51 protein-coding genes and 1 riboswitch (2 of these 52 running past the window's edge) are annotated in these 57192 nt (G+C 72.5%); of the genes, 27 read left to right on the top strand and 24 right to left on the bottom strand.

Annotation, left to right across the window (positions count from 1 at the left end; genetic code table 11):
* The 6 genes from VFV67_RS15720 to typA form a co-directional block, all read right to left on the bottom strand.
* A protein-coding gene (locus tag VFV67_RS15720; RefSeq protein ID WP_326470747.1) for an ABC transporter ATP-binding protein crosses the window boundary here: on the bottom strand, positions 1-856 show its 5' portion. Its footprint begins 185 nt before the window's first position; the window shows 856 of its 1041 coding nt (coding positions 1-856); its start codon is at positions 854-856; the stop codon falls past the left edge of the window.
* 13 nt (positions 857-869) lie between these two features.
* Positions 870-1850: an ABC transporter permease gene (locus VFV67_RS15715; RefSeq protein ID WP_326470745.1), complete on the bottom strand. Its 981-nt coding sequence runs from the start codon at positions 1848-1850 to the stop codon at positions 870-872.
* A 13-nt stretch (positions 1851-1863) separates the two neighbouring features.
* Positions 1864-2799: an ABC transporter permease gene (locus tag VFV67_RS15710; RefSeq protein ID WP_326470743.1), complete on the bottom strand. Its 936-nt coding sequence runs from the start codon at positions 2797-2799 to the stop codon at positions 1864-1866.
* Positions 2800-2866: 67 nt separating this feature from the next.
* Positions 2867-4561, bottom strand: a complete 1695-nt coding sequence (locus VFV67_RS15705; protein WP_326470742.1) for an ABC transporter substrate-binding protein — start codon at positions 4559-4561, stop codon at positions 2867-2869.
* A gap of 204 nt (positions 4562-4765) precedes the next feature.
* On the bottom strand, positions 4766-6472 hold the full coding sequence (locus VFV67_RS15700; protein WP_326470741.1) for an ABC transporter family substrate-binding protein: 1707 nt from the start codon (positions 6470-6472) through the stop codon (positions 4766-4768).
* Positions 6473-6551: 79 nt separating this feature from the next.
* Complete coding sequence (typA, locus tag VFV67_RS15695) at positions 6552-8432, bottom strand: translational GTPase TypA (RefSeq protein ID WP_326470881.1); 1881 nt, start codon at positions 8430-8432, stop codon at positions 6552-6554.
* 171 nt (positions 8433-8603) lie between these two features.
* Here typA and VFV67_RS15690 point away from each other — a divergent pair, with 171 nt between their 5' ends.
* The 3 genes from VFV67_RS15690 (at position 8604) to VFV67_RS15680 (ending at position 11145) form a co-directional block, all read left to right on the top strand.
* Positions 8604-8783 (top strand): hypothetical protein, encoded by a 180-nt coding sequence (locus tag VFV67_RS15690; RefSeq protein ID WP_326470739.1) that lies wholly within the window; start codon positions 8604-8606, stop codon positions 8781-8783.
* Positions 8784-8941: 158 nt separating this feature from the next.
* Positions 8942-9913: a tryptophan--tRNA ligase gene (gene trpS / locus VFV67_RS15685; protein WP_326470737.1), complete on the top strand. Its 972-nt coding sequence runs from the start codon at positions 8942-8944 to the stop codon at positions 9911-9913.
* Positions 9914-9930: 17 nt separating this feature from the next.
* Positions 9931-11145 (top strand): helix-turn-helix transcriptional regulator, encoded by a 1215-nt coding sequence (locus VFV67_RS15680; protein WP_326470736.1) that lies wholly within the window; start codon positions 9931-9933, stop codon positions 11143-11145.
* 395 nt (positions 11146-11540) lie between these two features.
* On the opposite strand, the gene VFV67_RS15675 is transcribed toward VFV67_RS15680, so the two are convergent.
* Genes VFV67_RS15675 through VFV67_RS15665 form a run of 3 tightly spaced genes read right to left on the bottom strand, consistent with a single transcriptional unit; the run spans position 11541 to position 13965 of the window.
* Complete coding sequence (locus tag VFV67_RS15675; RefSeq protein ID WP_326470735.1) at positions 11541-11939, bottom strand: (deoxy)nucleoside triphosphate pyrophosphohydrolase; 399 nt, start codon at positions 11937-11939, stop codon at positions 11541-11543.
* Positions 11936-13261: a HAMP domain-containing sensor histidine kinase gene (locus VFV67_RS15670; RefSeq protein WP_326470734.1), complete on the bottom strand. Its 1326-nt coding sequence runs from the start codon at positions 13259-13261 to the stop codon at positions 11936-11938. The genes VFV67_RS15675 and VFV67_RS15670 overlap by 4 nt, the downstream gene beginning before the upstream one ends.
* The gene (locus VFV67_RS15665; RefSeq protein WP_326470732.1) at positions 13258-13965 is read right to left on the bottom strand and encodes a response regulator transcription factor; all 708 of its coding nucleotides are present in this window, start codon (positions 13963-13965) and stop codon (positions 13258-13260) included. The genes VFV67_RS15670 and VFV67_RS15665 overlap by 4 nt, the downstream gene beginning before the upstream one ends.
* Before the next feature lie 118 nt (positions 13966-14083).
* On the opposite strand from VFV67_RS15665, the gene VFV67_RS15660 reads away from it, so the two are divergent.
* The 3 genes from VFV67_RS15660 to VFV67_RS15650 are packed head-to-tail and all read left to right on the top strand — an operon-like array spanning position 14084 to position 17084.
* Positions 14084-15163, top strand: coding sequence for an outer membrane lipoprotein carrier protein LolA (locus VFV67_RS15660; protein WP_326470730.1), 1080 nt, complete (start codon positions 14084-14086; stop codon positions 15161-15163).
* A gap of 5 nt (positions 15164-15168) precedes the next feature.
* The gene (locus VFV67_RS15655) at positions 15169-16209 is read left to right on the top strand and encodes an ABC transporter ATP-binding protein (RefSeq protein ID WP_414636260.1); all 1041 of its coding nucleotides are present in this window, start codon (positions 15169-15171) and stop codon (positions 16207-16209) included.
* Entirely contained in the window at positions 16206-17084 is an 879-nt protein-coding gene (locus tag VFV67_RS15650; RefSeq protein WP_326470728.1) for an ABC transporter permease subunit, read from the top strand. The genes VFV67_RS15655 and VFV67_RS15650 overlap by 4 nt, the downstream gene beginning before the upstream one ends.
* Here VFV67_RS15650 and VFV67_RS15645 read toward each other — a convergent pair.
* The 3 genes from VFV67_RS15645 to VFV67_RS15635 all read right to left on the bottom strand — a co-directional run bounded on the left by VFV67_RS15645 (position 17071) and on the right by VFV67_RS15635 (position 20740).
* Positions 17071-18096 (bottom strand): ABC transporter ATP-binding protein, encoded by a 1026-nt coding sequence (locus tag VFV67_RS15645; RefSeq protein WP_326470726.1) that lies wholly within the window; start codon positions 18094-18096, stop codon positions 17071-17073. The two genes, VFV67_RS15650 and VFV67_RS15645, sit on opposite strands and share 14 nt — an antisense overlap.
* On the bottom strand, positions 18096-19724 hold the full coding sequence (locus VFV67_RS15640; protein ID WP_326470724.1) for an ABC transporter permease: 1629 nt from the start codon (positions 19722-19724) through the stop codon (positions 18096-18098). The genes VFV67_RS15645 and VFV67_RS15640 overlap by 1 nt, the downstream gene beginning before the upstream one ends.
* A complete protein-coding gene (locus VFV67_RS15635; protein ID WP_326470723.1) occupies positions 19688-20740 on the bottom strand; it encodes a thiamine ABC transporter substrate-binding protein in 1053 nt (350 codons plus the stop codon). Before VFV67_RS15635 ends, VFV67_RS15640 begins: the two co-directional genes overlap by 37 nt.
* A riboswitch (TPP riboswitch) is annotated at positions 20736-20849 on the bottom strand. (Overlaps the previous gene by 5 nt.)
* A gap of 25 nt (positions 20850-20874) precedes the next feature.
* On the opposite strand from VFV67_RS15635, the gene VFV67_RS15630 reads away from it, so the two are divergent.
* A complete protein-coding gene (locus tag VFV67_RS15630; RefSeq protein ID WP_326470721.1) occupies positions 20875-21177 on the top strand; it encodes a 4a-hydroxytetrahydrobiopterin dehydratase in 303 nt (100 codons plus the stop codon).
* On the opposite strand, the gene VFV67_RS15625 is transcribed toward VFV67_RS15630, so the two are convergent.
* Positions 21178-22335 (bottom strand): alkaline phosphatase PhoX, encoded by a 1158-nt coding sequence (locus VFV67_RS15625; protein WP_326470720.1) that lies wholly within the window; start codon positions 22333-22335, stop codon positions 21178-21180. It abuts the gene before it with no gap.
* A gap of 47 nt (positions 22336-22382) precedes the next feature.
* On the opposite strand from VFV67_RS15625, the gene VFV67_RS15620 reads away from it, so the two are divergent.
* Together VFV67_RS15620 and VFV67_RS15615 are read left to right on the top strand one after the other, a co-directional pair.
* Entirely contained in the window at positions 22383-23021 is a 639-nt protein-coding gene (locus tag VFV67_RS15620) for an NIPSNAP family protein (protein ID WP_326470718.1), read from the top strand.
* A gap of 10 nt (positions 23022-23031) precedes the next feature.
* Positions 23032-23367 carry an antibiotic biosynthesis monooxygenase family protein gene (locus VFV67_RS15615; RefSeq protein WP_326470716.1) on the top strand — a complete coding sequence of 112 codons (336 nt, stop codon included), beginning with the start codon at positions 23032-23034 and terminating at the stop codon, positions 23365-23367.
* A 61-nt stretch (positions 23368-23428) separates the two neighbouring features.
* Here the strand turns inward: VFV67_RS15615 and ychF are convergent, their stop codons facing one another.
* Positions 23429-24508, bottom strand: coding sequence for a redox-regulated ATPase YchF (ychF, locus tag VFV67_RS15610; RefSeq protein WP_326470714.1), 1080 nt, complete (start codon positions 24506-24508; stop codon positions 23429-23431).
* A gap of 227 nt (positions 24509-24735) precedes the next feature.
* On the opposite strand from ychF, the gene VFV67_RS15605 reads away from it, so the two are divergent.
* From VFV67_RS15605 to VFV67_RS15590, 4 genes are all read left to right on the top strand, one after another.
* Complete coding sequence (locus VFV67_RS15605; RefSeq protein ID WP_326470712.1) at positions 24736-27963, top strand: S8 family serine peptidase; 3228 nt, start codon at positions 24736-24738, stop codon at positions 27961-27963.
* 95 nt (positions 27964-28058) lie between these two features.
* The gene (locus VFV67_RS15600) at positions 28059-29537 is read left to right on the top strand and encodes an AlkA N-terminal domain-containing protein (protein ID WP_326470710.1); all 1479 of its coding nucleotides are present in this window, start codon (positions 28059-28061) and stop codon (positions 29535-29537) included.
* On the top strand, positions 29534-30031 hold the full coding sequence (locus tag VFV67_RS15595; protein WP_326470708.1) for a methylated-DNA--[protein]-cysteine S-methyltransferase: 498 nt from the start codon (positions 29534-29536) through the stop codon (positions 30029-30031). The genes VFV67_RS15600 and VFV67_RS15595 overlap by 4 nt, the downstream gene beginning before the upstream one ends.
* 64 nt (positions 30032-30095) lie before the next feature.
* On the top strand, positions 30096-31625 hold the full coding sequence (locus VFV67_RS15590) for a M48 family metallopeptidase (protein WP_326470707.1): 1530 nt from the start codon (positions 30096-30098) through the stop codon (positions 31623-31625).
* Positions 31626-31641: 16 nt separating this feature from the next.
* Here the strand turns inward: VFV67_RS15590 and VFV67_RS15585 are convergent, their stop codons facing one another.
* Together VFV67_RS15585 and VFV67_RS15580 are read right to left on the bottom strand one after the other, a co-directional pair.
* Positions 31642-34893 (bottom strand): SMC family ATPase, encoded by a 3252-nt coding sequence (locus VFV67_RS15585; RefSeq protein WP_326470705.1) that lies wholly within the window; start codon positions 34891-34893, stop codon positions 31642-31644.
* Between the two features lies 1 nt (position 34894).
* Positions 34895-36076 carry an exonuclease SbcCD subunit D gene (locus tag VFV67_RS15580; protein ID WP_326470703.1) on the bottom strand — a complete coding sequence of 394 codons (1182 nt, stop codon included), beginning with the start codon at positions 36074-36076 and terminating at the stop codon, positions 34895-34897.
* A gap of 133 nt (positions 36077-36209) precedes the next feature.
* Here VFV67_RS15580 and rmuC point away from each other — a divergent pair, with 133 nt between their 5' ends.
* Positions 36210-37139 carry a DNA recombination protein RmuC gene (gene rmuC, locus VFV67_RS15575; protein WP_326470702.1) on the top strand — a complete coding sequence of 310 codons (930 nt, stop codon included), beginning with the start codon at positions 36210-36212 and terminating at the stop codon, positions 37137-37139.
* Positions 37140-37295: 156 nt separating this feature from the next.
* Positions 37296-38087, top strand: a complete 792-nt coding sequence (locus VFV67_RS15570) for a DUF6542 domain-containing protein (protein WP_326470700.1) — start codon at positions 37296-37298, stop codon at positions 38085-38087.
* Between the two features lie 227 nt (positions 38088-38314).
* On the opposite strand, the gene VFV67_RS15565 is transcribed toward VFV67_RS15570, so the two are convergent.
* On the bottom strand, positions 38315-39313 hold the full coding sequence (locus tag VFV67_RS15565) for a 4-hydroxy-3-methylbut-2-enyl diphosphate reductase (protein WP_326470878.1): 999 nt from the start codon (positions 39311-39313) through the stop codon (positions 38315-38317).
* 9 nt (positions 39314-39322) lie between these two features.
* On the opposite strand from VFV67_RS15565, the gene VFV67_RS15560 reads away from it, so the two are divergent.
* The 4 genes from VFV67_RS15560 to VFV67_RS15545 are packed head-to-tail and all read left to right on the top strand — an operon-like array spanning position 39323 to position 41897.
* Positions 39323-39982 (top strand): lipid droplet-associated protein, encoded by a 660-nt coding sequence (locus VFV67_RS15560; RefSeq protein ID WP_326470699.1) that lies wholly within the window; start codon positions 39323-39325, stop codon positions 39980-39982.
* 4 nt (positions 39983-39986) lie between these two features.
* Positions 39987-41258 carry an exodeoxyribonuclease VII large subunit gene (gene xseA / locus VFV67_RS15555; RefSeq protein WP_326470697.1) on the top strand — a complete coding sequence of 424 codons (1272 nt, stop codon included), beginning with the start codon at positions 39987-39989 and terminating at the stop codon, positions 41256-41258.
* Positions 41239-41685 (top strand): sugar ABC transporter substrate-binding protein, encoded by a 447-nt coding sequence (locus VFV67_RS15550; protein WP_326470695.1) that lies wholly within the window; start codon positions 41239-41241, stop codon positions 41683-41685. The genes xseA and VFV67_RS15550 overlap by 20 nt, the downstream gene beginning before the upstream one ends.
* Entirely contained in the window at positions 41682-41897 is a 216-nt protein-coding gene (locus VFV67_RS15545; protein WP_326470694.1) for an exodeoxyribonuclease VII small subunit, read from the top strand. Before VFV67_RS15550 ends, VFV67_RS15545 begins: the two co-directional genes overlap by 4 nt.
* A 2-nt stretch (positions 41898-41899) precedes the next feature.
* Here VFV67_RS15545 and VFV67_RS15540 read toward each other — a convergent pair whose 3' ends face one another.
* Positions 41900-42523 carry a DUF4245 domain-containing protein gene (locus VFV67_RS15540; RefSeq protein WP_326470693.1) on the bottom strand — a complete coding sequence of 208 codons (624 nt, stop codon included), beginning with the start codon at positions 42521-42523 and terminating at the stop codon, positions 41900-41902.
* A 101-nt stretch (positions 42524-42624) separates the two neighbouring features.
* Between VFV67_RS15540 and glpX the strand changes: the two genes are divergently transcribed.
* The 3 genes from glpX to VFV67_RS15525 all read left to right on the top strand — a co-directional run bounded on the left by glpX (position 42625) and on the right by VFV67_RS15525 (position 45005).
* A complete protein-coding gene (glpX, locus tag VFV67_RS15535) occupies positions 42625-43704 on the top strand; it encodes a class II fructose-bisphosphatase (RefSeq protein WP_326470692.1) in 1080 nt (359 codons plus the stop codon).
* Between the two features lie 82 nt (positions 43705-43786).
* Positions 43787-44410 carry a L,D-transpeptidase gene (locus VFV67_RS15530; protein WP_326470690.1) on the top strand — a complete coding sequence of 208 codons (624 nt, stop codon included), beginning with the start codon at positions 43787-43789 and terminating at the stop codon, positions 44408-44410.
* 64 nt (positions 44411-44474) lie between these two features.
* Positions 44475-45005 carry a L,D-transpeptidase gene (locus tag VFV67_RS15525; RefSeq protein ID WP_326470689.1) on the top strand — a complete coding sequence of 177 codons (531 nt, stop codon included), beginning with the start codon at positions 44475-44477 and terminating at the stop codon, positions 45003-45005.
* Here VFV67_RS15525 and VFV67_RS15520 read toward each other — a convergent pair.
* Positions 45002-45997 (bottom strand): NAD(P)/FAD-dependent oxidoreductase, encoded by a 996-nt coding sequence (locus VFV67_RS15520; RefSeq protein ID WP_326470688.1) that lies wholly within the window; start codon positions 45995-45997, stop codon positions 45002-45004. The genes VFV67_RS15525 and VFV67_RS15520 overlap by 4 nt on opposite strands.
* A 96-nt stretch (positions 45998-46093) precedes the next feature.
* On the opposite strand from VFV67_RS15520, the gene VFV67_RS15515 reads away from it, so the two are divergent.
* Together VFV67_RS15515 and VFV67_RS15510 are read left to right on the top strand one after the other, a co-directional pair.
* Positions 46094-47491 carry a class II fumarate hydratase gene (locus VFV67_RS15515; RefSeq protein WP_326470687.1) on the top strand — a complete coding sequence of 466 codons (1398 nt, stop codon included), beginning with the start codon at positions 46094-46096 and terminating at the stop codon, positions 47489-47491.
* Between the two features lie 31 nt (positions 47492-47522).
* Positions 47523-48926: a PLP-dependent aminotransferase family protein gene (locus VFV67_RS15510; RefSeq protein ID WP_326470686.1), complete on the top strand. Its 1404-nt coding sequence runs from the start codon at positions 47523-47525 to the stop codon at positions 48924-48926.
* Here the strand turns inward: VFV67_RS15510 and VFV67_RS15505 are convergent.
* The 3 genes from VFV67_RS15505 to VFV67_RS15495 form a co-directional block, all read right to left on the bottom strand.
* The gene (locus VFV67_RS15505; RefSeq protein ID WP_326470683.1) at positions 48885-49091 is read right to left on the bottom strand and encodes a DUF397 domain-containing protein; all 207 of its coding nucleotides are present in this window, start codon (positions 49089-49091) and stop codon (positions 48885-48887) included. The genes VFV67_RS15510 and VFV67_RS15505 overlap by 42 nt on opposite strands.
* Positions 49092-49107: 16 nt before the next feature.
* Entirely contained in the window at positions 49108-49917 is an 810-nt protein-coding gene (locus tag VFV67_RS15500) for a helix-turn-helix transcriptional regulator (protein WP_326470682.1), read from the bottom strand.
* A gap of 117 nt (positions 49918-50034) precedes the next feature.
* Positions 50035-50949 carry an MBL fold metallo-hydrolase gene (locus VFV67_RS15495; RefSeq protein WP_326470681.1) on the bottom strand — a complete coding sequence of 305 codons (915 nt, stop codon included), beginning with the start codon at positions 50947-50949 and terminating at the stop codon, positions 50035-50037.
* Between the two features lie 81 nt (positions 50950-51030).
* Here VFV67_RS15495 and VFV67_RS15490 point away from each other — a divergent pair, with 81 nt between their 5' ends.
* Entirely contained in the window at positions 51031-52566 is a 1536-nt protein-coding gene (locus tag VFV67_RS15490) for an ATP-dependent DNA ligase (protein ID WP_326470680.1), read from the top strand.
* Between the two features lie 16 nt (positions 52567-52582).
* Positions 52583-54025, top strand: coding sequence for a GuaB1 family IMP dehydrogenase-related protein (locus tag VFV67_RS15485; protein ID WP_326470679.1), 1443 nt, complete (start codon positions 52583-52585; stop codon positions 54023-54025).
* A gap of 1 nt (position 54026) precedes the next feature.
* Here VFV67_RS15485 and VFV67_RS15480 read toward each other — a convergent pair whose 3' ends face one another.
* Positions 54027-55373, bottom strand: a complete 1347-nt coding sequence (locus VFV67_RS15480; protein WP_326470678.1) for a PhoH family protein — start codon at positions 55371-55373, stop codon at positions 54027-54029.
* 681 nt (positions 55374-56054) lie between these two features.
* Here VFV67_RS15480 and VFV67_RS15475 point away from each other — a divergent pair.
* Positions 56055-56378 (top strand): hypothetical protein, encoded by a 324-nt coding sequence (locus VFV67_RS15475; RefSeq protein WP_326470676.1) that lies wholly within the window; start codon positions 56055-56057, stop codon positions 56376-56378.
* Between the two features lie 57 nt (positions 56379-56435).
* Here the strand turns inward: VFV67_RS15475 and VFV67_RS15470 are convergent, their stop codons facing one another.
* Positions 56436-57192: the 3' portion of an isoprenyl transferase gene (locus VFV67_RS15470; protein ID WP_326470675.1), read on the bottom strand. Its footprint extends 20 nt past the window's final position; the window shows 757 of its 777 coding nt (coding positions 21-777); the start codon falls outside the window, past its right edge — the gene reads right to left on this strand; its stop codon occupies positions 56436-56438.

The following is a 57192-nucleotide window of genomic DNA, read 5'->3' as shown; positions in this document are numbered from 1 at the left end:
CCTTGATCGGGGTCAGCCGCTCCTGCCGGCGGTGGTCCATCCGGGCCAGGCTGGACAGCAGGCCGAAGGTGTAGGCGTGCCGCGGCTGGTAGAAGATCTCGTCGGTGCTGCCGGTCTCGACGATCCGGCCGGCGTACATCACGTTGATCCGGTCCGCGTGGCTGGCCACCACCCCGAGGTCGTGCGTGATCAGCACGATCGCGGTGTTCCGGTCCTGCTGCAACTTCTCCAGCAGCGCCATGATCTGCGCCTGCACGGTCACGTCCAGCGCGGTGGTCGGCTCGTCGGCCAGCAGCACCTGCGGGTCGTTGGCCAGCGCCATGGCGATCATCGCGCGCTGCCGCATCCCGCCGGAGAACTCGTGCGGGTACTGGTTGAGCCGCACCGGCGGGTTGGGGATGCCCACCTCGCCGAGCAGATCCAGGGCCCGCCTGCGGGCCACCGCCCTGCTGACCTTCTGATGGGTGCGCACCATCTCGGCGATCTGGTCGCCGATCCGGAACACCGGGTTCAGCGCGGTGAGCGGATCCTGGAAGATCATCGCGATCTCCTTGCCACGCAACCGGCGCTGCTGCTTCTCCGGCATCTTCATCAGCGACCGGCCGCGCAGCATGATGTCCCCGGTGGGGAAGACCGCGGGCGGGCTCTGGATCAGCCCGAGAATCGTCATGGCGGACACCGACTTGCCGGACCCCGACTCGCCCACGATGGCCAGCGTCTCGCCCTCGCCGACCATCCAGCTCACCCCGTCCACCGCCTTGACCGTGCCGCGGTCGGTGACGAAGTGCACGCGCAGATCCCGCACCTCGAGCAGCGGGGCCGAGGTGTCCAGGTCGATGTCGTGCGCCCTGACCATGCGGGCGGTCTCCTTAGCGCAGCTTCGGGTCGAGGGAGTCGCGCAACCCGTCGGAGACGAAGGCGAACGCGAGGGTGGTGATGATGATCGCGATGCTCGGGAAGACCCACAGGAAGCTGGTGTTCGGCACGCCGAAGTTGCGGAACCCCTGGCTGATCATCTGGCCCCACTCCGGCGTGTCGATGCTCACCCCGACACCGAGGAAGGACAGCGACGCCATGGCCACCACCGCCACCCCGATGCTGGTGAACGCGTAGACCAGCACCGGCGCGATCGCGTTGGGCAGCAGGTGCCGGACCACGATCCGGGTGCTCGACGCTCCGATCGACCTGGCCGCCTCCACGTACTCCGACTCGCGCAGCGCCAGCACCTGCCCCCGCATCAGCCGGGCGGTCGTCGTCCAGCCCAGGATCACCAGCGCCACGATCACCGGTCCGACTCCCTTGGTACGCCCCGGATCCAGCGACCGGACGATCACCAGCGCGCCGATCAGGTACGGGAAGGCCAGGAAGATGTCGGTGATCCGCATCAGCACGCCGTCCCAGGCCCGGCCGAGGTACCCGGCGATCGCACCCATCGTGACCCCGATCAGCAGCGAGCCGAGCATGGTGAGGACGCCGACCAGCAGGGCCAACTGCAGGCCGTAGAGCAGCATCGAGAACAGGTCGCGACCGAGCACGTCGGTGCCGAACCAGTGCTCGGCACTCGGCGGTTCGATCGCGTTGAGCAGGTTCTGCTCCCTCGGGTCGTACGGGGTGATGAACGGGGCGAGCAGCGCGGTCACGATCAGCAGGATGACCACGACCAGTCCGACCACGGCGAGCTTGTTGCGCCGGTAGCGCAACCAGATGTCCCGGAACTGGCTGTTGGAGCGGCGTTTGCCCGGCCGCGCGGTGACCTCGTCGTCGACCGGGATCTGCTCGCCCATCACGGGTTCGGTCAGCATCGACTCGGCCGGAAATCGCAGATCGGCCGGATCCGGTGGCGTCGTCACGAACTCACCTCGCTCAGCTGAGCCTGATCCGTGGATCGAGGAAGGCGTAGAGGATGTCGACCAGCAGGCTGAGCAACACGAACACGATGACCGCGAACGCGCACACCGCCATGATCACCGGGTTGTTGTTGCTCAGGATCGCCTTGTACAGCAGGTAACCGACGCCCTGGTACTGGAAGATGGTCTCGGTGATCAGCGCACCGCCGAGCAGCACGCCGATGCCGATGCCGACGTAGGTCACCACCGGGATGATCGAGTTCCGCATGACGTGCTTGCCGATCACCTTCCGCTCGGACAGGCCCTTGGCCCGCGCGGTGCGGATGTAGTCGGCCCGCATCACCTCGAGCATCGAGCCGCGCATCAGCCGGGCGATGAACGCGGCGTCGACGATCGCCAGCGTGATCGCCGGCAGCAGCACCTCGGCCAGCCAGAACGGCTCCGGACCGAACGCACTCCTTGGCACAGCGGGGAAGAACAGCTCCCCACTGAGATACTTCCGGAGCGTCAGGCCGATCACGAAGGTCGGCACGCCGATCGCCAGCGTGGTCAGGATCGTGACCAGCACGTCGGCGAAGGAGTACCGCCACACCGCGGCGATGACCCCGGAGACGACCCCGATCAGGATGTCGAGGACGATCGCGACCGCGGCCAGCCGGAGGGTGTAGGGCAACGCCGCGGCCAGCATCTCGGCCACCGGCCGGCGCTGGTCGAAGTCGATGCCGAGGTCGCCGGTGAACATGTTCTTCAGGTACACCAGGAACTGCACCGGCACCGGCTTGTCCAGACCGAACTTCGCCCGCAGCGCCGCCTGGGTCTCCGGCGGCACCGCCTTGTCGCCACTGGTCGCGAACGGGTCCCCGAGCGTGAACAGGGCGAGGAACAGCAACAGCATCGCCGCGATGATCACCAGCACGGCCTGGGCGAGCCGCCGGACGATGAACTTGCCCATGGCGAGGTCGGCCTCCGAGGTGCCGGGTGGCCGGTGACCCGCGGACGGATCACCGGCCGGCGTCAGGTCACTTGATGCTGATCACCGAGAAGTCCGGGTTCTCGCTGAAGTCCATCCGCAGATTGACGAACTTGTCCGACGCGATCAGCCGGTTCTGGGTGCGGTTCCACAGCGGGATGAGCGCGAGATCGTCACCGATGGCGACCTTCTCGGCCTCCTTGTACTTGCTGACCGCCTCGGCCGGGTCCTTGCTGGCCTTGCCCTCGTTGATCAGGTCGTCGAACTTCGCGTTGCTGTACCGGCCCCGGTTGTCCCCGGTGGTCGGCTCGCTCGGCCCGGCCCCGATCGAGCTGGTGGCCAGCAGCGGCTCCAGGAAGTTGCGCGGGGTCGGGTAGTCCGCCGACCACGCCGCCCGGAACAGGCCGGTGGCGCCGGGCTGCTGCTCGTTGTTGAGCATGTCGTCGAAGTTCACCGCGGTCATGTTGACGGTCAGGCCGAGGTTCTTCTCCAGCTGCTGCTTGATCGCCGCCATCCACTCCTCGTGCCCGCCGCCGGTGTTGAGCTGCATGTTCAGCGTGGTTCCCGGGGTCAGTCCGGACTCCTGGGCGAGCTTCTTCGCCTCGTCGAGGTTGTAGCTGCAGGCGGTGCACACGCCGGACTGGTAGGCGCTCTCGAACGACGGCGGCACGATCGTGGTCGACGGGATCTGCGAGCCCTTGAACACGCCTTCGATGATCGCGTTGCGGTCGATCGCCATCGAGATCGCCTTGCGGGCGTCGGCCGAGTCGAGCGGCTTCTGGGTGACCATCGGCAGCAGGTAGTTCATGCCGCTGGTGCTCTTGCGCAGCCACTTGCCCTCCGGCTCGTACTTGTTGCGCATGTCGCTGAACTGCGGGGTGGGCATCCGGGCCCAGTCGAACGTGCCGTTGACGAACCCGTCCATCTCGTCCTGGGCGCCGTTGGGCGTGATGGTGATCTCGATCGCGTCCAGGTAGGCCTTCTCACCGACGCCGAAGTCGTCGTTGCGGACCAGCTTGATGCCCCGGTCGTGCTGCCACGGCCCGGACATCTTGAACCGGCCGTTGCCGATCGGCATGTCGTTGTAGGTCTTGTTGTCCGCGGCTCCGGCCACGGTCGGAACCGGGCTGAACACCGGGTGGAAGGTGCGCAGGTAGAACTCGCAGTCCGGCTCCTCCATCTTGACCACGAGCTTGGCCGGGTCGGTGGCGTCGACGCCGGCGAACGCGGTCGCCGAGCCGTCCTGCAGCGCCTTGTATCCCAGGATTCCCTTGAGGTGGTAGGACACCTCGGACGCGGCCGTCTTCACCGTCGCGCGGGTCCAGCCGCGCTTGAACGCCTCGGCGTTGACCGGCTCGCCGTTGCTGAACTTGGTTCCGGTCCGCAGGTTGAACGTCCACTGTGAACAGTCGTCGTTGGTCTCCCACTTGTCCGCGACGGCCGGCTGCACCGAACCGTCCGGCTCGACCCGGACCAGCCCGGTGAACAGCTGGTAGGCGACCATCGTGCCCTCACTCTCCTGAGTGTTGTACGGGTCGATGGCCGTCGGTTCGACGATGCCGAGGCGGAACGTGCCGCCCGGTTTACCCTCCACGATCTGCACGTCCGGCGTCTCCGGCCAGCCGGCGGACGGCTGCGTCTCACCGGTGCCGGTGTTCTCCTTCTTCGCACAGCCGGCCAGCGCGAGGCCGGCGGCGGTGACGCACGCCGTGGCGCGCAGCCACCCGGCTCGGTTGATACTCAAGTCGGTCCTCCATGAGCGAGCACGCGCGGGAGGCGTGCGCCCTGTCATCTTGTCGTCACACATCGTGCACGGAACCGGGCAAAGTCGCGCGACGGAAACCGCTCCGGATGGCCGCCGATCGCCGTACCGCCACCTGATCGAGTGACACGGTTGGCGGGACGCCGCGACCTTCGCGTTACCGGAGGGCGGACGAGCCGGCGGAGATCAGCCGGCCAGGCGACGCCATTCGGCGGCGCCGACGAACGGCCCGGCGAGCGGCGGACCGGCGCGCACGCCGGTCACCTCCGGCCGGACCACCAACGTGTCCGCCTCCTGGAACAGCGGAACCGACACCGCCTGCCGCCACAGCGCCGGCTCCACCGCGGACAGCGCGTCGGACAGCGGGATCGCCCCGGTCAGCGCGGCGTCGATGGTGGGCTGGATGGCCGGGTCGCAGGTCCCCACCGGGTTGACCGGGACCGCCGCGGAGCCCTCCGAACTGGGCACGCAGCCGAAGTTCGTGGCCATCACGGTCGCCGGGTCGCCACCGACCGGCTGCGGCGCGACCAGAAGGTTGATCGGCACGGCGTCGCCGCCGGCCGCGAGCCGGGTGGTGAGCAGCTGGTCCGCGGGCGCGGTGACCACCTCGGCATCGATGCCCTCGGCCATGAGCTGGCGGCGCACCTCGCCGGCCATCGTCACGTAGGCGACCTTCTCCTCGGGCGCGCCGATCACCACGGACAGCTGTGCCCCGTTGCGGGTCCAGGCGCCGGCCGGGTTGGTGTAGCCGGCCGCGGTGAGCAGCTCCTGGGCCAGGCCGCGGTTGGGCGCGACCGGCGGGCCGGCCGGCATCGTGGCGGCGTAGCCGGCCGCCGACGGCGCCAGCACCTGGGCGTCGGCGCGCAGCTCGGCCTCGGGGCCGCCCGCGGTGCCGACGGTGATCAGCGCGTTCCGGTCGAGCAGGGCGATCAGGGCCCGGCGCACCGGCTCGGCCGCCAGGTCCGGTCCGACCGGACGGACCACCAGCGTGGCCACCGTGGGCCGGGCCACCACGTGCGTGGTGACCGTGTCGCCGAGGCCGCGCACCAGGTCGGCGCCGGCCGAGTCGGTCTGCATCAGGGCGAGCTGGTCGTGACCGGCCCGCAGCGCGTCCACCACGCCCCGCTCGGGCGCCCGGCGCAGCACGATCCGGTCCAGGGTGGGCGGCTGCTCCCAGTACCGGTCGTTGCGCGCCAGCACGATCTCGCCGCGGTCCCGGTCCAGGTTGGAGATCGCGAACGGCCCACCGGTGGTCGGGTAGCCGTCCCGGAGCGCGTTCGCCCAGCCGCCCGGCGCGTCCTTGAGCAGGTGCGCCGGCACCAGCCCGGTGAACAGCGCCCGCCAGCCCGGATAGGGCTTGGCGAAGGTCACCTCGACGATCTTGCCGGCGTCCCGCGCGGCGATGTTGGAGATCAGCTGGTAGCCGGCGGCGCCGATGGTGCCCGGCGCGGCGCGCAGCTGCTCGCGCAGGTAGACGAAGTCCTCGGCGGCGATCGGGGCGTTGTCCGCCCAGGACGCGTCCGACCGGATCTGGTAGGTGACCGTGTACGGCTCCGCTCGACTCACCTCGGCCGAGACCATCAGCGTGGTGTCCAGCCGGGGCGTGCCGTCCGCCGCCGGGCGGAACACCGACGGCAGCAGCAGCGTGGACAGCGCCGTGGTGAGCGCGGACTGGTCGGCCACCTTGTGCGGGTTCAGCCCGCCGGCCACGCTGTCCACGCCGATCACGACCTCACCGGGATCGGCCCGCTTGACCGGCGTCGTGCTGCCGACCGGGGTGGTGACCAGCGGCGGGGGCGGGGCGTTCGTGCACCCGGCGGCCAGGGTCAGCAGGCCGAGGCCGAGCAACGCGACGCGGCGCCGGAGCGTGCTCCGGCCGTGCCGTGAGCCCACCACTCACCTCCCCTACCGATTCAAGGCTAGTGTCGAATAACCGTCCCGGCCGGCAGATCACGGAAACCGGCCGGCGCGATCACCCGCGGTCGCGGGTCTTGGCGCGGGAGCGTTCCCGGCCCCGGGTGGTGGCGTCCAGGACGAGCTTGCGGATGCGCACCACCTCCGGTGCGACCTCGACGCACTCGTCCGCCGCGCAGAACTCCAGGGCCTCCTCGAGGCCGAGGGTGCGCGGACGGGCCAGCCGCTCCAGCTCGTCGCCGGTGGAGCTGCGCATGTTGGTGAGCTTCTTCTCCCTGGTGACGTTGATGTCCAGGTCCTCGGCCCTCGGGTTCTCGCCGACCACCATGCCCTCGTACACCGCCGCCCCCGGCTCGACGAAGAAGGTGCCCCGGTCGGCCAGCTGCAGCATGGCGTAGCCGGTCACGCTGCCGGACCGGTCGGCCACCAGCGAGCCGCTGTGCCGGCTGCGGATCTCGCCGGCCCACGGGTGGTAGCCCTCGAAGATGGCGTTGGCGATGCCGTTGCCCCTGGTCTCGGTGAGGAACTCGGTGCGGAAGCCGATCAGGCCGCGGGACGGGACCACGTACTCGACCTTGACCCGGCCGGTGCCGTGCCCGCTCATGTGCTCCAGCCGGCCCTTGCGACCGGCCAGCAGCTGGGTGACCGCGCCGAGGAACTCCTCGGGGACGTCCACGGTGAGCCGCTCGAACGGCTCGCACAGCCGGCCGTCGAGAACCCGGGTGACCACCTCGGGCTTGCCGACGGTCAGCTCGAAACCCTCCCGGCGCATGGTCTCCACCAGGATGGCCAGCGCCAGCTCGCCTCGGCCCTGCACCTCCCAGGTGTCCGGCCGCTCGGTGGGCAGCACCCGGACGCTGACGTTGCCGACCAGCTCGGTGTCCAGCCGGGCCTTCACCAGCCGCGCGGTCAGCTTGGTGCCGCCGCCCCGGCCGGCCAGGGGGGAGGTGTTCACCCCGATGGTCACCGAGATCGCCGGCTCGTCCACGGTGATCCGGGGCAGCGGCTCGGGGTCGTCCGGATCGGCCAGCGTGTCGCCGATGGTGATGTCCGGGATGCCGGCGATGGCCACCAGGTCACCGGCGCTGGCCCTGGTCGCCGGCACCCGCTCGAGCGCCTCGGTGATCAGCAGCTCGGTGATCTTCACGGTGGCCACCGAACCGTCCTCCCGGCACCAGGCCACGGTCTGGCCCTTGCGCAACTCGCCGGCGTGCACCCGGCACAGCGCGATCCGGCCGAGGAAGCTGGACGCGTCCAGGTTGGTGACCAGCGCGCGCAGGGGGGCATGCGGGTCGCCTGCCGGCGCCGGCACGTGGCCGAGCAGGGCGTCGAACAGGGGATCGAGGCTGTCGCTGTCCGGCAGCCCGCCGTCCGGGGGTGCGGTCAGGCTGGCCCGGCCGGCCCGCGCCGAGGCGTAGACCACCGGCAGGTCGAGCACGGAGTCGTCCACGTGGTCCAGCTCGGCGGCCAGCTCGAGGAGCAGGTCGTGGGTCTCGTCGACCACCTCGGCGATCCGGGCGTCCGGCCGGTCCACCTTGTTCACGACCAGGATCACCGGCAGGGCCGCGGCCAGTGCCTTGCGCAGCACGAACCGGGTCTGCGGCAGTGGGCCCTCGCTCGCGTCGACCAGCAGCAGCACGCCGTCCACCATGGACAGTCCACGTTCGACCTCGCCGCCGAAGTCGGCGTGGCCGGGCGTGTCCACCACGTTGATGGTCACCGGACCATGTTCGGTCTGCCGGCGCACGGCGGTGTTCTTGGCCAGGATCGTGATGCCCTTCTCCCGCTCCAGCTCACCGGAGTCGAGCACCCGGTCGACCGCCTCGCCGCGGGTGGGCAGCGCGCCGGACTGGCGCAGCATGGCGTCGACCAGGGTGGTCTTGCCATGGTCGACGTGGGCCACGATCGCCACGTTGCGCAGGTCGGTCCGGGTGATCATGGCCGTCCCGGTGTCGGCGGCAGGCACGCGCGCTCCTATTGGGGTGGAAGAGGGGACTTTGGCCGGGCTCCAGGATAGCCGGGCCTTGGGTGTGACCGGGGACATCCGGCACAATGAGCAAGGTTAACCTAACCTAAGGCTCCAGCCGTTCCGGACCGGGAGGGGGTGCACATGGGCAAGAAAAAGAAGAAGAAGAACAAGCTGCCCAAGGGCACGCCCGCGCAGGTCGTCCGAAAGCTGATGAAGGCCGGCAAGGTGAAGAAGAAGTGCTGCCGGTCGGCGGAGCGCTGCAAGAAGTGCCCCGTACTCGCGCTGAAGCGCATCAAAGATGACTTCAGGAAGGTCGCCTGACCCGGCTACCATCGGTGTCATGCGTCACCCGAACACGACCTGGTGGGCCGCCGACCGGCGGCCGTGACGACATGCCCTGACCATGACGAGGCCGCCCACGGGGCGGCCTTCGTTCGTGTGACGGGGCCCCATCGGGCGGCGCGAGGAGGCTCTTCGCGATGACCCGACTGTCCGGCATCACCCCGTCCGGCCACGCCCACGTCGGCAACTACCTCGGCGCGATCCGCCGGTGGGCCCGGGAAGGCGCCCAGGGTGATCTCTATTTCGTCAGCGACCTGCACGCCATGACGACCGCGTACCACCCGCAACGGCTGCGCGCCCGCGCCCGCGAGCTGCTGGCCACGCTGATCGCCAGCGGCATCGAACCCAACCAGGTCTTCGTGCAGTCCGACCTCATCCGCGAGATCGGCGCCCTCACCTGGCTGCTCGAATGCACCTGCGCCTACGGCGAGGCCGCCAGGATGACCCAGTTCAAGGAGAAGTCGGGCACCGACGGCAAGATCGCCGCGCGGGTGGGTCTGCTCACCTACCCGGTGCTGATGGCCGCCGACATCCTGCTGCAGGGCGCCGACGAGGTCCCGGTCGGCGACGACCAGGAGCAACACGTGGAGCTGGCCCGCGCCCTGGCCCGCCGGTTCAACTCCACCCACGGCGAGGTCTTCACCGTCCCGCGCGCCGTCACCCCGCGCGCCGCCGCCCGGGTCCGCGACCTCGCCGATCCCACCCGCAAAATGGACAAGTCGGCGACCGACGCCGCCGGAGTGATCTTCGTCCTGGACGAGCCCGACATGGTCCGCCGAAAGATCAAACGCGCGGTCACCGACGGCCTGGAACGCCTGGAGTACCGCCCGGACGACCAACCCGGCCTGGCCAACCTCCTGGAGATTCTGGCCGCCTGCCTCGGCAAGTCCCCCCGCGAGGTGGCCGACGGCTACCCGTCCTACGACAGCCTCAAGGACGCGGTCGCCGAAGCCCTGATCGAGGAGCTCCGCCCCATCCGCACCGGCACCCTTTCCCTGCTCGCCGACATCGACCACCTGGACAAGATCCGGGCCGAAGGCGCCATCCGAGCCCGCGAGCGCGGACAGCACCGGCTCGAATCGGCCCTACGCCTGGCCGGGGTCGGCTAACCAGCTTCCCGGTCGGCGTGGACCGGCTGCGCGTGGTGATCTGCCCGTACCCTGGAGTGGTGGTGCCTCCCGCCGAGGGCAGGTCTGCTGGCGTCGGTGCGCGCATCCGGGAAATCCGCACCTGGCGCGGTAAGTCGCTGTCGGTGGTCGCCGGGTTGGCCGGAATGTCACCGTCCCACCTGTCGATCGCGGCCGCACTGGAAGTCGCGCCGAACGAACTGCTGGCCACGCCCTTTCCACCCCGAGACGACCTCACCGCCGCGGCCCGGGCCGCGGCCGGGCTGGTCGAGCCGGTCATCGCCGACATCCGACTCGGCGACCCGGTGGAGGTGGCGCCCCGGCCCTGGCCGCTGATCGCGGCAGACCTGACCCACCTGAACGCCGACCTTCGCCCGCGTGCCGATTACGCGGCGCAGAGCGCGATGTTGCCGGGGCTGATCGAGGAGCTGCATGCCGTGGTCGGCGGCGGCGCCGAGCACCGTACGGACGCGCTGTGCGGGCTGGCCATCTGCTACCACGCGGCGGCCATGCTGGCCGGCAACATGGGTAACCGCGCGATGGCGCAACTGGCGGCCGACCGGCAACTGACGGTGGCCGAGCGGTTGGGTCGTCCCGAGTGGGTCGCGCACGCGGAGTGGGTGCGGGCGCAGATGATCGGCGGCGTGTCCCGGCAGCGGCAGGCGGCGTCGGTGTTGCGGTCGTTGCGTGCCGTGGCCGACGAACCGCTGACGCCGGAACTGATCCAGGCGGTCGGTCAGTTGCACCTGTCGGCGGCGCTGGCCTACGCCGCGCGGGGGGATCAGGAATCGGCGTGGACCCATTTCCGCGAGGCTGAAGGACTGGCCGAGCGGCAGACCGACGAGGTCGGCGACTTCGGATGTATGTGGTTCGGTCGGACGAATGTGCGGATCTGGAAGGTCGCGCTGGGTACGGAGTTCGGCTATGGCGGCAAGATCGCGGAGCTGGCGCGTGGCGTCCGGCCCGAAATCGTGCCTTCGCCGGTCCGTCATGCGGCCTTCTACGCCGACGTCGGCCGTTCGCTGGCCCACGACAAGCGCTCAAGGGAGCAGGCCGTGCACTTGCTCCGCAAAGCCGAAGGTCTGGCTCGTCAGCACGTTCGCAACATGCCGCTGGTCCGCGAGGCCGTGTCCGACCTGCTCCGGCGTGCCCGTCACGACGCGGTTGGTCGTGAGTTGCGCGGGTTGGCCCACCGGATGGGAATGGCGGGCTAAGTCCCCTGGGCGGCCCGGAGTTGGTCGGCGCCACGCTTGCGCATGTGGGGTGTGCCGATGTGGTGATCCTGATCGACGAGAGCCGCGCGGTCGCCTGGCGGTGCCCACCGAACCGGGTGTGGACGTGTTCGCCCCGGCCTGGGTCTACTGGTCGTACGGATCTTGTCCGGTGTGGACCCTACGGGCGCTGCTGACCCTGGCTCCGCCAGGTCATGCGGACGCCCCAACCTGCTTGCCGCCGCACCACCCGGTTTGGGTCTGCCGCCCGAGGGTCGAATGCCGGTACGGATTCGGGCGCGAGGTCCGCATTGAGCGGCTGGCCGGCCGGTGTACCCCTGGCACCGATGGTTTCGGCCGGCGCCGCCAGGCGCCGGGCGCCAGCCGGAAACCGCACTTCACAGCTGGTCGCCGAGGGCTTTGCGCAGGGCCGGGAGTAGTTCGCGGTCGGCTGGCAGCCATTCGACACTGTCCAGGGTTCCCCCGGTGAGCCAGCGGAGGGCGGTGTGTTCGTGGGCGACGGGGGTGGCGTCGGGTGGGGTGAGGGTGGCCAGGTAGGCGCGCAGGATCAGGTTGGGGCGCAGGGGGATGTCGCGGTGCAGGGGGGCACCGACGGTGATGGTGATGCCGAGTTCCTCGTGGCATTCGCGGCGCAGGGCGGCCTGGTCGGACTCGCCGGGTTCGACGCGGCCGCCGGGCAGTTCCCAGCGGCCGGCGGCGGAGGCGGGGTGGGAGCGCTGCGCGGCCAGGACCGCGCCGGTGCGCAGGATGGCGGCGGCGACCACGACGGCCGTCATGTCCGGGCCCGCCAGCGGACCTGGAACCGGGCGCCGCCCTCCGGCGACTCGCCGACTGCGACGGTGCCGCCTCGGCGCCGGACCACCTCGGCGACCAGGGCGAGGCCAAGACCGGCGCCGCCGCTGGTGCGGGCCCGGTCGTCCTGCACCCGGTAGAACCGGTCGAACACCCGGGCGCGATGCTCCTCCGGGATGCCGGGCCCGTCGTCGTCCACCACCAGCCGGACCGTGCCCGCGGTGTTCAGCACCGACACCGTCACGTGCACCCGGGCGTGCCGGGTGGCGTTGCGCAACAGGTTGTCCAGCACCAGGTCCACCTCGGCCGGGGCGGCGGCGATCCAGCAGGGCCGGCCGGCGGCGTGCAGGCTCACCGGCGGCACGTCCGGGCCCAGCCGAACCACCGCGTCCCGCGCGGCGCTGACCACGTCCACCGGTTCGGCCGGCGGGATCTCCCCGGCGTCCGAGCGGGCCAGCGTGAGCAGCCCGTCGACCAGGGTGGACAGCCGCGCGGACTCCCGGACCACCTCGGCAAGCACCTCCTGGGACAGCTCCGGGTCCGGATGGGCCACGGCGACCTCGGCCTGCACCCGGATCGACGCCACCGGGGAGCGCAGCTCGTGCGCGGCGTCGCCGGTGAACCGGCGCATCCGCTCGGTCGCCTCGTCCCGCCGGGCCAGCAGCGCGTTCAGGGCGGCGGCCAGCGAGCGCAGCTCGTCGTGCGCGCCGGGCAGCGGCAATCGGTTGCCGGGCGGCAACCGCGCCGCCGCCCGCCGGATCCGCTCCACCGGCCGCAGCGAGAACCGCACCGCGAACCAGGTGGCCACCCCGGCCGCCGCCGCGCCCAGCACCGCGGCCAGGAACAGCCAGTTCAGCGCCCGGTTCGGCGCGGACCGGTAGCCGACGAGCGGGGTGCCGACCACCACCAGCCGCTGCGCCCCGTCCGGCGCGCTGACCACCGTGCCCACCCAGCGCTGCGGCGGGTCGTCGGCCAGCCGCAGCACCGGCGTGCCGGCCTTGAGCGAGCGCAGGTCGGCGGTGTCCAGCTCCGGCCGCGGCAGCCCGTCGACCGGGACGCCGGAGGTGTCCAGCACGTGCACCCGCAGCGGTCCCGGCGCCGGGACACCGCCGGCGGCCACCACCGGCAGCACCTCGGCGAGCGCCGCGTTCAGCTCGGTGTCCGCCGAGCTGACCAGCAGCGGACGCATCAGGTCGCTGGTCAGCAGCGCCAGCGAGACCAGCGCCACCAGGGTCACGGCGGTGGCGACGGCGGTGATCCGGAACCGCAGCGTGCGCCGCAGCCACAGCGCCCGCGGACTGTTCATCGGTTGTCGAACACCGCGTCGATGCCGGCGTTGGAGGCCAGGTAGCCGTGCCCGCGCACGGTGCGCACGATGCCGCCGGCACCGGCCAGCTCCAGCTTGCGCCGCAGGTAGCCGACGTAGACCTCGACGGCGTTGCGGGTGGCCGCCTGCTCGTCGCCCCACACCGTGCGCAGCAGCTCGTCCTTGGTCACCACCGAGCCGGCCCGGCTGGCCAGGGCGTCCAGCACGGCGAACTCCCGCGGGCTGAGCGCGATCAGCGCGCCGCCGAACCGGACCTCCCGGGACGCCCGGTCGATCACCAGCTCGCCCAGCCGGAGCCGGCGGTCGGCGCCGGCCGCGGCGTTGCGCCGCAGCATGGCCCGCACCTGGGCCACCAGCACCACGAACGAGAACGGCTTCACCAGGTAACCGTCCGCGCCCAGGTCCAGCCCGTCGGCCTGGTCGACCTCGCCGTCCTTGGCCGACAGCAGCAGCACCGGGGTACGCACGCCCTCGGCCCGCAGCCGCTGCAGCACCCGGTAGCCGGACAGCCCCGGCAGCATGATGTCCAGCACGATCAGGTCGTACGCGCCGGTCCGGCCGATCTCGAGCGCGCTTGGCCCGTCGCCGGCCACCACGATGTCCATGCCCTCCGCGGTGAGGCCGCGCTGCAGTGCGCGGCGCACGCCCGGCTCGTCGTCCACCACCAGCACCCGCGGTCTCATGTGCACAGGATGCCTCAGCCGGTTCTCAGCCCGGCGGTCACTCTCAGCGCCATCTCAGTTGCCGGGGCGCATCCTCGTGGTGCGGCAAGATGAGACACACGAACATTGGGGATCTCGAATGAACAGGAAACGCAGCGCGATCGCGGTGGCGGCGACCGGGACCGCCGCCGGAGTGGTCGGCCTGGTCGTACTGGCCACGCCGGCCGGTGCGGGTGAGCCGCCCCCGGCGCTGCCGGCGATCAGCGCGGAGGAGCTGGTCGCGTCGGTGCTGACCACCAAGGTCCCGGCGATGTCCGGCGCGGTGTCCGTCGAGGAGAACCTGGGGTTGCCGATCCCGGTGCTGCCCTCCGGCGACGGGGACGGGACCTCGGCCCGGGTCTACTCGGACGGCGCCGGCAAGGGCCGGATCGCAATGGCCGGGCGCGCCACGGAGACCACCGTGGTGGCCGACGGCGACACGGTGTGGATCTGGAACTCCACCGACCGCTCGGTGCGCAAGGTCGAGCACGGCCAGTCCACCGCGAAGCAGGTGCCCGAGCAGCTGGCCGACCCGGCCACCGCGGCACAGCAGCTGGTCAAGGCGATGCAGGAGGAGAGCACGGTGGCCGTGGACGGCACCGCGCGGGTCGCCGGCCGGCCGGTCTACCAGCTGCTGCTGACGCCGAAGCCGACCGAGAAGACGCTGCTGCGCGAGGTCAAGGTGGCGGTGGACGCCGAGCTGCGGGTGCCGCTGCGGCTGGAGGTGCTGGCCAACGGGCAGGCCGAGCCGGCGCTGCGGATCGGGTTCACCGAGTTCGCGCCGGGCGCGCAGGACCCGGCGCTGTTCCGGTTCGACGTCCCGCCGGGGGCCACGGTCACCGAGGTCAAGCCGGGCGAGCACGTGGACCCGAAGGCGGCAAGGGACCTGTTCGCCCAGGTGAACCCGACGGTGGTCGGCTCCGGCTGGGACACCGTCCTGATCGGCAAGGTGCCCACCGAGCTGCTGTCCGCCGCGGCGGGCGCGGCCGGCGGACCGGGCCAGCGGCCGGACATGGGCGGCCTGGTGCGCCAGTTCGCCAAGCCGGTGACCGGCTCGTTCGGCTCCGGCTGGGTGGTCACCACCAAGGTCGGCGCGGCCCTGGTCACCCAGGACGGCCGGGTGGCCGTCGGCGCGGTGCCGGAGCAGGTGCTGATCGACGCGCTCGGAAAGGCGAAGTGACGACGTTGCCGGGTGTCGACCGGGGGGTGAACGGGGTGGCCGCCGAGGCGGTCACCCCCGCCCCGTCCCCGGTGGCCGCCCGGACCAGGGGGTTGCGCAAGGTCTACCGCGGCACGGTGGCCGTGGACAACGTGGACCTGGATGTGCCGGACGGGGCGGTGCTGGGCATGTTGGGCCCCAACGGGTCCGGCAAGACCACCACGATCCGGATGCTGCTCGGGCTGGTCACGCCGACCGCCGGCACGGTCGAGCTGCTCGGCCACCGGCTGCCGGACGGGGCGGCGCGGGCCCTGCCCGCGGTCGGCGCGCTGGTCGAGGGCCCGGGGTTTCACCCGTTCCTGTCCGGCCGGGAGAACCTGCTGCGGTGCGCGGCGGCCGAGCCGCTGCTGGCCACCGGGGACGTCCGGCGGGCGGTCGGCGAGGCGCTGGAGCGGGTCGGGCTGGCCGACGCGGCGCATCGCCGCTACCGCGGCTACTCGCTCGGTATGAAGCAGCGCATGGGGTTGGCCGCGGCGCTGCTGATCCCGCGCCGGCTCGTGGTGCTCGACGAGCCGACCAACGGCCTCGACCCGGCCGGCACCCGCGAGGTGCGCACCGTGATCGCCGAGCTGCACGCGGCCGGCACGACCGTGCTGGTCTCCTCGCACCTGCTCGCCGAGGTGGAGGCGACCTGCACGCACGTGGCGGTGCTGCACCGGGGATCGGTGGTGGCCCAGGGTCCGCTCGGCGAGCTGCTCGACTCCGGCAACGACGGCCTGCTGGTGTCCACTCCGGACGCCGCGACGGCGGTGGAGGCGTTGCGGGACAAGCGGATCCCGGCCCGGATCACGCCGGACGGGTTGCGCGCCGACCTGGCCGCGGTCAGCGCGCCGGAGGTGGTCGCGGCGCTGGTGCACGCCGGGGTCGCGGTGCACGAGGTGCGCCGGCAGCGCACCGGGCTGGAGGACCTGTTCGCCCGGCTGACCGAGGCGGAGGCGAACGGCACCGAGCTGTCCGAAGTGGCCGGACATGTCGCCATGGCTCCGGTCGAGGAGGTGACCCGGTGACCACGCTGACCGCGGACCTGACGGCCCGACCGGTGGCCCGGACCCACGCGCCGCTCGGGCGGCTGCTGCGCTCGGAGCTGCGGCTGGTACTGCGCCGCCCGCGCACCCTGATCGCGCTCGGACTGCTGGTTCTCGTTCCGGTGGTGACCGGGATCGGGATCGCGCTGGCGGCCAACGGCACGCTGCAGGGACCGCCCGGCGCCGACGGTCCGGGCGCGATCGCCGCGATCCTCAACGAGAACGGCCTGGTGCTGCCGATCTTCGTGCTGTTCGTCTCGCTGCAGATGCTGCTGCCGATGATGGGCGCGATGTGGGCGGCGGACGCGCTGGCCGGCGAGGCGGCCAGCGGCTCGCTGCGCAACCTGCTCGTCGCTCCGGTCGGCCGGGTCCGGCTGCTGGCCGTGAAGGCCTTCGGGGTGGCCAGCGCGGTGCTGACCGGCGTCGCCCTGCTCACGGTCAGCGGGGTGCTCTGCGGGCTGCTGCTGCTCGGTGGCGACAGTATGATCACGATCTCCGGCACCACGCTGTCGTTCTGGCCGGCGCTCGGCCGGATTCTGCTGATGGCGGCGCTGGTCACGGTGCAGGTGCTCGCGGTGGCCGCGGTGGCGCTGGCCATCTCGTCGATCACCGAGCACCCGCTGATCGTGATGGCCGTGGCGCTCGGCGGGATCATCGTGTTCACCGTGTTGAACGCGATTCCGGCGCTGGACTGGCTGCACCCGCTGCTGATCACGGACAGCTGGTCGGCGCTGGTGGACGTCATGCGTGACCCGATGCCCACCGACGGTCTGGTCGAGGGTGTGCTGCGGGCGCTGTGCTACATGGCGATCGGCGGTTCGCTCGCGCTGGCCCGGATGCTGACTAAGGACGGCTGAGCACCGCGATCCCGTCCGGGTCGAGGGAAAGTCGCACGGGATCGCCGGCCTCGGGGGCGTCGGCGATCCCGGCGACCGCGTCCACCGGACCGTCCAGGCCGGCGTCCAGCCGGACCAGCAGCCGAACGTGGTCCCGCCGGTGCACCCGGGCCAGCGTCTCGCCGCGCAACCGGCCACCGTGGTCGGACCGCAGCGCGGTCGGGCGCAGGCCCAGCCGCACCGGCCCGTCCGGCACCCCGGGCAGCGCCACGGTGCCTAGCGCGCAGCTGACCACGCCGCCGGCCGCGGTCGCCGGCAGGAACGTGCCGCAGCCGAGGAACCTGGCGGTGTGCTCGTCGGCCGGCGCCCGCCACACCTGCTCCGGTCGCCCGGTCTGCACGATCCGACCGACCCGCATCAGGGCCACCCGGTCGGCGAGGGTGAACGCCTCGTCGTGGTCGTGCGTGACCACCAGGGCGGTGCTGCCGGACACCCGCAGCACCCGGGCCAGGTCGAGGGCCAACTGCTCGCGCAGCGCTCTGTCCAAAGCGGACAGTGGCTCGTCCAGCAGCAGCAACCGGGGCCGCGGGGCCAGCGCCCGGGCCAGCGCCACCCGCTGCTGCTCACCGCCGGACAGCTCGGTGATCCGCCGGTCCTGGTAGCCGGCCAGGCCGAGCAGGTCGAGCAGCTCGGCCACCCGGGCCCGCCGGCCGGCCCGGTCCACTCCGGCCATGCGCAGCCCGAACTCCACGTTGCCGGCCACATCCCGGTGCGGGAACAGCTGGCCGTCCTGGAACACCAGGCCGAACCCGCGGCGATGCACGGCCACCGGCGCGAGGTCGGCGCCGTCCCAGCACACCGCGCCGGCCGCCGGCCGCTCAAGGCCGGCCACCGCGCGCAACAGCGTGGACTTGCCGCAGCCGGACGGGCCGAGCAGCGCCACCACCTCGCCGTCGGCCACCTCGAGGTGCACCCCGGACACCGCGGTCAACTGTCCATAGCGGACGGTCAGGTCTCGAACCGCAAGCCCCATCAGAACTCCCCGACCGCCGGCAGCCGCAGCCACTCCACCAGCAGCACCACGGCGACGGTGACCGCCATCAGCAGGGTGCACGCGGCGTAGGCCATCTGGTTGTTCAGCTCGCCCGGCCGGGAGATCAGCCGGCCGATCGCCACCGGCAGGGTCGCGGTGTCCGGGCGGGCCAGGAAGCTGGTCGCGCCGAACTCGCCGAGCGCGACGACGTAGCCGAACGCGGCCGCGGTCAGCAGCGCCCGCCCGGCCAGCGGCAGATCCACCTCGCGCCACACCCGGGCCGGGCCGGCGCCGAGGGTGGCCGCAGCGGCCCGCAGCCGCTCGTCGATCGAGCGCAGCACCGGCAGCACGATCCGCACCACGAGCGGGGTGACCACCAGCGCCTGGGCCAGTGGGATCAGCGCGGGCGAGGTGCGCAGGTCGCCGGGCAGCTTGTCCAGCGTGATCAGGTAACCGAACCCGACGGTCACCGCGGACACGCCGAGCGGGAGCATCAGCGCGCTGTCCATCAGCTCCACCGACGCCCGGCGCACCCGGCCGCGGCGCAGCGCCACCAGCACCACCGCGGCGGTCACCCCCAGCGTCATGGCCAGCACCGTGGCGTCGGTGGCCGCGCGCACCGAGTTCGCGGCGGCGTCCAGGCCGGAGATCTCCAGGGTGCCGGGAAACCCGGTGCCGGCAAGGGCCTGGTAGCCGGCAAGACTCCAACCGTCCGATGTGGACACCGAGCGCAGCGCCAGCACCGCGACCGGAACCAGCAGCAGCCCGACCACGCCGAGGGCGAGCGCCACCACCGCCCACTCGGCTCCGGCCGGCCGGCGCGCGGACTCCGCCCGGCCGCGCAGCGCGAGCGCCGTCTCCCGCCTGCGCCGCGCCGCAGCGCCGACCGCCAGCGTGGCCAGTACGGCGGCCAGTTGCAGCAGGGACAGTGCGGCCGCGCCGGGCAGGTCGAGCAGCTGCACGGTGCGCAGGTAGATCTCGGTCTCCAGGGTCCGGTACCGGGCCCCGCCGAGCACCAGCACCACCCCGAAACTGGTGGCACAGAACAGGAACACGATCGCGGCGGCGGACGAGACGGCCGGGGTGAGCGCCGGCAGGGTCACGGTGGCGAAGGTCCGGGCCCGGGACGCGCCCAGTGCCCGGGCCGCGTCCTCGGCCCGGCGGTCCAGATGCGTCCACAGCCCGGCCACCGTGCGCGCCACCACGGCCACGTTGAAGAACGCGTTGGCCAGCACGATCGACACCGGTCCGCCGGCCGGCAGCAGCACCCGGAACGCCAGCCCCACCACCACCGTGGGCAGCACGAACGGCACCAGCACGGCAGCCCGCACCAGAGCCAGTCCGGGCAGCCGGATCCGGGCAAGCAGGAACGCCACCGGCAGCCCGGCCAGCAGGGCGAGCACCGTCGAGGCGGCGGCCTGGCCGAGCGTGAACGCGACCAGCCGCCAGGTCTCGGAACTCGTCAGCACCGGCAGCACGCTGCCGGAGGACAGACCGAGCCCGAGGATGGCGACCACCGGCCAGAGGAAGAACACCGCGAGGAAGCCCAGCGGCAGCGCCGCGGCGACCGCGAGGCCGGCGCCGGCCGGGGTCAGCCGAGCACGAGCGCGCGCCACTGGTTGATCCATCGCTCCCGGTTGGCGTCGATGTCCGCGGCCGGCAACGTCTCCGGGTTGCTCGGCTGGAGCACCACGCCCTGCCACGCGGCCGGCAGCGGCACGTCCTCACGTACCGGGTAGACGAACATCTGCTCCGGCACGTTCGACTGGAACTGTTGGGACAGCAGGAAATCCACGACCTTCTTGGCGTCCTCAGGGTTGGCCGCGCCGGCCAGCACGCCGGCGTACTCGACCTGCCGGAAGCAGGTGAACAGCAGCGCCCGGGTGCGCGGCCGGCCGTCCGGGCCGAGCTCGGCGGCCGGCGAGGACGCGTAGGACACCACCACCGGCCGCGGTCCCTTGCCGGACGAGCCGGAGAAGTCCTGGGTGTAGGCCTCCTCCCAGCCGCTGACCACCTTGACCCCGTTGGCCTTCAACCCGGACCAGTAGCCCTGCCAACCCTGCTCGCCGAAGTGCGCGATCGTGCCGAGCAGGAACGCCAGCCCCGGCGACGAGGTGGCCGGATCCTGCACCACCAGCGCGTCCTTGTACTTCGGGTCGGTCAGATCCTCGAACCGGGTCGGTTCCTCGATGCCCTTTCCGGCGAACGCGGCCGGGTCGGCGTTGAGACACACGTCGCCGACGTCGATCGCGGTGAGCCGGTCGGTGCCGTCCACGGCGTAGCGGCGCGACCCCTTGTCCGCGTCCGGGCTGCGGTACTCGACGAACACGCCCTCCTTCAGCGCGCGCGAGGCGAACGTGTTGTCCACGCCGAACGCCACGTCGCCGAGCGGGCTGCCCTTGGTGAGCACCAGCTGGTTGGTCAGCGCGCCGGCGTCGCCGGTCTTGCGCACCTCGATCCGGATCCCGGACGAGTTGCGGAACTCGTCGAGAACCTCCGGTTTCATCGTGAACGAGTCGTGGGTGACCAGCACCACCGTGCGCTCGCCCGGGTCACCGTCCTCGTCGGCCCCGCCGAACACCGAGCACCCGGTGACGGCGGCGAACACGAGCGTCGCCACAACGCCGCGTCTGATCACATCCATGCGAATCCTCCCTCCCTGCGCCGGAATGACCCGGATCAGGTTCGAACGGTCGAGGGCTGCGCGCCCTCCTCTCAGCCCGGCGCCACACCGGACTCCCGTGGCAAAGCGGCATGGTACCCGTCAGGATGGAGGGCATGCCGGAACTACTCAGTGACGAGGACCTCGGCAAGGCCCTCGGTACCCTGCCCGACTGGACCAAGGACGAAGGCGCGCTGGCCCGCACGGTTGAGCTGGACAGCTTCCCGCAGGCGATTCAGGTGGTGAACCGGGTGGCCGAGATCGCCGAGAGCGACAACCACCACCCGGACATCGACATCCGGTGGCGCACCCTCACCTTCCGCTGCAGCACCCACTCGGCCGGCGGGATCACGGCGTCGGACGTCTCGCTCGCCGAGGAGATCGACGGGGTGATCGACGCGATCCGGGAGCCGTCCTGATCACCTGAAGGGTCCGCGCACCTCGAAGGTGATCCCGCCGAGCACGTTGTTGACGGTGCCGCGCTGCGAGGAGAAGTACAGCCGGGATCCGTCCGGGCTGAACGCCGGCCCGGTGATCTCCGAGCCGCCGTGCCCGAGCACCCGCAGGAACGGCGCCACCACCCCGTCCGGGGTGATGATGCAGATCTCCATGTCCCCGCCGTCCTCGGCGACGAACAGGTCGCCGCTGGCCGCACCGGTGACGTTGTCCACCCCGGTCAGCGGCGGCGGCCCGGAGACCACCAGCGAGTCGTCGTAGGCCAGGTCGATGGTGGACGCGGTGGCGTCGTAGGCCCACACCCGGTTGTCGCCCTTGGTGGTGAACCAGCAGGTGCCGCCGGCGTAGTAGCAGCCCTCGCCGCCGTCGAACCGTTTCGCGCCGGACACCTGGTTGCGGGTCACGATCGGGAAGCCGTCCGGGTCGGGCACCCGCCGCCAGGTGACCGGCCCTGAGGTCGCGTCGTTGGCGCCGACCATCACCTCGAGGGTGCCGCCGGACAGGTCGCCCCACACGGTCGGCCGGAACCGGTAGAAGCATCCGTTGCCGACGTCCTCGGTCATGTACACGAACCCGTGGTCCGGGTCGGCGGCGCAGGCCTCGTGCTTGAACCGGCCCATGGCGCTGCGGGACGACGCGCCGCGCACGCCGAACGGGTCGGTCTCGTACACCCGGCCCCACTCGACCTCCTCGCAGGACAGCCAGGTGTTCCACGGCGTGGCGCCGCCGGCGCAGTTGACGTTGGTGTTGGACAGCGTCCGGTAGGCGCCGGTGATCTGCCCGGCGGCGTCGAACCGGATCGCCGAGCAGCCGCCGACCAGCGGCACCTCGCTGTTGGACACGTAGATCCAGCCGGCACCGTCGGCGAAGCAGGCGCCGCCGTCCGGGGCCGGGTGCCACAGGTGCGAGGTACCCGACACCGGGATCCCGGTGCGGGCCACCACCCGGCTGGTGAACCCGGCGGGGAGCATGACGTTGTTGCCGTCCGCCGCCAGCAGGTCGCCGTACGGGCTCGGACCGGGCTGCGCCGCCGCCGCGAACGCCTCCCGCCAGGACGCCCCGCCGAACGCCGCCGCGGATGCTCCGACCACCGCCACCCGAAGAAACTGTCGTCGCTTCATGTCTCCATGACACCGGATGTCGGTGCCCGCTCCTAGAGTCCGTTCGTATGACGGCGGTTTACGAGTTGCGGCAGTACACCCTGCGTCCCGGCCAGCGGGACGCGCTGATCACGCTGTTCGACCGGGAGTTCGTCGAGACCCAGGAGGCGCTCGGCATCCGGGTCGTCGGCCAGTTCCGCGACCGGGAGCGGCCGGACCGGTTCGTCTGGGTACGCGGCTTCGACTCGATGGCCGCCCGGGCCGCGAGCCTGGCCGCGTTCTACGACGGGCCGGCGTGGCGCACCCACCGGGACGCGGCCAACGCCACGATGATCGCCTTCGACGACGTGCTGCTGCTCCGCCCGGCCGGCCTGGACTTCGACCTGACCGGGGCGGCCAGGGACACCCCGCCGTCGTCGGTCGTCGTGGCCACGCTGGGGTATCTGGCCGAACCGCCCGACCCGGCGTCCATCCCCCGGCTCGCGACCGGCGGCACCCCCCTGGCCCGGCTGTGCACCGAGTACGCGGAGAACGACTTCCCGGCCCTTCCGGTGCGCACCGGCGAGCACGTGGTGGTCGAGTTCACCTCGTTCGGCTCGGAAAACGAGTGGCACGACCACACCGGGCGGCTGGCAGAGTTGCCGGGAGGCCCGCTGCGCCGGGAACGGCTGGTGCTGGCCCCGACCGCCCGGTCCCTGCTGCGTTGAGGAGTCCGCCATGGACGGAACCCGTCCGGCCACGCTGCCGGAGCCGCCGTACTACGCCGTGGTGTTCACCTCCCTGCGCGCACCGGTGGACGAGGGCTACGCCGACACCGCGAAGGCGATGTTCGAGCGGGTCCGGGAGCAGCCGGGGTTCCTGGCCGCGGACTCGGTGCGGGCCGCGGACGGGCTGGGGATCACGGTCGCCTACTTCCGCGACGAGCCGGCCATCGCCGCGTGGCGGGACGACCCGGAGCACGCCGCGGCCCGGGCCCGCGGCCGGGAACGCTGGTACGACTCCTACGCAATTCACGTTGCGAAAGTTGACCGCGCATACCGCTGGGATCGCTGACCCCGATATACCCACCGTCACGATTTCCCGGCGGCGTTCAGCGCAATGTCACAATTCCCGGTTATTTCCCGTGCCGGAACTCGACGACGTCGCCGTCGGCCATGACGTAGTCCTTGCCCTCCATGCGTACCTTGCCGGCCGCCCGCGCCGCGGCCATCGAGCCGGCCGCGACGAGGTCGTCGTAGGCGACGACCTCGGCCTTGATGAACGCCCGCTCGAAGTCGCTGTGGATCACGCCGGCCGCCTGCGGCGCGGTCCAGCCGGCCCGGATGGTCCAGGCCCGGGACTCCTTGGGGCCGGCGGTGAGGAAGGTCTGCAGGCCGAGCGTGTGGAAGCCGGCCCGGGCCAACGCGTTCAGGCCGGGCTCGGTCTGCCCGATGGAGGCCAGCAGCTCGCGCCGGGACTCCTCGTCCAGTTCGAGCAGCTCGGCCTCGACCTTGGCGTCCAGGAACACCGCGTCGGCCGGGGCGACCAGCTTGGCCAGCTCGTCGCGCCGGGCCGGGTCGCCGAGCACCGCCTCGTCGGCGTTGAACACGTACAGGAACGGCTTGGTGGTGAGCAGGCTCAGCTCGGCCAGCCGGGGCAGGTCCACCTCGGACCCGGCGGCGAACAGCGTGCGGCCGGCGTCCAGCACGGCCCGCGCGTCCTGCGCGGCGGTCAGCTCCGGGCGGGCCTCCTTGCGGGTGCGCGCCTCCTTCTCCAGCCGGGGCATCGCGCGGTCCAGGGTCTGCAGGTCGGCGAGGATCAGTTCGGTGTTGATCGTCTCGATGTCCGCGGTCGGATCCACCGCCCCGTCGACGTGCACCACGTCGGGATCGTCGAACACCCGGATCACCTGGCAGATGGCGTTGGCCTCACGGATGTTGGCCAGGAACCGGTTGCCGAGGCCCTGCCCCTCCGAGGCGCCCTTGACCAGGCCGGCGATGTCCACGAAGGACACCGTGGCCGGCACGGTCCGGGCGCTGGCGAACAGCTCGGCCAAACGGTCCAACCGGGGATCGGGCAGCGGCACCACCCCGACGTTGGGCTCGATCGTGGCGAACGGGTAGTTCGCCGCCGTTACATTATTGTTCGTCAGCGCGTTGAACAGGGTGGACTTTCCGACGTTGGGCAATCCGACGATGCCGAGGGTCAAGCTCACGACGAGCGAGTTTAAGCGGCGGCCGGGAGGAGACCGCGGCCAGGCACATTCCCCCGAATGGACGCTGGCGGATGCGTCCCAGCTCAATAACACTCCGTGCACCTCCTACTTTCGACACTTCACCCAATTAGGGAGAGCGTGCTTAGGTGTTGCTTCGGCGTAGCCCTCGGCGGGGCGAGGAGTGCTCGCCGACACTGCTCGCTCACCCAGCCGAGGAAGGAAATGGGATGACGTCCCAACGTGAATGGCGCCGGCGTGGCCGGCTTGCCATCGGGATGGCGTTCACGACGGCCATCGCCGGAGCGACGCTGGTCGCCCTGCCGCAGGCCGCAACCGCCGCCCCGTCTCCCGATCAGGTCTCGATCGGGAAGCACGACGAAGAGCTGCTGACCCAGGCCAAGCAACGGGGTGACAAGACCGTCAAGGTGCTCGTCGCGACGAAGGACGGCGCCGAGGCGCAGGGTGTGGAAACGCTGACCAAGGCCGGTGCCCAGGTCGAGTACCGCGAGGACGCGGTCAACTACGTGCGCGCCGAGATCCCCGTCGACCAGGTCAAGAAGGTCGCCGGCAAGCCCGGCGTGCTGGCCATCGACGTGGGCGAGAACATCCCGCTGGACGACCCTCGGCCACAGGGCGAGCAGAACCCGACCCCGCAGCAGCCCCCGAACGCCAGCACGCCTCGGGTCAACGCCTACATGCCCACCGGCGACACCGGTGCCGCCCAGTTCGTCAACAGCAACCCGGCCTGGGACGGTCGCGGCGTGACGGTCGGCGTGGTGGACACCGGCATCGACCTGGACCACCCGTCGCTGAACACGACCAGCACCGGTGAGCGCAAGATCGTCGACTGGGTCACCGGCACCGACGGCGGGTTCACCGGCGGCGTCAACAACGACGACGACCCGACCTGGGTGCTCACCTCCGGCACCGTCCCGCCCGGATACACCCTTCCGCCGGGCGGCGGCACGTTCCGGTTCGGCACGTTCAACGAGCGCGACCCCCGGTTCGGCGCCGAGCTGGGCAACGACGCCAACCGCGACGGCAACCCGCCGGGCAGCAACGGCCTGTTCGACGTGCTGTGGAACACCGTGGACAACTCGGTGCGGGTGGACACCAACCAGAACCGGAACTTCGCCGACGACATGTCGATGCTGGAGTACAAGGTCCGCAACGACGTCAACCGGTTCGGCACCGACAACCCGGCCACGCCGGTCAAGGAGGCGCTGCCGTTCGTCGTCCAGATCGACGCCCCGAACCAGTCGGTGAACATCGGTGTGATCTCCGGCGCGCACGGCTCGCACGTGGCCGGCATCATCGCCGGCAACAGCCTGTTCGGCGGTCAGATGAGCGGCGCCGCCCCCGGCGCCAAGCTGGTGTCCGTCCGGGCCTGCCTGTTCGTCACCGGCTGCACCAACTTCGCCATGATCGAGGGCATGATCTACGCGGTCGAGACCGCCAACGTCGACGTGATCAACATGTCGATCGGCGGCCTGCCGCAGCTCAACGACGGCAACAACGCCCGCGCCCAGATCTACAACGACCTGGTCGACACGTTCGACGTGCAGCTGGTCTTCTCGGCCGGCAACAACGGCTCGGGTGTGAACACGATCGGCGACCCGGCGGTGGCCGACAAGGTCGTCGCGGCCGGCTCGTACATCTCCAAGGCCAGCTGGCAGCGCAACTACGGCTCGGACGCGACCGGCGAGGACCACCTGCACGGGTTCTCCTCGCGCGGCCCGCGGGAGGACGGCGGCTTCAAGCCGAGCATCGTCGCACCGGGCTCGGCCGTGTCGACGACACCGCTCTGGCAGCCCGGCCAGCCGGTGGCCGGCGCCATGGTCCTGCCGCCCGGCTACGGCATGTTCAACGGCACCTCGATGGCCTCGCCGCAGACCGCGGGCGCGGTGGCGCTGTTGATCAGCGCGGCCCGGGCGCGGGGCGTGCAGCACGGCGCCGCGCAACTGCGCCAGGCCCTCACCTCCTCGGCCCGGTTCATCTCCGGCTACCAGGCCTACGAGCAGGGCAACGGCCTGATCCAGGTCGGCGAGGCGTGGAACCTGCTGCAGCGCAACATCAGCGTCACCGACTTCACCAGCAGGGTGGCGTCCGGCTCGCCGCTGGCACCGTTCCTGGCCACCGCGGGTCAGGGCATCGGCATCTACGACCGCGAGGGCGTTCGGGCCGGTGACCAGTACTTCCGCGACTACACGATCACCCGCAACACCGGTTCGGCCAGCCCGATCACCTACCGGGTCAACTGGGTCGGCAACGACGGCACGTTCAGCTCGCCGAGCAGCATCACCCTGCGCAAGGGCTTCGCGACGAAGTTCCGGGTGCAGATCCGGCCCGGTTCGGCCGGCGTGCACTCGGCGATCATGAACCTGGACAGCCCGCTCACCACGGGCGTCGAGTTCCAGACGCTGAACACGGTGGTCGCGGCCGAGGACTTCAACGGCGGCAACAACTTCACCGTCCGGCACGGCGGCACGATCGGCCGGAACCAGGTGGCCAGCCACTTCGTCCGGGTCGCGCCGGGCACCCCGGCCCTCAAGGTCGACCTGCAGGGCGGCGGCACCGCGCCGGGTGCCGGGCAGATCCGGTTCCTGCGGTTCCACCCGTTCGGCGTGGCGGGCGAGGGCCTGACCACGAACAGCCTGTACTGCTACAACCCGCCGGTCGCGGTCGGCGGGGTGTGCGCGGGCGGTACGCCGACCAGCCGCGTGGTGAGCAACCCGACGCCGGGCGTCTGGGAGATCACCATCGAGGCACGGCGCACGTCCGACACGGCACAGGCGCCGTACACGATCAGCGCGTCCGTGCTCGGCGCCACGATCAGCCCGAACCCGGACGTCATCCCGTCCGCGCAGATCGGCGTGCCGGTGAACCGGTCGTACACGCTGAACAACGTGTTCGGGTCGATGACCGGCCGGGCGACCGGCACCCCGCTCGGTAGTGCCCGGATCACCACGCCGACGATCGCGAACCTGGCTCAGCAGCAGTTCCCGATCACGGTGACGGCGGGTTCGAGCCGGCTGCGGGTCACGATCGGCTCCACGTCGGACAAGGCGGCCGATCTCGACCTGTTCGTGTTCAACTGCACCAGCGGGGCGTGCCTGCTGGCCGGGCAGAGCGCCGACGGCGACTCGGAGGAGTCGGTGACGGTGACCAACCCGGCGGCCGGGCTGTGGATCGCGCTGATCGACGGGTTCGCGGTGCCGGCCGGCACGACCACGTACAACTACGTGGACGTGTTCAGCAACGCCGCGTTCGGCTCGGTGGCGGTGACCGATGCCAACGCCGTGCGCGCGTCCGGTGCGTCGTGGACGGTGCCTGGCGTGGTGACGGTCGCCTCGGCTCCGGCGGCCGGGCGGGTGCTGCTCGGCAACATCGAGGCGCGCACCGACGGCAACGTGCTGGTGGGCTCCAGTGACGTGATCGTCCAGAGCGTCTCGTAGCGGGAAACCCTTCGGAGGGCGGGACGGCGCGGCCGTCCCGCCCTTCGGGCTTCATGGCCGATTTCCGCGAGCCCGGGCCCGGTCGCGCTGGCAGCATGGTTCTCGTGCTGATTGACTCCGAGCAGGGCTACCGGGCGGTCTCGGCCCGCGACGCGCGGTTCGACGGGCAGTTCATCGTCGCCGTGCGCACGACCCGGATCTACTGCCGGCCGTCCTGCCCGGCCATCACACCCAAGCGCCGCAACGTGGAGTTCTACCGCACGGCCGCGGCCGCCCAGCAAGCCGGTTACCGGGCCTGCCGGCGCTGCCTGCCGGACGCCGTGCCCGGCTCGCCGGAGTGGAACCTGCGCGCGGACCTGGCCGGCCGGGCCATGCGGCTGATCTCGGACGGCGTCGTGGAGTTGGAGGGCGTGCCCGGGCTGGCGCGCCGGGTCGGCTACTCCGAGCGGCACCTGACCCGGGTGCTGACCACCGAACTGGGCGCCGGACCGCTGGCACTGGCCCGGGCGCACCGCGCGCACTCGGCCCGGCTGCTGATCGAGACGACCACGCTGTCCTTCGCCGACGTGGCGTTCGCGTCCGGGTTCGCCAGCGTCCGGCAGTTCAACGACACGATCCGCGCGGTGTTCGCGGTGACCCCGTCGGAGCTGCGGATGGCGGCCAAGCGGCGGTCCCGCGGCGCGCCGCCGACGGCCGGCCGGCTCACCGTGCGCCTTGCCTACCGGCCCCCGTTCGACGCGGCCGGGCTGCTCGACTTCCTTGCCCTGCGGGCGATTCCAGGCGTGGAGTCGGTCATCGACGGGGAGTACGCGCGCACCCTGCGGCTGCCGCACGGCCAGGGCACCGCCCGGCTGCGGCCGGCCGGCGGGCACGTGGACTGCACGCTGCGGCTGACCGACATGCGCGACCTGGGCAGCGCGGTGGCCCGGCTGCGCCGGCTGCTCGACCTGGACGCCGATCCGGGCGCGGTCGACGAGTTGCTCGGCGCGGACCCCGAGCTGGCCGGCCCGGTGGCCGCCACCCCGGGAATCCGGTTGCCGGGCAGCGTGGACGCCCCGGAACTGGTCAGCCGGGCGCTGATCGGCCAGCAGATCACGGTGGCCGCGGCCCGCACCGCGCTCGGCCGGCTGGCCGCGGCGCTCGGCGAGCCGCTGACCAACCCGGACGGCGAGCTGACCACGCTGTTCCCCACGCCCGCGGCGATCGCCGAGGGTGGCCAGGCCGTGCTGACCGGGCCGCGCCGGCGGATCGCCACCATGCTCGAGGTGAACGCGGCACTGGCCGCCGGCGATCTGGACGTGCACGTGGGTGCCGACCCGGACGAGCTTTCCGCCGCGCTGCGGGCATTCGCCGGGGTGGGGCCGTGGACCGCCGGATACGTGCAGATGCGGGTACTCGGCGCCACCGACGTGTTGCTGACCGGCGACGTGGCCTTGCGTTCCGGCGCAACGAATCTCGGCATTCCGTCCGATGTGGACGGATTGTCGAACCGGGCCCGCGCCTGGCGACCGTGGCGGTCGTACGCGGGCATGCATCTCTGGCGCTACGCCGGATCATCGAGGAGGAAGTCGTGACCGCTTATTCATCCACTGTGGACACTCCGGTCGGCCCGTTCACCACCGTGGTCGCCGGCGACGGCGCCGTGCTCGCCTCGGGCTGGACCCCGACCATCGACGACCTGCTGCCGGTGATCGCCCGGAGTCTGCGCCCGGCCGAGGTGCGTGGCCGGCCCGAGCTCGGCGCGGTGACCGCCGCCGTGCGGGCATACCACGACGGCGAACTGTCCGCTGTGGACGGTATCGAGGTGCGCCAGACGTCCGGTGAGTTCATCCGGCGCGCCTGGGACGTGCTGCGCACCGTGCCGCCGGGCAAACCCACCAGCTACACCGATTTCGCGGCGCTGGCCGGACAACCGGACGCGGTGCGCGCGGCGGCCGGCGCCTGCGCCCGCAACGCCGCGGCGCTGTTCGTGCCGTGCCACCGCGTGATCCGCTCGGACGGCTCGCTCGGCGGGTTCCGCTGGGGCCTGCCGGTCAAGCGCTGGTTGCTCGACCACGAGACCCCCTAGGAGCCGACCGTCCACTTGTGTCACACTCCCCCTCCGCCAATCCGGGCGGAGCGGGAGGGACGCAATGGGTTTAGGGCTGCGGGCAGCCGCGACGGTCGTGCTGCTGCTGTTGTTTCCGACGGTGATGCTGGCACTACTGGCCGGGTTGATCACGGTCGAACTGTTGGCGCTGCGCGAATCGACGGCACTCGCGGCCAAATGGGCGTTCGTCGCGGTTCCGGTCGGGCTGGTCCTGGCCAAGGGCCTCGGCACGCTGGTCGCGAAGATCCACGCCCCGGCCGAGGGGGTGCGGCTCACCGAGGCGGCCCAACCCGAGCTGTGGGGGCTGGTCCGCAAGCTGGCGGTGGTGGCCGGAACCCGGCCGCCGGACGAGATCTACCTCACCGCGGAGGTCAACGCCGCGGTCATGGAGGAGACCCGGCTGCTCGGGCTGATCGCCGGAACCCGGCGCATGTTCATCGGCGCACCGCTGCTGGCCGGGCTGCGCGAGGACCAGTTCGCCGCCGTGATCACCCATGAGCTGGCGCACTACGGCAACGGGGACACTCGGCTGACCGGCATGGCCTACCGCGGCCGGCGCGCGCTGCTGCGCACGGTCAGCGAGCTGGACCGGTCCGACTTCTTCCAGAAGCTGCTGGCGTTCCTGCTGATCGGCTACCTGAAGCTGTACCTGCGGGCGTCCACTGCGGTGTGCCGACGCCAGGAACTGGCCGCCGACCAGGCGGCCGCGCGGGCGGCCGGTTCCCCGGCGGCCTCCGGCGCGCTGCGCGAGCTGGCGCCGCTGGACGCGGCCTGGGACGCGTTCACCGAGCACCACCTGCTGCTCGGCTGGCAGGACGGCTACCTGCCGGCGGACGTCTTCGGCGGGTTCGCCGACTTCCGCGCGTCGGTCGACGACCAGCTCGACCGGCTCAGGCAGAACCCGCCGGCCGACGGCTCCCCCTACGACACCCATCCGCCGACCGGCACCCGGGTGACCGCGATCGACGCGCTGGCCGCCGCCCCGGTGGTCGAGCTGGACCAGCGCGCCGGCACCGTGGTGCTGCGCGACCCGAAGACCGTGCTGGACGCGGCGCTGCTCACCGCACTGGTGCCGGAGGCGGCCGGCAAGCAGCGGGCGGACTGGGCCACCCTCGCCGCCCTGCACGGCCGGGCCGTGACCACCGCGCAGGCGGCCGCGACGATGGAGGCCGCGGTGGTCTTCGCCCGGGAGAGCCCGTCCGTGCGCACGCTGCTGGACACGCTGGACGCCGGCCGGCTCACAGACCTGGCCAAGCCCGAGACGCCGATGCCCAACGACGCCGGTCCGCAGGGCCGCCGCGAGTTCGTCCGGGGCAAGGTCATCGAGGGCGTGACCGCCGCCGTCCAGGCGGTCCTGGTCGACGCCGGGGTGGCGCGCTGGACGCCCACGTGGCCGAGCGGTGCCGAGTTCGTCATCGACGAGCCGTACGCCGGCCGGATCGAACCCCTGGTCGCGGCGGCCTGCGCCGACCCGGCGGACACCGCCGGCCTTCGGGCGCTGCTGGCCGAGGCCGGCGCCGACCTCGACGCCGAGCTGGCGCCGCCGGCCAGGAAGGAAGCGGTGACCCGGTGACCGGATACAGCAGGCGCTAGGCGGTCAACTCGAGCACCGAGCCGGTGCGGGACTTGCGCACCCGCAGGCGGACCGGGATGCGTTGGCGCAGTTCCTCCACGTGGGACACCAGGCCGACCACCCGGCCGCCGGTGCGCAGCTCGTCGAGGGTGTCCATCACCTCGTCCAGGGTGTCGGCGTCCAGCCCGCCGAAGCCCTCGTCGACGAACAGCGTGTCCAGCAGGGTGCCGCCGGTGGCGCCGGCCACCACGTCGGCGAGGCCGAGCGCGAGGGCGAGCGAGGCGAGGAACGTCTCACCGCCGGAGAGCGTCTTGGCCGGCCGCACCCGGCCCGAGTAGTCGTCGAGCACGTCCAGGCCGAGCCCGCCCCGGGTGCCGCGCGGCCCGGCCTCGTCGGAGTGCACGAACGAATAGCGGCCGTGGCTCATCCGGCGCAGCCGCTCGGTCGCGGCGGTGGCCACCTCGGCCAGCTTCGCGGCCAGCACGTAGGCGCGCAGCGACATCCGCCGGGTGTTCTGGCCGCGCCCGTTGACCACGTCGGTGAGCGCGGCCAGCTCGGCGAACTCCGCCTCGAGCGGCGCAAGCGCCCGCCAGGCGGCGCGCAGCCGGCCGGCCAGCCCGGTGATCTCCGCGACCCGGTTGCGGGCCTGGCTGGCTTCGGCGACGGCCCGCTCGGCCGCCGCGCGGGCCGCGGTCACCCGCTCGATCGCCGGGTCGAGCTCGACCGGGGTGTTCGGGTCGACGCCGGCCAGCTCCGGTTCGGCGAGCACCCGCCGGGCAGCGGCCTCGGCCAGTGCCGCCGCGGTGATCCGGTCGTCCAGCTCGGTCATGGCCGCCTCGGACCGGACGGCGGCGCGGGCCACGTCCGGACCGGCGAACCCGGCCGTCGCCACCGCCTCGGCCAGCAGCGCGCGGTGCTCGGCGATCCGCTCGGCCACCGCCGCCCGCTCGGCTCGTGCCTGCGCCAGGGTGTCCAGCGCGGCGGCAACGGCCAGCAGGAACGTCCGCCGCGCCGGCACGTCCGGATGCGGCCCGCGCGCCTCGTCGAGCTGCCGGGCCCGGGCGGCGATCCGGTCCCGGCACCCGTCCCGCTCGCGTTCGGCCGCGGTCACCTCCCGTTCGGCCGCCGCGTGCCGATTCCGGACCGTCTCGGCCTCGGCTTCGAGGTCCCGCACGGCCATGGCGTGCTCGGCGCGTCGTCCGGCCAGCTCGGCGGCGGCCCGGTGCTCGGCCTCGGCCCGGCGCCGCAGCGTGCCGAGCTGCCGCGCGGTCCGCCCGGCCAGCCGGTCCACCAGCGTGGCGTGCGCCTGCTCCGCCTCGGCCAGCTCGCCCGCCGCCGCCTGCCGCGCGTCCAGTGCCCGCTGCTCGGCCCTGGTGGCCTGGTGCTCGTCCATCGCGGTCACCGTGGCCAGCTCCAGCCAGGCCGGCTGCGGATGCTCGCTGGACCCGCACACCGGGCACGGCCGCCCGGCCACCAGCTCCGCGGACAGCTCGGCCGCCATCCCCTCCAGCCGCCGCTGCCGCACGTCCAGCACGGTCTCCCGGGCGGCCTGATGTGCGTCCACCGCCCGCCGGTGCCGATCGGCCGCCGCCCGCACGGTCTGCTCCACCTCCGGCAGCCGGGTCGCCTCCGCCACCAACCCGGTCAACTCGTCCAGCGCCGCCCGCACCCGCTCCAACCCCGCCTGCGCCGCGGTCGACTCGTCCAGCCGGCCACGCGCCACACCGATCAGCTCCGGCAGCTCAGCCACCCGCGCCGCCAACCGCCCCGCCACCGCCCGCCCCCCGGCCACCACCCGATCCAACTCGGCCACCCGCGCCGCATCAGCCTGCTGCCGCGCCGCCTCCTCCACCAGCCCACCCAGTTCCCCCGCCCGTTCCCGCAGCTCCCCAGCGATCCCACGCAGCCCCGACCCAACCTGCGCCGCCGAACCCAACCCACCCGGCACTCCCCGCACCGCCGAACCCAGCCCGCCCGGCTCTCCCCGCACCGCACCGCCCAACCCACCCGGCGCCCCATGCACCGCCGGGTCGAGCCCGCCCGGCTCTCCCCGCACCGCCGAACCCCGCTCGCCCAGCTCCCCCCGCACCGCCGAACCCTGCTCGCCCAGTTTCCCCTGCACCGCCGAGCCCTGCCCGCCCAGTTCCCCCCGCACCGCCGGGTCGAGCCCGATCGCCTCCCCCCGCACCGCCGGGCCCAGCTCGCGCAGTTCCCCCTGCACCGCGGGGCCGAGCCGGCCGATCGCCGCCCCAGCCCGCTCCTCGGCCTCCTCGGCGGCGGCCAGCAGCCGGCGTACCCGGACCAGCTCTCGCTCGGCGGCTGCGACCTCGCGCGCCCGGCGGGCCGCGGCCAGCTCCGCCTGCCAGGCCGCCCGCTCCGGAGCCCGCGCGGTCAGAGCGGCCAGCTCGCCGTGCGCCGCCCGGACCCGGCGCACCCGGCCGGCCAGCGCGCGCAGCTCGACCAGCTCCTGCTCGGCGGCGGCCCGGTCGAGTGCCGTCGCCGCCTCCCGCTCCGCGGCCGCCGCTGCCGTCGCCTCGGTCCACGCGAGGCGCCCGGCGAGCCACCCCTCGGCCGCGTCCTCGGGCGGCTCGCCACCGGCCACCTGGGCGACCCGGGCCACCAGCTCCCGCGCATCCTGCCGCCGCCCGTCCAGCTCCCGGCCGCGCTCGGTCCGGCGCTCCCGGAACCACTGCTCGACCCCGGCGAAGTGCTCGGTGCCGAACAACCGCTCGAGCAGCCGCTCCCGCTCACCGGTCTCGGCCCGCAGGAACCGGGCGAACTCGCCCTGCGGCAGCAGCACCACCTGGAAGAACTGGTCCTTGCTCATGCCGAGCAGCCGCTCGACGGTCAGCCCGACCTCGTCGATCCTGGTCAGGCCCTCCGGTGCGTGTCCGCTCGGCGCCGGCCCGACCCAGGTCAGCGACGCCTTGGCCGGGGCCCGGGTGGTGCCGGTGCCGCGCCGCTTGGGCCGCTGGTACTCGGGCGAGCGGGTGATCTTCAGCCGGTGCCCCTGCACGGTCAGCTCAAGCGCCACCTCGGTCGGGGTGTCCTCGCCGGCATAGTCGCAACGCAGCCGGCGGGCCTCGCCGCGCACCCCGGGCACGGCGCCGAACAGGGCGTACGCCACCGCGTCCAGCAGCGTCGTCTTGCCCGCCCCGGTGTCGCCGTGCAGCAGGAACAACCCGTCGGCGCCGAGCACGTCGAAGTCGACCGCCTCCCGCCCGGGGTACGGCCCGAACGCCGCCAGCTCCAGCCGGTGCAGGCGCACCTCAGGCGGCGGCTTCCCGGACGGGCCGATCCGCGCCCGGTTCCCGCGCGGCCGCGGCGACCAAGGCGGCGCCGAGCAACTCCCGCTCCCGGTCGGTCGGCTCGCCGCCCCGGCAGTCGGCCACGAAGCAGCACGCGATCTCCAGCTCGGAGCGGCCCCGAGCGGCGCCCGGGTAGCGCAGTGGACCGGCGGCGAACCCGCCCTCCGGCCGCCACTCCAGATGGACCGCGTGCGGGAAGCGTTGCTGCAGCCGGCGCAGCGGGTCGGTCGGCCGGACCTGGTCGGTCAGCTCGACCGACAGGAACGCGCCGGTGAGCGCCTCGTGGCCGGGCTCGGTGAGCAGCTCGTCCAGGGTGCCGCGCAGGGTGCCGAGCCGGCGCGGCACCGGCAGCTCGCGTCGCTCCACCCCGGCAAGGCCACCCGCGTCCAGCTCGACCAGCCAGACCGACTTGTGGTGCCGGGCCTCGGAGAACGAGTAGGCAAGTGGGCTGCCGGAGTACCGCAGGTGCTCGGCGAGCCGCTGCGGGCCGTGCAGGTGGCCGAGCGCCACGTAGTCCACTCCGTCGAACACGGCGGCCGGCACCTGCTCGATGCCGCCGACCGCGATGGTCCGCTCGGAGGCGCTGCCCTGCCCGCCGGTGACGAAGGCGTGCGCGAGCACGACCGAGCGGGTGGCCGCCGGCCGGTTCCCGAGGTCGGCCCGGATCCGGCGCATCGCCTCGGCCAGCACCCCGGCGTGCCCGCGCGCGTCCGGGGTGCCGAGCGCGTGCCGGGCCGGTTCCGGCTCCAGGTAAGGGATCCCGTACAGCGCGACCGGCCCGTGCCGGTCCTCGAGCAGCACCGGGACGGCCAGCTCCGCAACCCGGGTGCGCAAGTGCAACCCGCCGGCCGCGGTGAACTCGCCGAACGCGCCGAGCCGGGCCGCCGAGTCGTGGTTGCCCGGGGTCAGCACGATCCGCGCGCCGGCCGCCCGGATCGCCCCGAGCATCCGGGTGCACGCGGCGACCGCCTCGCCGGCCGGGACCGCGCGGTCGTACAGGTCGCCGGCGACCACCACCACGTCCACCCGCTCGGTGGCCACCAGGTCGGCCAACGCGCCGAGCACCGCCTCCTGGTCGGCGAGCAGGTCCCGGCCGTGGAACATGCGCCCCACGTGCCAGTCGGAGGTATGCAGCACCCGCATGTTGGTCAAGTTAAGCGCGGCCGACGGCTCCGATGCGGCAGCCACGCCGGTCGAACGCGTGTTTGCCGGTTTTGTCGGTGGGGCGGGTGAAGATGTCGCCCGGTACGGATCCGGCCACGGAAAGGAGCCAGCGGTGACCGCGGTGCTCGGCACGATTGTCGTCGTGCTGTTCCTGCTTCTCGCGGCCGGCGCCGCGCTGTTCCTGCGGCTCTACAACGACGGCGCCCGGCGCGCCGAGGCCGCGCTGGCGGCCCTTGAGCAGGAGCGGCAGCGGTCCGACCAGCACCGGGCGGCGCTGCACCGCTACGAGATCACGTTCGCCTCGATCAGCGGTCGGGGTGAGCTGGGCGAGCGCGTGCTGGCGGACACCGCGCGGGCGCTCGGGTTACGCGAGGGCCTGCACTTCACGGTGCAGACCGACGTCGGCGGCGGCGGGTCGGTCCGGCCCGACCTGCTGCTGATCGTCGGCGCCGGCCGGCTGGTGCCGGTGGACGCGAAGACCAGCATGGCGTGCTGGACCGAGGCGGTGGAGACCGACGACGCCGAGGAGCGGGCCGATGCCCTGCGCGTGCATGTGCGCAACATCCGGTCCCGGGCGGCCGAACTGGCCGGCAAGGGCTATCAGCGCTGGGCGGACGCGATCTACGGAACGATCATGTTCGTCCCGTCCGACGCCGCCGTGGTCGCCGCGCTGGACGCCGACCCGGACCTGCTGCGCTGGTTGCTGGATCGCCGGGTCTTCCTCTGCGGGCCCACCGGCTTCGCGGTCGTCGCGTCAGCCGCCCTGTTCGCCACCACCGAACGGGCCCTGGCCGCCGACCTGGAGGCCATCCGCGGCCAGTCCGCCGCCGCGCACCGCGCCGCCGGCGCCGCCATCGACGCCGCCAACGTCTCCAGCACCCACCTCCAGCGCTTCCTCCAGGCCCGGCGCCGCGAGTTGGACGCCCTCACCCATTTCCGGATCGCCGCCACGCCCCTGCAGACCGCCGCGGCCAGTCCCACCCCGCTGCCCGCGATCCGCGAACCCGACCCGGATCCCGAGGAAGTGGTGCCCCTGGACTGATCCACAACTGAAGACATCGCGTCCCGAAAACCCCATCGCCACCTGGTCTCCGGACCCGGCCGCCGCTGTGGTTGGGGTCACATTGCCGCTGCCCGCTTGGGCATCGGTGGTGTGACTGCGGTTGGCGTCGGGCGCCAACCGTCTAATCTGTCAACTGTGACCGCGACGCGTGATCGCTCCAGCGATCTTGAGGACGAGCCCGCCGAGCTGGCGTGGGACGAGCGTCCGGTCTTCGGCAACTTCCGGGGGCTGCCCTGGTGGGCCGCGGTCCTGCTGGCGTTCGGAGTGGCCGGGATCGCCGCTGTCGTGGACATCCAGCGGCAGGGCTCATTGGGCCGCATTTATCAGGTCGCCTACGTGCTCGGCTGCGTGCTCGCGGTGGCCTGGGTGCGCCGGCGCAACTTGTTCGGGCCGATCGTGCAGCCGCCGCTGGTCTTCGCGGTGACCGCGATCGGGGCCATCGTGTTCCTCCAGTCCGGCTCCCCGCTCAGCGGCGGCGTGAAGGCCCTGGTGTTCTCCGTAGCCCTGCCGTTGACCAGCAACTTCCCCACCATGGGCGTCACCACCGCGATCGTGGTCGTGATCGGCGTGCTGCGCCTGTGGCTGCAACGCAACCCCAACCCGCCCGTGCGGCCCAGCCGCTCCTCCCGCGGCCGCGAGACCCTGGACACCCACGACGCCCGCGAGTCCCGCCGCACCCCCCCGGACCGGGCCGGCGAAGGGTCGGACCGCCGCCGCACCGCCGACCGCCGCTCCCCGCGCTCCCGCCCCGCCGCCGAACCCGACCCGTTCGCCCAGGACCAGTTCGCCGCCGAGGACCGCTGGGCCGAGACCCCGCGCCCACCCCGCGCCCAGCCCCCCGCCGACCGCCCCCGCGGCTCCACCCCCCGCGACCCCAACCGCCGACGCCGCCCCGACCAAGACCCCGACCAACGCCGCCGCCGCTGACCCACCCCGGGTTCAGCCCAAGGCCGCAGTCATCCGGCCAACACCCACGGGTTCGGGGCACTCGGCTGCCCCAACCGGCAACTCGGTAGCTCCGGCCGACAACTCAACTGCGCCACCCGGTAACTCAGCTGCTCCAACCGGCAACTCAGCTGCTCCAACCGGTAACTCGGTAGCTGCAGCCGGTAACTCGGCTGCCGCAAGCGGTAACTCGGCGGGTGCGGCCGGGGTCAGCCGGCGGTGCGGCTCTTGCGCAGTTCGCGGGGCAGCGCGAAGGTGATCTTCTCGTTGGCGGTGGTGACCTCCTGCACGTCGACCCAGCCGCGCTCGGCGAGCCAGGCGAGGAGGTCCATGACCAGCTCGTCGGGGACGGAGGCACCGCTGGTGACGCCGACCGTCTCGACCCCGTCCAGCCAGGCCGGGTCCACCTCGTGCGCGAAGTCGATCAGGTACGACGCCCGGGCGCCGGCCTGCACGGCGACCTCCACCAGGCGCTTGGAGTTGGACGAGTTGCGCGAGCCGACCACCAGGACCAGGTCGCACTCGGCGGCCATGGCCTTCACCGCCACCTGACGGTTCTGCGTGGCGTAGCAGATGTCGTCGCTCGGCGGGTCGGCGAGCAGCGGGAACCGGGTGCGCAGCTGCTCGACCCGCTCCATGGTCTCGTCCACCGACAGCGTGGTCTGGGACAGCCAGACCACCTTCGACGGGTCGCGCACCTGCACCCGGTCCACGTCCTCCGGCCGATCCACCAGCTGCACGTGCTCCGGCGCCTCGCCGGCCGTGCCCTCGACCTCCTCGTGGCCCTCGTGCCCGATCAGCAGGATGTCGTAGTCGTCCCGGGCGAACCGCTTGGCCTCCTGGTGCACCTTGGTGACCAGCGGGCAGGTGGCGTCGATGGTGCGCAGTGACCGCTCGGCGGCGGCGGTGTGCACCGCGGGCGCGATGCCGTGGGCGGAGAACACCACGAGCGCGCCCTCCGGCACCTCGGACACCTCGTCGACGAAGATCGCCCCGCGCTCCCGCAGGGTGTCCACGACGTGCCGGTTGTGCACGATCTCCTTGCGCACATACACCGGGGGCCCGTAGGTGTCCAGCGCCTTCTCGACGGTCACGACGGCCCGGTCGACGCCGGCGCAGTAGCCGCGCGGCTTGGCCAGGAGTACACGCTTCATGACATCCAGGGTACGGACCGACCCTCGGTAGGCAGATCGAGCGGGCTGCGGCAGGCTTGTCCCATGAGGTCACTCCCGCTCCCGTTGAGAGTCGCGGCCGGAATCGCCGCCACCGCCGTCGAGCAGGCCCGTGACCTGCCGGCAAAGATCGTCGGACTGCCGGTCACCGTGGCCAGCCAGGCCCTCCAGGTGTCCATGCGGGTGCAGCAGCACGTGACCGAGCTCGCGATCAAGGGCGACGAGGTGCTCGCCGCCCTGCGCCCGGTGGAGGAAACCCCGGAGTGGGCCACGTTCGACGAAGACCTACCGGAGGACCGCGACCCCGCGCCGTTCGACCGGGTGCCCGAGGACTGGTCGGACCCGGTCGGCAACGGGCAGGTGGACGACGGCTACGGCGAGTCCGGGCCGCCCGAGGACGACGCCGCCGACGCCGACACCGACGAAGACGGCTTAGACCCGTGGACGCTCGAGGAGCGCGCGCTGGCCGAGGAGACCGCGGCCGAGGTGCCGCCGGAAACTCCCGATGCCGAGCCGGAAACCCAGCAGCCGCAAGGTGTTCCGAACTACGACGAGCTGTCGCTGCCCCAGCTGCGGGCCCGGCTGCGCTCGTTCACCGTCGACGAGTTGGCGGCCCTGCTCGAGCACGAGCGGGCCAACGCCAACCGGCCGGCCTTCGTGGGCATGCTCACCCGCCGGATCGCCACCGTCCGCGACAACCAGTGACCCAGTGACCGCACCCGCCCAGACCAGTCCGGAACAGCCCTGGCCGGTCCGCACGGTCGCCCGCAAGATCTCCGACTGGATCAACCGGCTCGGCGCGGTCTGGGTGGAGGGCCAGGTGACGCAGATCTCCGCCCGGCCGGGCACCGCGACCGCGTTCCTGACCCTGCGCGACCCGGCCGCCGACCTGTCCATCACGGTGACCTGCGCCACCGAACTGCTGCGCGCCCACCAGCCGGCGCTGACCGACGGCACCCGGGTGGTCCTGCACGCCCGCCCGACCTTCTACGTCAGCCGCGGCACGTTGAGCCTGCGCGCGGACGAGATCCGCGCGGTCGGCATCGGCGAGCTGCTGGCCAGGATCGAGCGGCTGCGCCGGGCGCTGCACGCGGAGGGCCTGTTCGACCCGGCCCGCAAGCGCCGGCCGCCGTTCCTGCCGGACACGGTCGGCCTGATCACCGGCCGCGCCTCGGCGGCCGAGCGCGACGTTCTGGTCAACGCCCAAGCCCGGTGGCCGTCGGTGCGGTTCCGGATCGAGAACGTCGCCGTGCAGGGCGCGCTGGCCGTGCCGCAGATCGTCGACGCGCTGTCCACATTGGACAGAGACGGTGCGGTGGACGTGATCGTGATCGCCCGCGGCGGCGGCAGCGTCGAGGACCTGCTGCCGTTCTCCGACGAGACGCTGTGCCGCGCGGTCGCCGGCTGCCGCACGCCGGTGATCAGCGCCATCGGTCACGAGCAGGACTCCCCGCTGCTCGACCACGTCGCCGACGTGCGCTGCTCGACCCCGACCGACGCGGGCAGACGCGTGGTGCCGGACGTGGTCGCGGAGACCGAGCGGATCCGGGCGCTGCGCGACCGGGGCCGGCGGGCGCTGCATGGCTGGGTGGACCGGGAGCGCCGGCTGTTGGACTCGCTGCGCAGCCGTCCGGTGCTGGCCGACCCGGTCACGCCGCTGCTCCGCCGGGCCGAACAGGTCGCCGGGCTGCTCCAGCGGGCCCGCCGGGCGGTGCTCGGCCGGCTCGAGGAGGAACGATCGGCGCTGAATGCCACCAATGCCCGCTTGACGACGCTCGGACCAGCAGCCACGCTTGCCCGCGGGTATGCGGTTGTTCAGCGCGTCGGCCCGGCCGGCGATCCCGAGGTGCTCCGTGCGGTCGACGAGGCACCGCCGGGCACCCGGCTCCGGGTCCGGGTGATGGACGGCGCGCTGTACGCGGTGGTGTCCGGGGACGCCGACCCGCCGAGCGGAGGTAGCCGTGGCGAGACTGGGGCGTGATCCGAGCTTTCTGCCGCTGACCTTGTCCACCGTGCATTCCTTCGGCGACGCCGGCCGGACCTCGCCGGCCGTGCGGGCCGGAGCGGACGCGGTGTTCCGCCGGGCCCGCGAGGCGAACGCGGCCGCGGCCGAGTGCTGGGCGGCGCTGCTCGGCGGCTGCGACGCCCCGGGCACCCGCGCGCTGCCCGGACGGCTGCGGGATCTGACCGAGGCCACCGCGATGTTCGCCGGCCGGCGCTGGTGGCAGGGTGACGGCTCGCAGCACCGGTACCGCATCGCCCGCGCGCAGCGGCGCATCGAGGAGGCGATCGGCGAGCAGGACGGCGCCGAGTTCGCCGAGGCGTTCGTCGGCTACGACCAGGCGGTGGCCACCGCGCTGGTTCGCGCGTACAACAGGCACACCAGATTGGAGAGTCCCGCCCGGTGAGTGACGCCGAGCTTGACTACGAGCAGGCCAGGGACGAGCTGACCGCCGTCGTCGCCAAGCTGGAGGCGGGCGGGCTGTCCCTTGAGGACTCGCTGGCCCTGTGGGAGCGCGGCGAGGCGCTGGCCCGGCTCTGCGACCGGCATCTGGCCGGTGCCCGGGAGCGGGTCGAGACCGCGCTCGCCGCCGTCGAACCGGAGCCCGGCGAGGGCTGAGCTCAGCGGGTCGGCTTGGCCACCGGTGCGGCCGCCTGCACCGCCCTGGCCAGCACCTGGAAGTCCGCCTCGGCCGCCGAGCCGGTGATCAGCGTCGTGACGCCGTCGAGCCGGGTGACCCAGGCCTGCTCGGCGCGCCGGCCGGGGTAGGTGGTCCAGGTCGTCCCCAGCACGTCCACCTGGCCGGTGGCCCGCGGGCCGCGCTGGCCGGTCTCCGCGGCGACCACGTCGGCCGGTTCCCCGCCGGACTGGCTGAGCTGTACGAACCGGCCGTCCGGGGTGAGCCAGCCGACCCGCACCACGACGCTCGCTCCGGCGCCGACCGCGGACACCGAGGAGGAGTTGGCCCGCCAGCCGGCCGGAACCTCGGGCCGGCGGATCGCGAAGTCCACCGAGCCGGCCGCGGCGGCGAGGTCCCGGGACACGTCCGCGCTGGGCGCCGCGCCCTGGTCCACGGTGGGCCCGCCCGGGCTGAACGAGCAGCCCCGGCTGAAGCCGACCAGCACCCCCATGATCACCAGCAGCACCGCGAGCGATCCGAGCAGGTCCCGGACGCCGGCTCGGATCCGCGGCGGGACCGGATTCTCCTGTTGCGATTCAGGTGGGGTGTGCACCACGGATCCCATCGTTCCAGGCCACGGGAACCGTGTTCTTGGTGACTCTTGGTTATCCCGCACCGGGATGATCTGCGAGGATCGAGCTCGGGCCCCTTCGACCGGGAGGCACGATGACTACGGGGAGCGAGACCGACAACTCGACCAAGGGCGTGCGGCGTCGCGAGGCACCCGACCGGAACCTGGCGCTGGAGCTGGTCCGGGTCACCGAGGCCGCGGCGATGGCCGCCGGCCGGTGGGTCGGCCGGGGCGACAAGAACGGCGGCGACGGCGCGGCCGTAGACGCGATGCGCAAGCTGATCGGCACGGTGTCGATGCGCGGCGTGGTGGTCATCGGCGAGGGCGAGAAGGACCAGGCGCCGATGCTGTACAACGGCGAGGCGGTCGGCGACGGCAACGGGCCGGACTGCGACGTCGCGGTCGACCCGATCGACGGAACCACGTTGATGTCCAAGGGAATGCCGAACGCGATCGCGGTGCTCGCGGTGGCCGAGCGGGGCGCGATGTTCGACCCGTCCGCGGTGTTCTACATGGAGAAGCTGGCGGTCGGCCCGGAGGCCGCGGACGTCATCGACATCACCGCGCCGGTGGACGAGAACATCCGCCGGGTGGCCAAGGCGAAGCACAGCGACGTCTCCGACGTCAACGTGTGCATCCTGGACCGGCCGCGGCACGAGGACCTGGTGCGCGCGGTGCGCCGGGCCGGCGCGCGGATCCACTTCATCAGCGACGGCGACGTGGCCGGGGCGATCTCGGCGGCCCGGCCGAACACCGGCGTGGACCTGTTGATCGGAATCGGCGGCACCCCGGAGGGGATCATCGCGGCCTGCGCGCTGAAGTCCATGGGTGGCGCGATCCAGGCCCGGTTGTGGCCCAAGGACGACGAGGAACGGCAGAAGGCCATCGACGCCGGCCACGATCTCGGCCGGGTGCTGGAGACCGACGACCTGGTGCGCGGGGACAACGTGTTCTTCTGCGCCACCGGGGTCACCGACGGCGATCTGCTGCGCGGCGTGCACTACCGGGCCGGTGGCTGCACCACGCAGTCGATCGTGATGCGGTCCAAGTCCGGCACCGTGCGGATGATCGACGGGTTCCACCGGCTGACCAAGCTGCGGGAGTACTCCTCGGTGGATTTCGACCGGTCCGAGCACGAGGACGAGGACGAACACACGCTGCGACCGTTGCCGTGACCGGCCGCAGGCAACCTGTGATCGTTCCGCAACGTCATCTTTGGTAAAGACCAATAACGTCTGGTCTGTGCGAGGAGCTGACATGCGGATCAAGAAGCTGATCGTCGGGGCGGCACTGACCGGAGCCGCGGTGCTGTCCGCGTGCGGTCCCGCACCGCAGGCCCGGCCGGCCGCCGACACCGGCACGCCGAGCCCCACGACCACGACGACGACCACCCCCACGACCACCACGACGACGCCGCCCCCGGCGCCACCGGCCGCCGAGCCGGCACCGGCGCCCGCTCCGGCCCCCGCGCCCAAGCCGAAGCCGACCACCACGAAGCCCAAGCCGAAGCCGGCCCCGAAGCCGGCCGGCGGCACGCCGTGCACGATCACCGACGGCGCCTGCATCGACCTGTCGGCCAACCGGTCCTGGCTGCTCAAGGGCGGCGTGGTCAGCTACGGCCCGGTGCCGATCACGCACGGCCGGCCCGGCTACCGCACCCCGCCCGGCACGTTCCGGGTGTCGTTCAAGGACATCGACCACAAGAGCTCGCTCTTCGACGACGCGCCCATGCCGTACTCGGTGTTCTTCAACGGCGGCATCGCCTTCCACGCCGGCAGCCTGCGCGAGCTGTCGCACGGCTGCATCCACCTGTCCAACGGGGCCGCCAAGACCTACTACAACTCCCTCGCCGTCGGCGCCACCGTGCAGGTGGTGCGCTAGGCAACCTGGGCCGCCGGCGCCGCGTGAGTGAAGGGTGGACGGCACGCGGCGACCGGGAGGCCCCATGCCAGCACCGCGCACGGCGCTCGCCGCCGCGTTGATCCGCACCGCGTTGATCCTCACCGCGCTGGCCGGATGCGCTCCGGCGGCTCGGCCGGCCGCCGCACCGCCGGCATCGGGCGGCAGCACCGCGCCGGCCCCCAACACGACGACCACCACCAGCACCACCGTCGCCCCGCCACCCCCGCCGCCGTGTGCGCCGGGGGTCCGGGCCTGCGTGCGCCTGTCCACCCGGCAGGCGTGGCTGATGTCCGCGGGACTGGTCGACTACGGTCCGGTGCCGATCGCGCACGGCGGGCCGGCCAACCGCACGCCCACCGGGACGTTTCCGGTGTCCTGGAAGGACGCGGAGAACACCAGCAGCATCTACGGCACCCCGATGCCGTACTCGGTCTTCTTCGCGCCGGGCGGCATCGCCTTCCACGAGGGCAGCATCACCGAGGACTCGCACGGCTGCGTCCGGTTGACCGCCGAGGCGGCCAGGACGTTCTTCGACGGACTGACCGCCGGTCAGCTCGTCCAGGTGGTGGTTTAGGGGACGTCGCTGGAGTGACCCGGGAACAGGTGCGCGGCCGGGTCGAGGGCGACGGCGATGTTGTTCACCGCGGTCGCGGCCTCGCCGAAGCCGGTGGCGATCAGCTTGACCTTGCCGGGGTAGGCGGCGATGTCGCCGGCGGCGTAGATCCGGTTCCGGGCGGTGCGCATGGTGCTGTCCACGGCGATCGCCCGGTGGTCGATCTTCAGGCCCCAGGACTCGATCGGCCCGAGGTCGGCGGTGAAGCCGAGCGCGGCGACCACGGTCTGCGCGGGCAGCACCCGGACCTCCTGGCCGGCCGGGCCTTTGACGGACAGCTCGACCTCGGCCAGCCCGCCCTCGTCCCCGCGCAGCGCCATCACCTGGGCGTCGGTGATGATCGGCACGCCCAACTCCTGCACCTGGCGCACGGTCGCGGCGAACGCGCGGAACTTGGCCCTGCGGTGCACCAGCGTGACGCTGCGGGCGATCGGGTGCAGCGACAGCGCCCAGTCGAACGCCGAGTCGCCGCCGCCGACCACGACCACGTCCTGGCCGCGGTGCGCCTCCGGGGCGGGCACGAAGTGCACGACGCCGTTGCCGAGCCAGCCGTCGCCGGCGGGCAGCGGCCGCGGGGAGAACTCGCCCATCCCGGCGGTGATCAGCACCGCACCGGCCCGGATCACCGTGCCGCCGTCCAGCCCCACGTCGAACTGACCGTCCACTTCGGACAGCGAGACCGCCTTGCGGCCGAGCAGGTAGTTCGGCTTCCACTGGTCGGTCTGCTCGACAAGGGCGGTGACCAGGTCCCGGCCGCGCACCGCCGGGAACCCGGCCACGTCGAAGATCATCTTCTCCGGGTACATCGCGGTGACCTGCCCACCGGGCTCCGGCAGCGAATCGACCAGGGCCACGGACAGCTCCCGGAATCCCGCGTAGTACGCCGCGAACAGGCCGGTCGGCCCCGCTCCGACGATCAGGATGTCGACTTCCGTGGGTGTCGCGTTCGTCATGCGTACCGCCTCGGCAGCGTGGTGAGGGAGCTAACGGAAAGACTATGTGGGCTGCGCCACTGTGCCCACAACAGTGTCCCGCGCCACACTAGGGGGATGACGGAAGGCGGCTATCGGCTCGAACACGACACGATGGGCGAGGTCCGGGTGCCGGCGCAGGCGTTGTGGCGGGCGCAGACTCAGCGCGCGGTGGAGAACTTCCCGATCTCCGGCCGGGGCCTCGAGCGGTCCCAGATCCGCGCCCTCGGCCTGCTGAAGGCGGCCGCCGCCCGGGTGAACGGCCGGCTCGGCGTGCTGGACCCCGGCCCGGCCGAGGCCATCGCCGCCGCGGCCGAGGAGGTCGCCGCCGGCCAGCACGACGAGCACTTCCCGATCGACGTGTTCCAGACCGGTTCGGGCACCTCGTCGAACATGAATGCCAACGAGGTGATCGCCACCCTGGCCGGCCGCGCGCTCGGCCGCGACGTGCACCCCAACGACGAGGTCAACGCGTCCCAGTCGTCGAACGACACCTTCCCGACCACGATCCACATCGCGGCGACCGAGGCGCTGGTCCGGGACGTGATCCCGGCGCTCGAGCACCTGGCCGGCACCCTGGAGAAGCGCGCCGCCGACTGGGCCGACCTGGTCAAGTCCGGGCGCACGCACCTGATGGACGCGGTCCCGGTCACGCTCGGCCAGGAGGCGGCGGCGTGGGCGACCCAGGTGCGCTACGGCATCGACCGGCTCACCTCGTGCCTGCCCCGGCTGGGCGAGCTGGCGATCGGCGGCACCGCGGTGGGCAGCGGTCTGAACGCGCCGGAGGGGTTCGGCGCCGCCGTGGCCAGGGAGCTGGCCAAGGTCACCGGCCTGCCGCTCATCGAGGCCCGCGACCACTTCGAGGCACAGGCCACCCAGGACGGCGTGGTCGAGGCGTCCGGCCAGCTGCGCACGGTCGCGGTGTCCCTGTTCAAGATCGCCAACGATCTGCGCTGGCTGGGCTCCGGCCCGCGCACCGGCCTGGCCGAGCTGGCCCTGCCCGACCTGCAGCCCGGATCGTCGATCATGCCCGGCAAGGTCAACCCGGTGATCGCCGAGGCCACGATGATGGTGGTGGCCCAGGTGATCGGCAACGACGCCGCGGTGGCGTTCGCCGGCAGCCAGGGCAACTTCCAGCTCAACGTGATGCTCCCGGTGATCGCCCGCAACGTCCTCGAGTCCGCCCGGCTGCTCGCCGCGGTCGCCACCCTGCTTGCCGACAAGGTGATCGCCGGCGTCACGCCGAACGCCGACCGGATGCGCGAGTACGCCGAGTCCTCGCCGTCGATCGTCACCCCGCTCAACCGCTACCTCGGCTACGAGGAGGCGGCGGCGATCGCCAAGCAGTCCCTGCGCGAACGCAAGACGATCCGCGAGGTGGTGCTGGAGCGCGGCCATGTCGACGCCGGCCGGCTGACCGTGGCCCAGCTGGACGAGGCGCTCAACCCCTTGCACATGGCCCGCGGCGGCCGCTGAGAGAAGTGGTGCAGGAGTAGCCTCGCGGTCGATGTCCGAAGAATGGGCCACCTTGCGGGAGCTGCTGCTCCCGGCGGCCACCGCCACCCGGCGCGGGCGGCACGGGCGCGGCGTCGAGGCCGCGCTGCGCACGGCGATCCGCGGCGGCCAGCTCACCCCCGGGACCCGGCTGCCGTCCAGCCGGGATCTGGCCCGCCAGCTCGGCGTGGCCCGCGGCACCGTGACCGCCGCCTACGGCCAGCTGACCGCCGAGGGCTACCTGGCCACCCGCCGGGGATCGGGCACCTCGGTCGCCGCCGGCCTGAGCAGTGGCACCGCCGCGGCACACCGCCCGGCCGAGGAGGACCCCCGCTGGCGGTTCGACCTGCGCCCCGGCCGGCCCGCGCTGGGTGCCTTCCCGCGCGCCGAGTGGGTGGCGGCGACCAGGGCGGCGCTGGCCCGGCTGCCGGACGAGGCGCTCGGCTATCCGGATCCGGCCGGGTTGCCCGAGCTGCGCACGGAGCTGGCCGGATACCTGGGCCGGGTCCGCGCGGTGACCGCCGAACCGGACGACATCGTGATCACCAACGGTGCGACCGAGGCGTTGTCCCTGCTCAGCGCGGTGCTGGCCGGTCAGGGCCGCGCGGACGTCGCCATGGAGGAGCCCGGGCACCAGGGCCAGACCGAGCTGCTGCGCGGCCTGGGCCTGCGGCCGCACGCCGTGCCCGCGGACTCCGGCGGCATCCGGGTGGATGCGCTGGCGGCCACGCCCTGCCGGGCCGTCGTGGTCACCGCGGCGCACCAGTTCCCGCTCGGCGTCGCACTGCATCCGGACCGCCGGCACGCCCTGCTCGCCTGGGCCCGAGAGCGGGACGCGCTGGTCATCGAGGACGACTACGACGCCGAGCACCGCTACGACCGGCCGGCGCTGCGGGCCATGCAGGCGATGGACCCGGACCGGGTGGCCTATGTCGGCAGCCTCAGCAAGACCCTGGCGCCGGCCCTGCGGCTGGGCTGGCTGGTCGCGCCCCGCGCATTGCGCGCCGGTCTGGTAGCCCGCAAGCGGTGGACCGACCTGGGTTGCTCGCCGCTGCCGCAGGCCGCGTTCGCCGGAATGCTGCGATCCGGCGGCTACGACCGGCATCTGCGCCGCAGCCGGCTGCTGTACCGGCGCCGGCGGGACGCGCTGCTGGCCGCGCTGGCCGAGCATCTGCCCGACTGGCAACCGATCGGGATCGCCGCCGGCCTGCACGTGCTGCTCCGGCTGCCCGACGGGGTCGACGATTGCGCCGTGCACCAACGCCTTGCCGCGCACGGCATCCTCGCGCCCGCATTGTCCCGGTATGTCCGCGCGGGAACCGGTGGCCCGTACCCGGGTCTGGTGCTCGGCTACGCGGCGCTGCCCATCGACCGGCTACACGCCGCGGTGGCCGAGATCGCCGCAGCGCTCCGCTGACCACGAGCGCAGCAAGGCTTGAAAGGAATGCCGGGGAAACGCCAGCACCGGACCGCCGGAATTCTTGGCGTCCCGCAGCCCCACCATCGCCTGCGCGTGGCACACCTCGACACAGTTGGCGTTGTTGGTACTCCGCGAGCTCGTGCGCCAGCGGGTGAAGCTCACCGGTGAACTCCTGTCTCTAGCCGAACTCGGCGGCGATCGTACCGACCAGACCGGCGGAGGCGTCCGGTGGCAGGGCCACCCCCAGAATGTTTCGCAGGGCCAGGCGATAGCGCTCCAGATCGGCGCCTTCGTCGATGAAAACGCCGGTGTCGTGATTCTCGATGAATGCCACGCTGGCCTCGTCGACGAAGTCGAGAATCACGAATGGCCCGCGCAGCCCGGCGTGCGCCCCGGTGCTCGCCGGCACCACCCGCAGCTCGACGTTCGGCCGCTCGGCCACGCTGACGAGGTGCTGGAGCTGGCGCCGCATCACGCCGGGCGCACCGACCGGCAGCCGTAACGCGACCTCGCAGAGCACCGCGAGAAAACGCGGCGCGGCGGCCCGGGTCAGCAGCGTCTGCCGGGCCATCCGGGTGGCCACGAGATTGTCCAGCTCGGCGCCGGCCATCGCGGGCTCGACGCCCTGGATCATTGCCGCGCTGTATTCGGAAGTCTGCAATAGTCCGGGAATCACCAACGGTTCGTAGTTGATGATGCCGACCGCTTTGCTCTCCAGCTCGATCAGTGCCCGCCACAGTTGTGGAATTCCGGACTGGCGTTGCCACCATCCTTTCTGGTTGCTGCGGCGCAGCATGTCCAGCAGTTCCTGCCGGCGCACGGTCGGAACCCGGTAGAAACCCAGCAATGCGGCGACGTCGTCGACCTGCATTCCGCTGTTCCCGGTCTCGATCCGGCTGATCTTGCTGGCCGAGACGCCGAGCAGCTTGGCCACCTCGGCACAGCTCATCCCGCGTTGCTCCCGCAGGCTGCGAAGCTCGGCGGCCACCGCTCGCGACCGGACGGACGTGTGCGGATTACCGGGCATAGCCGCATCTTCGCTATAACGGCGGCACCGAACAATTACACGAATGGGCGAACGGGCTGGTCCATAGTGGACGAAAAGCTACACCGCGCACCTCAGCGGTCCGCCGTGATAGGTGACCGCATCGGTGAAAGCGGCCAGGATGTCGACCTCGGACCCGTCCAGATCGGCATACGCCCGGTGCAGGTTGAGCACCAACCGTTCCTGGTCCGGCCAGGCCGCGAACTCGCCGAGATCGGCCTGACGGGCGGCATCCAGCGGGGCGAGGCGGTTAGCCCGTCCGGCCGTTGCCGTCTCGACCACGAACCTGTAATAGCGCCGGTGCGCGTCCAACACCGGCTCGAACCCGGCGCCGTCCACCAGGGTTCCGTGCCCCGGCACCACATGGGCGGCACCGAAGCCGGCCAGCCAGTCCAGGCTGCGCAGCGCGCCGTCCATCGATCCCATCAGGACCAGCGGGGTGACCTCGTGGAAGATCAGGTCCCCGGTGAACAGCACGCCGTCGTCGGGCAGCCAGGCCACCACGTCGCCTGCGGTGTGCGCCGGATGGCCGGGATGGCACAGCCGCACCGGCCGGCCACCCACGTAGACGGTCAACTCGTCGCGCAGCACAACGTTCGGCGGCCGGATCGACACCGCGCCCCAGTCCGGTGTGGGGGACCAGATCGGCGGCGTGTCGGCCAGCACGAAGTCGGCGAGCAACCCGGCCCTGGTCGCCTGGTGCCCGATGATCGCCGTGGTCTCGGGCAGCAGGCTGTTGCCGTAGGCGTGGTCGCCGTGCAGGTGGGTGGTCACCGCGAGGCGGACCGGCGCGTCGCCGGCGACCTCCGCGACGGCGGCCAGGAACCGGCGGGTGCGCGCCTCGGTGGCGCAGGTGTCGATCAGCATCGGGCCGCCGTCGCCGAGCACCGCGCCGGCGTTGTTGATCCACCACGACCCGTCCGGCTGCACCCAGGCGTACACGCCGTCGGCGACCGGAACCAAACTGGCTGTCATCGTCGTTCCCCCTCGGTTCGCGCCGCTCGCCGGCAACGGTAACGCCGCCGGACTGTCGGTGGGAGCGGGCAAGATGAACCCGTGCTGTTCGCCGATGTGGTCGCCACGTCCGAGGCCGTGGCGGCGACCCGATCGCGGCTGACCAAGGTGGCTGCCCTGGCCGGCCTGCTGCGCCGTGCCGGCGAACCGGGCGAGATCGAGACCGCGGTCGCGTTCCTGGCCGGTGCGCCCCGGCAGGGCCGGATCGGTGCCGGCTGGCGCACCCTGGCCGAGCTGGACATCGCGCCGGCCGCCGAGCCCGGCCTGACCGTGCGGCGGGTCGACGAGCTGCTCGACGCGGTCGCCCGGACCAGCGGGAAGGGTTCCGGCGCCCGGCGCACCGAGCTGCTCGGCTCGCTGTTCGGCGCGGCCACCGTGGCCGAGCAGCGCTTCCTGCACCGCCTGCTGACCGGTGAGCTGCGCCAGGGCGCGCTGGAGGGGGTCATGCTGGACGCCATCGCGGCGGCCGGCGAGGTGCCCGGCGAGGCGGTGCGCCGGGCCTTCATGCTCTCCGGCCGGCTGGCCGCGACCGCCGCGGCCGCGTTGGCCGGCGGCGCGGCGGCGCTGGGCGAGTTCGGCCTCGAGCTCGGCCGGCCGGTGCGCCCGATGCTCGCCTCGCCGGCTTCCTCACTGGCCGAGGCGCTGACCGAGCTGGGGTCCTGCGCCGTGGAGTACAAGCTGGACGGCGCGCGGATCCAGGTGCACAGGGACGGCGACGAGGTGCACATCTACACCAGGACGCTGCGCGAGATCACCGGTGCGGTGCCGGAGCTGGTCGCGCTGGTGCGAGCGCTGCCCTGCCGGTCGATCGTGCTGGACGGCGAGACGCTGGCGCTGTCCGACGACGGCCGGCCGCGCCCGTTCCAGGAGACGATGAGCCGGTTCGGCGCCACCAGCGAGCGGGAGCTGCTGCTGCACCCATATTTCTTCGACTGCCTGCACCTGGACGGCGCCGACCTGATCGACGCCCCGCTGCGGGAGCGCACCGCGGCGCTGCGCGGGGCGGTCGGTGAGCTGGTCATCCCAGGCGTGCTCGACCCGACCGCCGAGCAGGCCGACGCCGTGCTGGCCGGCGCGCTGGCGGCCGGGCACGAGGGCGTGGTGGTCAAGTCGCTGGACACGACGTACCAGGCCGGCCGGCGGGGCAAGGCGTGGCAGAAGGTCAAGCCGGTGCACACGCTCGACCTGGTGGTGCTGGCCGCCGAGTGGGGGCACGGGCGGCGCACCGGGCTGCTGTCCAACCTGCACCTGGGCGCCCGGGATCCGGACGGCGGCCCGCCGGTCATGGTCGGCAAGACCTTCAAGGGCCTCACCGACGAGCTGCTGGCCTGGCAGACCAGCGAGTTCCCCAAGCACGAGGACCATCGCACCGAATGGGCGGTGCACCTCAAGCCGGAGCTGGTGGTGGAGATCGCCCTGGACGGGGTGCAGGTCAGCACCCGCTATCCGGGTGGCGTGGCGCTGCGGTTCGCCCGGGTGGTCCGGTACCGGCCGGACAAGGAGCCGGCCGACGCGGACACCATCGACGCGGTCCGGGCCCTGCTGCCGGCGGGCGGGCAGGTGGTGGACCCTGACTGATTTAGGCTAGTCAGCCGTGCGGTTCCTCAACGACATGCGGCCGGGGTACGACCTGACCTACGACGATGTCTTCCTCACGCCCAACCGCTCGGCGGTGGAGTCGCGGTTCGACGTGGATCTGTCCACTTCGGACGGCACGGGCGCGACGATCCCGATCGTGGTGGCCAACATGACCGCGGTCGCCGGCAAGCGGATGGCCGAGACCGTTGCCCGGCGCGGCGGGCTGGTGGTGCTGCCGCAGGACATCGACCCGGCGGTGGTGGCCGCGATCGTGTCCTGGGTGAAGAGCCGGGACCCGGTGTGGGACACCCCGCTGGTGCTCACCGCCGGCGATGCCGTGACCGACGCGCTCAACCTGCTGCCGAAGCGGGCACACGGCGCCGTTGCGGTGGTCGACCAGGAGGGCCGGCCGATCGGCGTGGTGGGCGAGGCCGCCTGCCTCGGGGTCGACCGGTTCACCCGGATCGGCGAGGTCGCCGACCCGGACGTGCTGGTCGTGCCGATCACCATGCCGCCCCGGGAGGTGTTCGAGCAGTTGCACGGGCGCAGCGCGACGATCGCGCTCGGCGTGGACGAGCACGGCCGGCTGGCCGGCGTGCTCACCGAGCTGGGCGCGCTGCGCTCGGAGCTCTACCAGCCCGCGGTGGACGTCAAGGGCAGGCTGCGGGTGGCGGCCGCCATCGGGGTCAACGGCGACGTCGCGGCCAAGGCCACGGCGCTGCTCGCGGCCGAGATCGACACGCTGGTGGTGGACACCGCGCACGGCCACCAGGAGAAGATGATCTCCGCGCTGAAGGCGGTCCGCTCGGTGTCGCCGCACGTGCCCGTGGTGGCCGGCAACGTGGTGACCGCCGAGGGCGTGCGGGACCTGGTCGAGGTCGGCGCGGACGTGGTCAAGGTCGGGGTCGGGCCGGGCGCGATGTGCACCACCCGGATGATGACCGGAGTCGGCCGGCCGCAGTTCTCCGCGGTGGCCGAGTGCGCCCGCCGGGCCCGCGAGCTCGGCGCCCGGGTGTGGGCCGACGGCGGGGTGCGGCACCCCCGCGACGTCGCCCTGGCGCTGGCCGCGGGCGCGTCCAGCGTGATGGTCGGGTCGTGGTTCGCGGGCACCTTCGAGTCGCCGGGCGACCTGCAGCGCGACGAGCACGGGGCGCCGTTCAAGGAGTCGTTCGGCATGGCGTCCAAGCGCGCGGTCACGGCCCGGACCCGGGGCGACGGCGCGTTCGACCGGGCCCGCAAGGCGCTGTTCGAGGAGGGCATCTCGACCTCCCGGATGCGCCTGGACCCGGCCGCGCCGAGCGTGGAGGACCTGCTCGACTCGATCTGCTACGGCGTCCGGTCGGCATGCACCTACGCCGGGGCGCACAACCTCGAGGAGTTCCACGAGCGGGCCGTGGTGGGCATCCAGTCCCCCGCGGGGTTCGCCGAGGGCCGGCCGCTGCCGAGCGGGTGGTCGTAGCTCAGGCGGTGTGCTCCTCCAGCATCTCGGTGACCAGCGCGGCGATCGGGGACCGCTCCGAGCGGGTCAGCGTCACGTGCGCGAACAGCGGGTGGCCCTTGAGCTTCTCGATCACCGCGGCGACCCCGTCGTGCCGGCCGACCCGCAGGTTGTCCCGCTGGGCCACGTCGTGGGTGAGCACCACCCGGGAGCCGGTGCCCAGCCGGGACAGCACGGTCAGCAGCACGTTGCGCTCCAGCGACTGGGCCTCGTCGACGATGACGAACGAGTCGTGCAGGGACCGGCCGCGGATGTGCGTGAGCGGCAGCACCTCGAGCATGCCGCGGCCCAACACCTCCTCGATCACGGTCTGCGAGATCAGGGCGCCCAGCGTGTCGAACACCGCCTGTGCCCAGGGCTGCATCTTCTCGCTCTCCGAGCCCGGCAGGTAGCCGAGGTCCTGCCCGCCGACCGGGTACACCGGGCGGAAGACCACGACCCGCCGGTGCTGGTTGCGCTCCAGCACGGCCTCGAGGCCGGCGCACAGGGCGAGCGCCGACTTGCCGGTGCCGGCCCGGCCACCCAACGACACGATGCCCACATCGGGGTCGAGGAGCAGATCCAGCGCCACCCGCTGCTCCGCCGAGCGGCCGTGCAGTCCGAACGCCTCCCGGTCGCCGCGGACCAGCCGGACCTGCTTGTCCCGGGTGACCCGGCCGAGCGCACTGGCCGAACCGGAAAGTAACCGCAGCCCGGTGTTGCACGGGTAGTCGCCGGTGGCCTCGATGCCGTACCCGGCCAGGTCGACGATGCCGTCCCGGAACAGGCCGTCCAGCGCCTCCTGCGGCACGTCGATGTCGGCCATCCCGGTCCAGCCGGACGGCGTGACCTCCTGGGCCCGGTACTCGTCGGCCTCCAGCCCGACGGCGGCCGCCTTGACGCGCAGCGGAATGTCCTTGGTGACCAGCACGACCCCGGGAATGTGGGCGGCCAGGTTGAGCGCGCAGGCCAGGATGCGGGAGTCGTTGGAGTCGGCGCGGAACCCGGGGGGCAGCACCTCCGGGTCGGAGTGGTTCAGCTCGACGTGCAGGGTGCCGCCGTCGGCGCCGATCGGAATCGGCCGGTCCAGCCTGCCGTGCTGCAGCCGCAGGTCGTCGAGCAGGCGCAGGGCCTCGCGGGCGAACCAGCCGAGCTCGGGGTGGTGCCGCTTGCCCTCGAGCTCTTCGATCACGACCAACGGAAGGACCACCGCGTGCTCGGCGAACCGGGTCACCGCCCACGGGTCGGAGAGCAGCACCGAGGTGTCCAGCACGTAGGTGCGGCACTCGTCGCGGGATTCGGCGCGGCCAGACGAACGGGTAGCAGTCACGGCAACTCCCGGGCGAACGTGGCACCCACGTCCGCGGCTCGTAGGGCCGGGCCCCGCCCTGGCTGGCCGGTTCGTCCGACGCCGTGCGGCGTCAGCGTCTCCGCCCACGAGGGCCGGGTGCCGGCCCCCTCGCGATCGCTACCGTCACGACCAGGGCCTCCCGGATGGACCGCGCTGACACGACCCATCACTTCGGACGCTACCTGCGGTCGACCCGGTTTGACAGCAGCCGCGCAGATGATTTTGTTCGCCACCCAAGCGATGACTTTCCGTAATCGGAGCCCCCGGGAGTGGGACTGCCCTACTGGGCGACCTCAAACGGGTCACCGCCCGGCTACCCGGCGCTGACCAGGCACGCTGACGCATGCCGGAATTGCCTGCTATCACGCAGAAGAATAACGTTCGGGCGTAAAAATACCGGGACCGGTGAACTTGGCGAATATCGGGAACACGAACGAGTCCAGGCGCATGTCGGCTGGTCGGGCGGGGATAGTATCTTCCGCGAACAAGAGGTGATCAAGCACTGACGGAATTCCGCAATATCGACATTTCAAAGGAGAACAAGTGCTCAAGAAGATTGGTCTGACTGCGGCGGCTGTCGTCGGGCTTTCCCTCGCCGCCGCTCCGGCCTTCGCCGCACCACCGATCGAAGCCCCGCCGGCTCCCGGGACGCAGTGCCCAATGACCACGCAGGGCACGGAGGGGATCGAGGGGCTCCAGGAGGTGCTGGCCCCGCCGCCGGTCGAACCGCCGGCCGAGCCAGGAGTCGAGCCGATGACCGAGCCACCGTTCGACCCGTCGTTCTTCTGCGTTCCGGTGCCGCGACACTGCGTGTCGAGTGGCGGTTTCAGCGTGCCGGTCCACGCGCCGTGCCTCCCGTTCGGGCGGCCCAGTTTCCTGAGCGGTGGCGGCCTGTCCGCACTGCTCGCCGCGTGCCTGGACCTGAACCTGAAGCTTCGGCCGCACCTGACGCTCGGCGGCTGCCGCAGCTGGAGTCCTTGCTGAGCTGAAGCGCGCGGAATGGCTCGGGAATCATGTTCCCGAGCCATTCCGCGCATTTCTTTATGAGCCGAATCGACGGTGCCGGATGGCGTAGTCGCGCAGCGCCCGGAGAAAGTCGGTACGCCGGAAATCCGGCCAGTACGCCTCGCAGAACCAGAACTCGGAATGCGCCGACTGCCAGAGCAGGAAACCGGACAGCCGCTGCTCGCCGGAGGTCCGGATGACCAGGTCCGGATCGGGCTGCCCGGAGGTGTAGAGATGCTCCGCGATGTGATCGACGTCCAGCACCTCGGCCAGCTCCTCTATGGAGGTGCCGGCCTCGGCGTGCTGCTGCAGGAGCTTGCGCACCGCGTCGGCGATCTCCCGGCGCCCGCCGTAACCGACCGCGATGTTGACCTCCATGCCGGGTTTGCCCTCGGTCCGGTTGGCGGCCCCGACCAGCCGGTCGGCCGTGTCGCCGGGCAGCACGTCCAGCGCCCCGATGACCCGCAGCCGCCACGGGCACGCCGGGCTGGCCAGGTCGTCGGCCACGTCGGTGATGATCTCCAGCAGCGGTGCCAGCTCCTGCTCGGGCCGCAGCACGTTGTCGGTGGACAGCAGCCAGAGCGTGACGAGCTCCACCCCGGCGTCGTGGCACCAGCCGAGCAGGTCGGTGATCCGCCGGGCGCCGGCCCGGTGGCCGTCGTTGACGTCGGTGAACCCCGCCTCCCGGGCCCACCGCCGGTTGCCGTCCAGGACCACGCCGACGTGCCGGGGGTGGTTGCCGCCGGCCTGCTGGATCAGCCGCTTGTCGTAGAGGCCGTATACGAGGTCGGCC

The sequence above is a fragment of the Actinophytocola sp. genome (assembly GCF_035762905.1).
GTDB lineage: Bacteria > Actinomycetota > Actinomycetes > Mycobacteriales > Pseudonocardiaceae > DASYTH01.
This window is presented reverse-complemented; position numbering and strand designations above follow the sequence as displayed.

Coding starts and splice junctions, on each gene's coding strand:
- VFV67_RS15710 (WP_326470743.1), bottom strand. CDS start 2,799: ATGGGCAAGTTCATCGTCCGGCGGCTCGCCCAGGCCGTGCTGGTGATC.
- typA (WP_326470881.1), bottom strand. CDS start 8,432: ATGATCACCCGGACCGACCTGCGCAACGTGGCGATCGTGGCCCACGTC.
- VFV67_RS15690 (WP_326470739.1), top strand. CDS start 8,604: ATGGGCAAGAAAAAGAAGAAGAAGAACAAGCTGCCCAAGGGCACGCCC.
- trpS (WP_326470737.1), top strand. CDS start 8,942: ATGACCCGACTGTCCGGCATCACCCCGTCCGGCCACGCCCACGTCGGC.
- VFV67_RS15675 (WP_326470735.1), bottom strand. CDS start 11,939: ATGACGGCCGTCGTGGTCGCCGCCGCCATCCTGCGCACCGGCGCGGTC.
- VFV67_RS15670 (WP_326470734.1), bottom strand. CDS start 13,261: ATGAACAGTCCGCGGGCGCTGTGGCTGCGGCGCACGCTGCGGTTCCGG.
- VFV67_RS15665 (WP_326470732.1), bottom strand. CDS start 13,965: ATGAGACCGCGGGTGCTGGTGGTGGACGACGAGCCGGGCGTGCGCCGC.
- VFV67_RS15660 (WP_326470730.1), top strand. CDS start 14,084: ATGAACAGGAAACGCAGCGCGATCGCGGTGGCGGCGACCGGGACCGCC.
- VFV67_RS15645 (WP_326470726.1), bottom strand. CDS start 18,096: ATGGGGCTTGCGGTTCGAGACCTGACCGTCCGCTATGGACAGTTGACC.
- VFV67_RS15640 (WP_326470724.1), bottom strand. CDS start 19,724: ATGGATCAACCAGTGGCGCGCGCTCGTGCTCGGCTGACCCCGGCCGGC.
- VFV67_RS15635 (WP_326470723.1), bottom strand. CDS start 20,740: ATGGATGTGATCAGACGCGGCGTTGTGGCGACGCTCGTGTTCGCCGCC.
- VFV67_RS15630 (WP_326470721.1), top strand. CDS start 20,875: ATGCCGGAACTACTCAGTGACGAGGACCTCGGCAAGGCCCTCGGTACC.
- VFV67_RS15625 (WP_326470720.1), bottom strand. CDS start 22,335: ATGAAGCGACGACAGTTTCTTCGGGTGGCGGTGGTCGGAGCATCCGCG.
- VFV67_RS15620 (WP_326470718.1), top strand. CDS start 22,383: ATGACGGCGGTTTACGAGTTGCGGCAGTACACCCTGCGTCCCGGCCAG.
- VFV67_RS15615 (WP_326470716.1), top strand. CDS start 23,032: ATGGACGGAACCCGTCCGGCCACGCTGCCGGAGCCGCCGTACTACGCC.
- VFV67_RS15605 (WP_326470712.1), top strand. CDS start 24,736: ATGACGTCCCAACGTGAATGGCGCCGGCGTGGCCGGCTTGCCATCGGG.
- VFV67_RS15600 (WP_326470710.1), top strand. CDS start 28,059: ATGGTTCTCGTGCTGATTGACTCCGAGCAGGGCTACCGGGCGGTCTCG.
- VFV67_RS15590 (WP_326470707.1), top strand. CDS start 30,096: ATGGGTTTAGGGCTGCGGGCAGCCGCGACGGTCGTGCTGCTGCTGTTG.
- VFV67_RS15580 (WP_326470703.1), bottom strand. CDS start 36,076: ATGCGGGTGCTGCATACCTCCGACTGGCACGTGGGGCGCATGTTCCAC.
- VFV67_RS15560 (WP_326470699.1), top strand. CDS start 39,323: ATGAGGTCACTCCCGCTCCCGTTGAGAGTCGCGGCCGGAATCGCCGCC.
- VFV67_RS15540 (WP_326470693.1), bottom strand. CDS start 42,523: ATGGGATCCGTGGTGCACACCCCACCTGAATCGCAACAGGAGAATCCG.
- glpX (WP_326470692.1), top strand. CDS start 42,625: ATGACTACGGGGAGCGAGACCGACAACTCGACCAAGGGCGTGCGGCGT.
- VFV67_RS15530 (WP_326470690.1), top strand. CDS start 43,787: ATGCGGATCAAGAAGCTGATCGTCGGGGCGGCACTGACCGGAGCCGCG.
- VFV67_RS15525 (WP_326470689.1), top strand. CDS start 44,475: ATGCCAGCACCGCGCACGGCGCTCGCCGCCGCGTTGATCCGCACCGCG.
- VFV67_RS15520 (WP_326470688.1), bottom strand. CDS start 45,997: ATGACGAACGCGACACCCACGGAAGTCGACATCCTGATCGTCGGAGCG.
- VFV67_RS15515 (WP_326470687.1), top strand. CDS start 46,094: ATGACGGAAGGCGGCTATCGGCTCGAACACGACACGATGGGCGAGGTC.
- VFV67_RS15510 (WP_326470686.1), top strand. CDS start 47,523: ATGTCCGAAGAATGGGCCACCTTGCGGGAGCTGCTGCTCCCGGCGGCC.
- VFV67_RS15495 (WP_326470681.1), bottom strand. CDS start 50,949: ATGACAGCCAGTTTGGTTCCGGTCGCCGACGGCGTGTACGCCTGGGTG.
- VFV67_RS15475 (WP_326470676.1), top strand. CDS start 56,055: ATGACCACGCAGGGCACGGAGGGGATCGAGGGGCTCCAGGAGGTGCTG.